Raw genomic sequence first — 57671 nt, forward strand, 5'->3', positions numbered from 1 at the left:
GCTCCTTGTATGTTGTGCCTAGCCTGATGAGAGAGGTTATTCTCGTCAGGCTATAGAAGCACTTCCGGGGAGGCCGATCGCTCCTGAAGGCAGGGTTTGCCCCTGACCTTGTCTGTAGAGAGGCCCCCCGCCTCATTGCCCACTACGAAGAGTATCGAGAAGCCGACAAGTCGGACTTCGCATTACAAGGTTGCAGCGGCATGAAGTTCGAGGTCGGGGAACCGGAGGCCATTGTTACCTAACTCGCTTGGGAGTGGGAAGAATGAATGTCTGTGTGGGCCTGGATATTGGTTCTCGTACGTCGATCGTTGGGGTGCGTAAAGATGGGCGTCCCGCTGGACAGTGGGATATCGCTCAAACCCCTGCTGGTCGTAAGGCAGCGGTGAAAAAGCTGCAGGCGCTCAAGCCCAAGTCGATCGTGATGGAGGCGACCGGAATCTATTACCTGGACCTGGCCCTTGAGCTGCATGCTGCGGACCTTCCTGTTTCGGTGATCAACCCCAAGAGCTTCCATAATTTCGCCAAGCTGATGCTGGTGAACAGTAAAACTGACTCGATAGATGCTCAGTTGCTGTCCGAGTACGGTGAACGTATGACACCGCGCTTGTGGACACCGCCAAGCTCCGTACAGCTTGAGCTGAGGGCTCTTGGCCGGCACATCAATCGTCTGGTCGGGCACCGCACCAGGGCGAAGAATGAGCTGCATGCATTGCAGGCGACCGCTACGACCGTGTCGATGCTGATCGAAGATCAAGAGGAAGCGATTGCCACTTTGGACAATCGCATTGAGCGTTTCCGCAAAGCCGGACGTGAGTTGATCGCTCAGTGTCCGACGCTTAACCGGCAGTACAAGCAGTTACTAGCGGGCCCGGGAATGGGAGAAGTCTCGGCACTTGCTGCCTTGGCTGAGCTGACCACCCTTCCTCAAATGCTCAAGTCCTCTCAGGTCGCTCGTCATGCTGGTCTAGATGTTCGACAGACACAGTCGGGGACAAGCATTGATAAACCTGGTCGGCTCGGCAAAAGCGGGAATGCCTATTTACGGGCGGCCATGTACATGCCGGCGCTGACGGCGGTGCGCTGCGATCCTTACGCGAAGGCCTTTTATGAATCGCTGGTCAGCAGGGGGAAGAAAAAAATGCAAGCGATCGCCGCTGTCATGCGCAAGTACCTGACAGGCATATGGGCATGCATGCGCGGCGATGAACCATTTGATACGGCCAAGCTTTTCAGCTCTGAACACCTTAGAAAAGCTTGACCGCCAACAGAGTATCTACAGGGGACGCGACTCCTTGTGTCGCGATGGGCTGCAAGGCAGCGCCAGGGATTTCATCCTCCCTTGCCGCCCGCGAAGGGTTCTCAAACGCTGAAAAACCGTTGCAAATCTGACGAAAAACAGTCACAACTGATAGTCATTCGCCATTACGTCGGTTCTCGGGAGCCCTCCAGCAAGGGTAGAATACGCAAAATCCGGAGCCGCAATGAATCACGACCGCCTCAACATCAGCCCTGACGATGCCATCACCGACGCCGCCGCGCACTGGTGTATGCGCCTGCACGCCGATGATTGCACGGCTTCCGAGCGCGAGGCGTTTGCCCGCTGGCTGGCGGCGGACCCGCGGCATGCCGAGGAATACCAGGCAATGCTGGAGATCTGGCAAACCGCCGACCTGTTGCCACGCAACGCCACCGTCGTCGACTTCAACCCACCCACCCGTCAACCTGCCCGCCCTCGCAACTGGCGCCCGCTGGCATCTGCCGCCGCCATCGCCCTGGCCGTGCTGCCGCTGGCCGGCTGGATGGGCTGGGAACAAGGCTGGCTGCCCAACCACTACCAGCATTTCGAAGCCGGCGACCGCATGCAGACCGTGGAGTTGAGCGACGGCAGCACCGTACAGCTCAACCTCCACACAGAGCTGACCTACCTCAACTACAAGGACCAGCGCCAGGTCACGCTCAAGCGCGGCGAGGCGTTCTTCAAGGTGCAGCACGACAGCAGCCACCCGTTCATCGTGCATGCAGGCCGGGGCCAGACCCGAGTCACTGGCACCCAATTCAACGTGTGGAAATACCAGGACCAGGTCAAGGTCACGCTGGTGGAAGGCTCGGTGCTGGTGTCCAGCGACGGCACCACCGGTGGCTACCGTCTGGGCCCTGGGATGCAGGCCAGTTATCACAAGGGCGACTTCGAGCCGCAGCTTGAACAGAGCGACGACTACGGCAACAGCCTGGCCTGGCGCAGCGGCAAGCTGGTGCTCGACAACCTGAGCCTGGAACAGGCGCTGCCGGTGATCAACCGCTACCTCGACGCGCCGCTCCAGCTGGCAGATGCCAGCACCGGCCGCATTCGCATCAGTGGTATCTACAACACCCGTGAGGTCGCGCGCCTGGTCAACAACCTGCCCAAGGTGCTGCCGGTCTACCTCACCCGCAGCAAGGACGGCAGCACCGTGCTCAACCGCATCTCGCCGCCGCCCGACAAGGGCTGACCCCCTCGCCCCTTACAGCGTCATCGCCGCCACCCACCCAAACGCCAGCAATGGCAGGTTGTAGTGGATGAAGGTCGGTACCACGGTGTCCCAGATATGGTGGTGCTGGCCATCCACGTTCAGGCCCGAGGTCGGCCCCAGGGTCGAGTCCGAGGCCGGCGAGCCTGCGTCCCCCAAGGCACCGGCAGTACCGACGATGCAAACGGTGGCCAGCGGGTCGAAGCCCAGCTGCACGCACAGTGGCACAAAGATCGCGGCCAGGATCGGCACGGTGGAGAACGACGAGCCGATGCCCATGGTCACCAGCAAGCCCACCAGCAGCATCAGCAAGGCACCGATGCCCTTGCTGTGCTCGATCCACTGGGCCGAGGCTTCCACCAGGCTCTTCACCTCACCGGTTGCCTTCATCACGTCGGCAAAGCCCGAGGCGGCAATCATGATGAAGCCGATCATGGCCATCATCTTCATGCCCTCGGTGAACAGGCCGTCGGTGTCCTTCCACTTGACGATGCCTGACAGCGAGAAAATCAGGAAGCCGACCATGGCACCGATGATCATCGAGTCCAGCAACAACTGGACGATGAACGCTGCGGCAATTGCCAGCCCCGCCACCAGCAGCGTCAGCGGGTTGTACTGCACGCTCACCTGCTCCACCTGTTCGATGCGCGCCAGGTCGTAGTCACGCTTCTTGCGGTAGCTGATGAACACTGCCAGCAGCAGGCCGGCCAACATGCCCGCAGCCGGGATGGCCATGGCGTGGGTGACGTTGACACCGCTCACGTCGACACCGGCACGGGCGACGTTGGCCAGCAGGATTTCGTTGAGGAAGATGTTGCCGAAGCCCACCGGCAGGAACATGTACGGGGTGATCAGGCCGAAGGTGATCACGCAGGCGATCAGCCGACGGTCGATGCGCAGGCGGGTCAGCACATACAGCAACGGCGGTACCAGCAGCGGAATGAAGGCGATATGGATGGGCAGGATGTTCTGCGACGACACTGCCACCACCAGCATCAGGCCGATCATCAACCATTTGACCTTGCCGCCATTGGCGTGGCCCTGGCGATCGATCATGGCCAGTGCACGGTCAGCCAAGGCATGGGCCAGGCCGGACTTGGCAATGGCCACGGCAAAAGCGCCCAGCAGCGCATAGGACAAGGCAACCGTGGCGCCACCGCCCAGGCCACCGTTGAACGCCTTGAGCGTGCCTTCGATGCCCAGGCCGCCCACCAGCCCACCTACCAGGGCACCGATGATCAGGGCGATGACCACGTGCACGCGGGACAGGCTGAGTATCAGCATGATGCCGACCGCGGCGATCACTGCATTCATGGTTGGCTTACCTCATTACGACAGAAAAAAGCGCGCACTCTGAAGCAGTGGGCGGCAGATGTCAAAAGCGCCATGTTGCGGCGGATTTCACAGAAGGTCGGTTTTAAATTGAATGTTTGAATAAAGAAAAAAATGAAAGGGCCGATAAGCTGTTGGGCTCCCCGCCCAACCTAGCCCCAAAGCCATAACCCTTAGTGCCCAAAAAAAGGGATCCGCCCCCATGCCTTTGCGCCAACTTTCCATCCAGTGGAAGATCACCCTGCTCGCCGGCCTTTGCCTGGCTGGCATCGTCACCTTGCTCGTCGGCCTGTCGTTGTACCGGATGGACCATAGCTCGGACCTGGTCAAGGCCAGCAGCATGCAGATGCTGACCGAGGCGGCGCAATCACGCATCGAGTCGCAGGGTGAAGTGCAAGCGCTGAACATCCGTCGCCAGTTCATGGACGCCTACCAGTACGGCGCCGGCTTCGCCCGCCAGGTGCTGTTCCTGCGCGAACAGGCAGAAAAGCGCTACCTCGACGCGTTTGACCTGCGTGAAGACATGACCCGCCAGGTACGCACCGCCCTGCAGGCCAACCCCGACCTGCTCGGCCTGTCGCTGGTGTTCGAGCCCAACGCGCTGGACACCAAGGACAGCCTGTTCGCCGGCAAGGCAGAGCTGGGCAGCAACGAAACCGGGCGCTTTGCCCTGTACTGGTCGCAGCCGCGCGCTGGCCAGCTGACCGCCATGGCGCTGCCTGAACACGATATGGCCAACACCGAGATCGGCCCCAGCGGCCAGCCGGCCAACACCTGGTGGGTGTGCCCGCGTACGACCGGCAAGGTGTGCGTGGTAGAGCCCTATTTCTATGACATCAATGGCCAGCAGGTGCTGATGACCAGCATCGTCTTCCCGCTGGCGGTCAACGGCAAGATCATTGCCACCCTGTCCATCGACATTAACCTCAACAGCCTTCAGGCCCTGAGCCAAGAGGCCAGCCGCAGCCTGTACGAGGGCCGTACCACTGTCGGTATCCTCAGCCCGGTCGGCCTGCTGGCCGGCTACAGCGCCGATGCCAGCAAGCTGGCCCAGCGCTTCGACCAGGTGGACTCGGCCAAGGGCGCCGAACTGGTACGCAAGCTGGCTGATGGCAAGATGACCATCCTGCACGACCAGCAGCGTCTGAAGGTGCTGGCCGCGTTCCGGCCGATCCCCGACGCGCAACCCTGGGGCGTGCTGCTGGATGTGCCGGAAAATGCCCTGACCGGGCCTGCCGAAACACTGAAGCAGGAACTGGACGCGCTGAACACCAGTGGCACCCTGCTGGAGCTGGGCCTGGGCCTGGCGGCAGCCATTGCCGGCCTGCTGATGGTGTGGCTGATGGCCCGCGGCGTTACCCGGCCGATCCTCGGCGTGGCCGCCATGCTCAAGGACATTGCCAGCGGCGAAGGCGACCTGACCCGCCGCCTGACCTACCAGAAGCAGGACGAGCTGGGTGAACTGGCCGGCTGGTTCAACCGCTTCCTCGACAAGTTGCAGCCGACCATCGCCGAGGTCAAACGCTCGGTGCAGGCTGCACGAGGCACCGCCGACCAGTCCTCGGCAATTGCCACGCAAACCAGCGCCGGCATGGAGCAGCAATACCGCCAGGTCGACCAGGTGGCCACGGCCTCGCACGAAATGAGCGCTACGGCCCAGGACGTGGCGCGCAGCGCTTCGCAAGCCGCCCAGGCCGCCCGCGATGCCGACCAGGCCACCCGCGAAGGCCTGGCAGTGATCGACCGCACCACCCAAAGCATTGATGCCCTGGCCGCCGACATGAGCAACGCCATGGCCGAAGTCGAAGGCTTGGCGCAGAACAGCGAAAAGATCGGTTCGGTGCTGGAAGTGATCCGCTCGATTGCCGAACAGACCAACCTGCTGGCGCTCAACGCCGCCATCGAGGCAGCCCGCGCGGGTGAAGCCGGCCGTGGCTTTGCCGTGGTTGCCGATGAAGTACGCAACCTGGCCCGACGCACCCAGGAGTCGGTAGAAGAAACCCGCCAGGTGATCGAGGCCTTGCAGGACGGCACCCGCGAAGTGGTCGGTGCCATGGACAACAGCCACCGTCAGGCCCAGGGAGGTGTCGAACAGGTTGGCCAGGCCGTGACTGCGTTGCAGCGTATCGGCCAGGCGGTGACGGTGATCACCGACATGAACCTGCAGATCGCCTCGGCCGCCGAAGAGCAAAGCGCGGTGGCCGAAGAGATCAACAGCAACGTGGCAACCATCCGCGATGTCACCGAATCGCTGTCGGGGCAGGCCAACGAGTCAGCGCGTGTCAGCCAGTCCCTGAACAGCCTGGCCAACCAGCAGCAGGCGCTGATGGACCAGTTCCGCGTCTGAGGCAAACGGGGCCGCCCCGCGCGGCCCCGAGCCCCGCCAACAGCTCGTCGTCTACACTTGCCCCCACCCCCAAGGCGCGGCAAACGACGAGGTCTGGATGAACAAGTTTTCAACGCTGCTGGCCGGCCTGATGCTGGCCGTAGGCCTGGCCAACACCCACAACGCTGTATCGGCAGAGCAACGCCCACCGATCCATTTCGGTGCCATCGGCTGGGAAAGCGGTGCCCTCACCACCGAAATCCTGCGGCTGATCGTGGAGCGCGGGTATGGCTACACCACCGATACCCTCCCCGGCAGCACCGTCAGTATGGAAGTGGCCCTGGCCCGCAACGACCTCCAGGTGATCGCCGAAGAGTGGGCCGGGCGCAGCCCTGCCTGGGTCAAGGCCGAGCAGGCAGGCCAGGTATTCGCACTGGGCGACACGGTCAAGCATGCAGAAGAAGGCTGGTGGGTACCCGCGTACGTGATCGAAGGCGACGCTGCTCGCAAGTTGAAGCCTTTGGCGCCCGACCTACGCAGCGTCGACGACCTCAAGCGCTACCCGCAGGTATTTCGCGACCCCGAGTCACCCGACAAGGGCCGTTTTCTGAACAGCCCCAGCGGCTGGACATCGGAAACGGTCAACAGTCAGAAACTCAAGGCGTATGGCCTGGATGAGCTGTATACCAACTTCCGCAGTGGCTCCGGTGCAGCGATGGATGCGGAAATCGGCTCGGCCATCCGCCGTGGCCAGCCGGTGCTGTTCTATTACTGGAACCCGACCCCGTTGATGGGGCGATACAAACTCATCCGCCTGCAAGAGCCAGCGTTCGATGCCGAGGCGTGGGCCACGCTGACCGATCCCGGGAACCCCAGCCCGAAGGGCAGCCGCTCACTCCCCGCGAAGCTGTCGATTGGTGTCTCGAAGGCCTTCCGTGATGGCTACCCGGACCTGGTCGCGGTGTTCGAGCAGGTCGACCTGCCGATCGATCGGCTCAACAAGGCGCTGGCCGTCATGAGCGAAAAGCGCACGCCACCGCGCGAGGCCGCCCTCACCTTCCTGCGTGACAACCCAGAGGTGTGGAAAGCCTGGCTGCCTGCCGAGGTTGCCACCAAGGTTGAGGGCAGCCTGTGAGCAACGGCTTTCCCCAAGCCCTGCAGTTTTCTTTCGCTGACAGCGTAAACAGGCTGGTCGACTGGCTGGTGCTGAATTACGGCGATCAGTTGCGCGCGGTTTCTGACCAGCTGCTGCAACTGCTGGTCGGCCTGGAGAACCTGCTGCGCCTGCTGCCCTGGTGGTTGCTGTTGCTACTGGTTGGCCTGCTTGCCTGGCACGCCAGCCGCAGCCTGCTGCGCAGCGCGGTGCTGGTGGCGCTGCTGGCCTTGATCGGGATGCTCGGGCTGTGGGACAAGCTGCTGCAAACCTTGGCCTTGGTGCTGGTGAGTACCGGCCTGTGCGTGCTGGTGGGCGTGCCGCTGGGCATACTACTGGCTTCCCGGCCACTGGCGAGGCGGCTGCTGTTACCGGTACTGGATGTGATGCAGACGCTGCCGGCCTTCGTTTACCTGATCCCGGTGCTGATGCTGTTTGGCCTGGGCAAGGTACCCGCCGTGTTCGCCACGCTGATCTACGCCCTGCCGCCACTGGTACGGTTGACCGAACTGGGCCTGAGCCAGATCGACCCTTCGTTGCTGCAGGCCGCACACGGCCTGGGGGCAACCCGCTGGCAGCGGCTGCGGCGCATTGCCCTGCCGCTGGCGCTGCCAAGCATCATGGCCGGGCTCAACCAGTCGGTAATGATGGCGTTGTCGATGGTGGTGGTGGCATCGATGATCGGTGCCCGCGGGTTGGGTGAGGATGTGCTGGCGGGGATCCAGACCTTGAATGTCGGCCAAGGTGTGGAGGCCGGGCTGGCGATCGTCGCCCTGGCCATGGTGATCGACCGGATCAGCCAGGCGTATGGGCGTATTGAGCGCTGAACAATGTGGCCTGTACCGGCCCTATCGCCGGCAAGCCAGCTTTCACAGGGTCACCACAATGGCCGCTGCCGGTGGAGTACCTGTGGGAGCTGGCTTGCCGGCGATAGGGCCGGGCCTGACAATACCGCCCTGTCAGCTTGTAACCGGACCTCCTCCGCATGTCTCTCAAAGCCTTGCGCACCCTGGTAACCATCGCCCGCCACGGCACCTTTGCGCGTGCCGCCGACCTGCTCAGCCTCACCCCTTCGGCGGTGAGCCTGCACATCAAGACCCTTGAAGACGAGTTGCAGGCCCCCCTGTTCGACCGCAGCCGCAGGCAGGTGGTGCTGACCGAAGCAGGCCAGTTGGCGGTGGCCCGCGCCGAGAGCATCCTGGCTGCCTACGACGAACTGGCCGACGCTGTGGCCAGCGGCCCGAGCCTGCGCGGCCGCCTGCGCCTGGGGGCGATCCATACCGTGCTGGCGCGGCGCTTGCCCAAGGCGCTGGTATGGATCAAGGCCAACCACCCACAGTTGCACATCAGCGTGGCCTCGGGCATGTCGGCGGAGCTGGCACGCCGCGTGGAGGACGGTGAGCTGGACGCGGCAATCACCACTGAGCCGGTCAGCCCATACCCACAAAGCCTGGATTTCACACCGCTGTTCGAGGACCGCTTCTGGGCCATCGCCAGCCCCGAACTGGCCGGGTACAGCGTACCGCAGCTGCTCGCCAGTCAACCGTTCCTGCGCTTCGACAAGCGTGCCTGGGCCGGGCGGCAGATCGAGCAGGAACTGCGCCGCCAGCATTTGCAAGTGAGCGAACAGATGGAACTGGACAGCCAGGAAGCGTTGGCAAGCATGGCCGTCATGGGCCTGGGTGTCGCGATCATCCCCATGGCAGACGACGACCTGAAACGCCTGCCGCCGGCCACCTGCCTGCCGTTTGGCCAACCGCAAATGACCCGCCGTGTGGTGTTGCTGGAGCATGAGAAAAGCCAACGGCGGCATTTGAGCGCGGTGTTGAAGACTGCGCTTGAGGCGTAGTTGCAAGCAGTGATTGTCCTGGCGGGATCTCTGTGGGAGCGCGTAATGCCTAAACCATGCATTTTTTCTCAACAGTCAGTGCAGAAAACAACGTTTTTACAGATCAGCCCTCAGCAGTAGTCTGTGCGCGTACCCGGCCACGGAACGTCGACCATGCTTCACTTGCTGCTGACCACCCTGCTACCGATCATCCTGCTGATTACCCTGGGTACTTTCCTGCGCCTGCGCGGCTTTCTGGCCGAGAGTTTCTGGCCCGGCGCCGAGCGCCTGAGCTACTACGTACTGCTACCTTCGCTGTTCCTGCACGGCCTGGCCACGGCCAACCTCGATGGCGTACCGGTGATGGGCATGGTCGGCGTGCTGATGCTCTCCACCCTCGCCGGCGCCGTGCTGCTGGTGCTGTACCAGGGCGCAATCAACCACAACGGCGCTGACTTCACCTCGGTCTTCCAGGGCGGTATCCGCTTCAACAACTACATCGGCGCTACCCTGGCCGCCGGCCTCTACGGCAGCGCCGGGATTGCCCTTGCAGCAGTGGCCAATGCCGCCATCGTGCCTTTGGTCAACCTGCTCTGCGTGCTGGTGTTCGCGCGTTTCAGCGCCCGCCACAGCTCACCGGCCACGGTGCTGCGGGCAATCTTCGCCAACCCGTTGATCGTCGGCTGTGCCGGCGGCCTGCTGCTGCGGGTAACGGGGCTGGGCTTGCCGCCGGGCATCGAACCCACGGTCAAGGCGCTGGGCCAGGCCGCCCTGCCAATGGGCCTGCTATGTGTGGGCGCAGCGCTGGGTGGGGCCAGCCTGGGCCAGCAGGTGCGGCCGCTGATGGCGGCGTCAGCATTCAAGTTCCTGATCATGCCCTTGACCACCTGGGGCCTGTGCCGCGTGCTGGGCCTGAGTGGCCAGGCAGCCGTGGTGGCGGTGCTGTTCCAGGCCCTGCCGACTGCTTCGTCCTCCTATGTAATGGCCAGGCAAATGGGTGGCAACGCCCCGCTGATGGCCACCATTATTGCCCTGCAGACCGTAGCGGCCGCCGCCACCCTGCCTTTGGTATTAATGCTTACGCTTGGCTAGACTGGCAATCAGCCCCCACTCGGATGCCTCGCCATGCGCCCTGTCTGGATAGTGATCGGCTTGACCTCGGCCCTGCTCGCAGGCCCCTTGCACGCAGCCGACACGGCCAAGGCCGCAGTGGCCGAAGACAAGGCCGAAGTACTGGAAAAAAAGGTGGTCAACGATGCCCCGCCGCCAAAAAAAACAGAAAAACTGACCTCAAGCGAAACGCAGGCAGTCGACCCGACCGGCCAGGCGCCCCTGGACGACAGCATCACCTGCCTGGCCCGCACCATCTACTGGGAAGCCAAGGGCGCCGATGCCGAAGACATGTCGGCGGTGGCCAGCGTGGTGCTCAACCGCCTTGGGCATGATGGTTTCCCCGACACCATCTGCGGCGTGGTCAAGCAGGGCGTCGAGACCAAGGCCTGCCAGTTTTCCTGGTGGTGCGACGGGCGCCCGGACCAGGTCGAGGAAGCGAAACGCTACGATGTGGCCAAGGAGATCGCACGCAAGGCGCTCAACCAGCAATTGAAAGACCCCACCGGCGGTGCGCTGTACTTCCACGACCGTACGGTCCACCCCGACTGGGCCAAGGCCTACCGCAAGACTGCGCAGACCACGCACTTCCTGTTCTACAAGCCGAACCCCGCGTTGGCCCGTTGATGCCAAGACGGCTGAAAGCCCTGGCTCGATACGAATGATTAGCAACTCATCGCACTTTTCCAGCGACCAGTGGTCTACTCCCTCTTTTGCCGCCAGCAACGATTGCCGGCGTTTTCATTGCTTTGCACCCGCTAGGGCCAAAAGCCCCCAGCTTGTGTAGGATGAGCAGCGCATACCACGACGCTGCCAGTCATAGGGAGATCCACATGCGCGTCCTGTCATCCCTTGCCGCCTTGTCGCTGGGCCTGGTCGTCTCGACCGGGGTACTGGCTGTCACCGGCGAAGAGGCGCAGCTGATCGATTCGATCAATGTCTACCGCAGCAAGGCCCAGCCCTGCGGTGGCGAAGCCTCGCTGGAGCTGCCACCGCTCAACAGCGACACCCGCCTGGCACTGTCACCAGAGGGCACCCGTGACTTGCAGCAGGCCATGACCCGCGCCGCCTACCCCATGGTCAACGTGCAGGCCATCAGCCTGTCGGGGCCACGCGATGCGCGCGCGGCCATGCATGCCATCGAAGAAAGCTTCTGCCAAGTGGTGCTAGACCCGCAGTTCGTCGATATCGGCGTCAGCCAGGAGGGCCGCGACTGGCGCATCGTGCTGGCCCGGCCGCTGCTCAGCGGTCGCCTGGGCGACTGGCAGGCCGAGGGGCAGAAGGTATTGCAAGAGATCAACGCTGCCCGCAAGGTGCCGCGCCAATGCGGCGGCCAGCCGTACGCCGCAGCCCCCGCCCTGAGCTGGAGCACGGTACTGGCCGGGGCCGCCGCCAACCACACGCGGGCCATGGCCAACCAGAACTTCTTCGACCACATCGACAAGGATGGCCGCACCCCCGGCGACCGGGCGGAGCTCGCTGGCTACCTGTACCAGCAAGTCGGTGAAAACATCGCCGCCGGGCGTGACACCGCGCACAAGGTGGTTGATGGCTGGCTGGAGAGTCCGGGGCATTGCGCCACGTTGATGAACCCGGATTTCCGTGAGCTGGGTGCCGCCTATGCCGTGGACCCGAAGAGTGACGCAGGGATTTACTGGACGGGGTTATTCGGGACGCCGCAGTAACTTTGCAGCGGCTTCAGGTTGGGGGGTTGCCTGCCCGCAACTCAAGGGCTGAACAACCAAACCGACGCCGCACACATTTACCCAGGTAGCTGGCATCGCCCAGCCCCACCTCATCGGCAATCTGCGCCAGGCTGTGGCTTGAGTTGAGCAAGCGCCAGCGGGCCTGCTGCAAGCGCATTTCCAGCCACCAGGCCTTGGCGCTCATGCCGTGGCTGGCGTGGAACTGCCGGTCCAGCTGGCGCCGGCTGATGCCCAGTTCAGCGGCCAGTTGCTCGACCGCCAGCGGGGTGCCCAGGTGGTGACGCATCAGGGCCTGTGCCCGCTGCACCTGGCGCCCCTGGCCGGCGCCCAGTTCCAGCGAACGCAAGGCATGGCGGCTGTCGCGGGTTTCGTCCACCAGCATGTCGGCGAGCCCTTTGAGCGCCCGGCTCCGCCCACAGGCTTGTGACAACAGCGCCACCGCCAGGTCGATGGCCGCCGTGCCGCCAGCACAGGTGATACGGTTTGCGTCGATGCAATACAGTTGATCGCGCAGCACCTGCAACTGTGGGAACGCGGCGCGAAACTCGGCTTCGTGACGCCAGTGCACCACCACCTTGTGCCCCCGTAACAACCCGCACGCGGCCAACAGGAAGGCGCCATTGTCGACCCCCACCAGCTTGACCCCGGCTTTGCCGGCCTGCCTGAGCAAGGTTTGGTAGCGCGGCGCCAACGCAGCTGTAGCCATGGCATTGCGGCCGCCGAACACCACCAGGTAGTCGAAACTGGCCAGTTCCAGCTGGCCGGCCACCGCCTCGACCTGCACCACTGCACCGCTGCTCGACGGTACCGGGTCGAGCGTGAGCCCGGCCACAATCCAGCTGCAATAACGCTGCTGGCTGTAGTCTTCGTCGTCGGCGCTGAAACGCAATTTGTCGAGAAAGCCGCCGAATGGCAGCAGGGCGAAATCCGGTAACGGCAAGATCAGCAGGCGGATATCAGGCAACATGGCATTGCGTCCAGAAACGACTATTCAATGTCCAGATCATACCCTTGCTGACTGGGCACCGCGCCCTAGACTGGCACCCTTCAAATCAACAAGGCGTTGCACCATGGCACTCGACACCTGGCTTATCTACCTGCTGGCCAGCATCGGCCTGTCGCTGACACCAGGCCCCAACAGCCTGCTGGCCCTGACTCACGGCGCCCTGTATGGCGCCCGCCGTACGTTGTTCACCATTGTTGGCGGCGTGTTTGGCTTCAGCGCGCTTATCGCCCTGGCCATGTTTGGCCTCAGCGCCTTGCTGCAAACCTCGGCTTCGGTGTTGAGCGTGCTCAAGTGGGTAGGCGGCGCTTACCTGGTCTGGCTGGGTATCCAGCTGTGGCGCAGCCCGGGCCTGCATCTGGAATTGACCGAGCGCAGTGCACGGCTCGGCAATGCGGGTTTGTTCCGCCAAGGCTTGTTGTCGGCCATGGCCAACCCCAAAGTGCTGCTGTTCTATGGTGCCTTCCTGCCGCAATTCATCGACCCGCAACGCGGGCTGATGCTGCAGTTCGTAGTGATGGCGGCGACCTTTGCCAGTGTGGAGTTTCTGGTCGAGTACGTGCTGGCCCGCCTGGCGTTTCGCATCCGGCCGTGGCTGGCCAAGGGTGGCAAAGGTTTCAATCGCTGCTGCGGCAGCCTGTTTGCCTTGATTGGCGTGGCGCTGCCGCTTGGCCGATAGCACCTGGACAAATATGCACGGTCTTTGTAGGACCGCATACCGGTCAGGATCGGGAAGCTTTGGCCATAAAAGCGATCAATCCAAGGCCAGGCAACCCTGCCCCCACCAGCGCCACACCTTGCCAGCCAAACTGGCTGAACAGCGCACTGGCCACTGCCGACCCCAGCGCCCCACCCAGGAAGATGCTGGTCATGTACACCGCGTTCAGCCGCCCGCGACTGGCCGGGTCCAGTGCATACACTTCGCGCTGGCCGATGACCATGTTCATCTGCACCGCAAAGTCCAGCAGCACGCCGGTCAGTCCCAGGCCGATCACGCTGTAGCCCGGCGTCGTCAAGCCCAGCAACAAGGCCGCCGGAGCCAGCAGCAGCGCCAGCAGCGAGCCGGCCCGTGCATACCCGGCATCTGCCAGGCGGCCAGCCAAGGGCGCGGCAAAGGCGCCCACCGCGCCCACCAGGGCGAACACGGCGATCTGGCTTTGCGACAGGCCGTGCTCACCCGCCAGCGCCATGGGCACCGCCGTCCAGTATAGGCTGAACGCTGCGAACATCAGCGCCTGGTACAACGAGCGCTGGCGCAGCAGCGGATAGCGGCGCAACAGTGTGAGCAACGACAGCATCAACCCGGCATAGCTGGCCTTGTGTTCAGGCCGCCGCTGCGGCAAGGTCAGCGCCAGTAGCAGGATGATCGCCAGCATCACCCCGGCAGCGCCAATGAACACCGCGCGCCAGCCGAAGTGGTCGGCCACCAGGCTGGACAACGGCCGCGCCAGCAGGATCCCCAGCAGCAACCCGCCCATGATGTTACCCACCACCCGGCCACGCTGCTGCTCCGGCGCCAGGTGCGCCGCGAGCGGAATGAGCATCTGCACCGCCACCGAACTGAACCCGATCAATAGCGCATAGCCCAGGAACAACTGGCCCTGGCCGCTGCTGCTGGTCCCTGCCAGCAGCAGGCTGACACACGCCAGCACTGCGGTGGCGACCATCAAGCGGCGGTTCTCCAGCAGGTCAGCCAGCGGCACCAGCAACAGCAGGCCCAGGGCATAACCCAGCTGGGTGAGTGAAACGATCAGGCTGGCATGCTCGGTGGACAGCCCCAGGTCCGGGGCGATCAAACCGACGATGGGCTGGGCGTAGTAGATGTTGGCCACGATCGCGCCGCAGCAGAACGCCAGCAGCACGACCAGTGCCCGGCTCAGGCCGGTGGCTGCAGGTTGCGCGGCGGCAAGGGAGGGATTCATGCGAGGTTCCTCGACAAGGGGTGGAATATGCCGGCTACCTTAACCAAGCGCGTCAAAGCCGGGAATCCAACCCTGGCGCAACGCGCCTTTGCGCACAGCGCAACGCTAGCCGTGCCGGCCTAATAAACCTGCGCAAAAATCGATAAACGCATTCACCCGCCGCGAACTACGGTGGTTGGGCAGGTACAGGGCGTTGATGCTGTCATTGGCCGTGCCAGGGCTGGCTCGCCAATCTGGGAACACCCGCAGCAGGCGCCCGGCCAGCACATCCTCGCGCACCAGCCAGTCGGCCAGCAGCGCGATGCCAGTGCCCGCCAGTGCGGCTTCGCGCAACATGTCGGCATTGGCACTGCGCAGCGGCCCGCTTACGTTCAACTCCAGGCTTTCCTGGCCAAGCACCAGTCGCCAGGGGCGCGCTTTCTGCCCGTAGCGAAAACGCAGGCAGGCGTGCTCCAGCAACTGCCGGGGGTGCTGCAACGTATCTCGCCCGGCCAGGTAAGCCGGGCTGGCCACCAGCCAACGCTCGAAGCAGCCGAGCTGGCGACACACCAATTCGTCATTGGCCGACGGGTCGCCCAGGCGAATCGACAGGTCATAGCGCCCGTCCAGCAGGTCATCCAGGCGGTCGCTGAGGTCGATGTCCAGCTCCAGCGCCGGGTGCCGTGCCAGAAACGGCCCCAGATGCGGGGCGATGACCCGCCTGCCGAACTCCACCGGCAGGCACAGGCGCAACACGCCGACAGGCTCCTCGCCACGGTCGGCAACACTGGCATCGGCCTCATCCAGCGCCTCGAAAATGCCCCGCGCACGCTCATAGTAACGGGCGCCGGCTTCGGTCAGGCTGACCTGGCGAGTCGAGCGGTTGAGCAACGTGGTGCCCAGCGCCGTTTCCAGCGCATCAACCAGGCGCGTTACCGACGAAGTGGCCAGCCCAAGCCTGCGCGCAGCGGCAGAAAAGCCCTGAGCATCGACAGTGGCCACGAACATCTTCATCGCCTGGAGTTTGTCCATTTGCTGCCCGTCATCCAAATCTCGGAAAGGTCTTACAAACAGCCGGGCGGGTCAAGAAGCGCGCTGCAGGGTATTTGCGTCCATAGTGGCAACACACCTTCAAAGCGAGGCTTTCCATGACACCGAATAACCTGCTGACTGCCCTGCCTCCCTGCGACCCCACCAGTGCCGAACGTGTCGACGAGCTGCTCAGCCGCCCTGGCGTGCGTGTGGAACGTATTGTCTCCAGCGGCCAGGCCAGCCCGCCCGGTTTCTGGTACGACCAGGCCGAAGGCGAGTGGATCGTGCTGCTCAGCGGTGCTGCGGGCCTGCGTTTCGAGCACGAGCACCACACCCGCTTGCTGGCGCCGGGCGATTGCCTGGACATCCCGCCCCACTCCCGCCACCGCGTGGAGTGGACCGCCCCCGGCACAGCCACCATCTGGCTGGCAGTGTTCTACACCAGCTCCACCCCGTGGCCAGCGTGATACCTGGCCATTTTTTACTCGACCAAAGTATGAATGCATATTACACAACGCGCATGAACCCCCATTTAATGCATTTTTAAACGCCTGATCTACACTTTTAGCCACACCATCGCACGATCAGCCCTGCGACAATCAGCCTCATAAAATTATGTACCAACTTGTTAATTAGCAAGCTAAGGGCTTAGACTGCGCGCATTCCACCTGCTGAGATCCCTGGCATGAACGAAACACCGCGCGCTTCTGGCGCCACAAACATCATCCTGATCGGCCTGGGCGTGATCATCGCCCTGCTCGGCCTCCTCCTGGCTGCTGGCGGCATCAAGCTGGCCGGCCTGGGCGGTTCCTTGTACTTCCTGATCGGCGGCCTGGCCATGGCCATCGCCGGTGTCCTCATCGCCCGCCGCAAGAAGGCCGGTGCCTGGCTGTACGCAGCGTTCCTGGTCGGTACCGCGATCTGGGCGCTGATCGACACCGGCCTGGTGTTCTGGCCACTGTTCTCGCGCCTGTTCATGTTTGCTGCGATCGGCATGGTCGTGGCGCTGGTCTACCCGCTGCTGGCCCGTGCCAACGGCGCCAGTGCCGGCCGTGGTGCCTACGGTGTTGCCGGGGTGATCGCCGTTGCACTGGTGATCGCCGCCGGCAACATGTTCGTCGCCCACCCAAGCGTCGCCCCTACCGGCAAAGGCCCGGGCATGACCCCGGTCGAGGCTGGCAAAGAGCAGAAGGACTGGGCCCACTACGGCAACACCGAAGGTGGCAGCCGCTTCGCCGCGCTGGACCAGATCAACCGCGACAACGTCAACAAGCTGAAAGTGGCCTGGACCTATCACACCGGTGACGTGGCCCTCAGCGACGGCAATGGTGCCGAGGACCAGCTGACCCCGTTGCAGATCGGCAACAAGGTGTTCATCTGCACCCCGCACAACAACCTGATCGCCCTCGATGCCGATACCGGCAAAGAGCTGTGGAAAAACGAAATCAACGCCCAGTCCAAGGTCTGGCAGCGTTGCCGTGGCATGGCCTATTTCGACGCCACTGCAGCTATCGCCCAGCCGACCCAGCCGAACAGCTCGCCGGTCGCCGCCGGTAGCGTGCCGGCCGGTGCCAACTGCCAGCGTCGTCTGCTGACCAACACCATCGATGGCCGCCTGATTGCCGTCGACGCCGACAATGGCGAGTTCTGCCAGGGCTTCGGCAACAACGGCCAGGTCAACCTGATGACCGGCCTGGGCAATGTGCCGGACTCCTATTACCAGCTTTCTTCCGCACCGCTGATGGCCGGTACCACCGTGGTGGTCGGCGGCCGTGTTGCCGACAACGTCCAGACCGACATGCCAGGCGGCGTGATCCGTGGTTTCGACGTGATCACCGGTGAAATGCGCTGGGCCTTCGACCCGGGCAACCCGGAAGACCGCCAGGCACCGCAGGGCGACAGCACCTACGTGCGCAGCACCCCGAACAGCTGGGCACCGATGTCCTACGACCCGGCAATGAACACCGTGTTCCTGCCAATGGGTTCGTCGTCCACCGACATCTACGGTGTAGAGCGCAGCAAGCTGGACCACACCTACGGCGCTTCGGTGCTGGCCCTGGACGCCACCACCGGCAACCAGAAGTGGGTGTTCCAGACCGTGCACAACGACCTGTGGGACTTCGACCTGCCGATGCAGCCGAGCCTGATCGACTTTACCAAGGACGACGGCCAGTCGGTTCCTGCGGTGGTGATCGGCACCAAGGCCGGGCAGATCTACGTGCTCGACCGCGCCACCGGCAAGCCGCTGACCCAGGTCGAGGAAGTACCGGTCAAGCCAAGCAACATCCCGAACGAGCCGTACTCCCCAACCCAGCCGAAGTCGGTGGGCATGCCGCAAATCGGCGCGCAAACCCTGACCGAGTCGGACATGTGGGGCGCCACCCCGTATGACCAGCTGCTGTGCCGCATCGACTTCAAGAAAATGCGCTACGACGGCCTGTACACCGCGCCGGGCACCGACCTGTCGCTGAGCTTCCCGGGTTCGCTGGGCGGCATGAACTGGGGCAGCATTTCCACCGACCCGGTTCATGGCTTCATCTTCGTCAACGACATGCGCCTGGGCCTGTGGATCCAGATGATTCCGTCGCAGAACAAAGGTGGTGCATCTTCCGGTGGCGAAGCGCTGAACACCGGCATGGGCGCAGTACCGCTCAAGGGCACCCCGTATGCGGTGAACAAGAACCGCTTCCTGTCGGTAGCCGGCATCCCGTGCCAGGCACCACCGTTCGGCACCCTGACCGCCATCGACATGAAGACCCGCCAGGTGGCCTGGCAAGTACCGGTGGGCACCGTTGAAGACACCGGCCCGCTCGGTATCCGCATGCACCTGCCGATCAAGATCGGCCTGCCAACCCTGGGCGGCACCCTGTCGACCCAAGGCGGCCTGGTGTTCATCGCCGGCACCCAGGACTTCTACCTGCGCGCCTACGACAGCAGCAACGGTAACGAAATCTGGAAGGCTCGCCTGCCAGTGGGCAGCCAGGGCGGCCCGATGACCTATGTTTCGCCGAAGACCGGCAAGCAGTACGTGGTCGTCACTGCTGGCGGCGCCCGCCAGTCGACTGACCGCGGCGACTACGTGATTTCTTACGCCTTGCCGTAAGAGCGCGTCGCCCCCTTCGCGGGTGAACCCGCTCCCACAAGGTCAGCACTGGCCATGCGGGCGCGGGTTCAGCCGTGAATGGCCCTGAATAACAACCCGAGACACAGCAATGCCATCCGCAATTCGCATTACCCCTACCCTGCTGCTGGCCTTGGCCAGCACCACCGCCCTGGCCGACGGCGACCTGATGACCCGCAGCACCCTCACCGGTGACTGGGGCGGCCTGCGCCACCAGCTTGAAGACGACGGCGTGAAGTTCACCGGCGACTACAGCGGCGAAACCGCCTACAACGCCCACGGCGGCCTGCACCGCTCGGCGCGCTATTCGCAGAACCTGAAGCTGGGCGTGCAGTTCGACCTGTCGAAACTGTACGGCCTGGACAACGGCGGCAAGGTCCAGCTGACCATCAACGACCGCCGTGGTAACAGTGCTTCGGAAGACCTGGTAGGCAACCGCCTGCCGATCCAGGAAAACTTCGGTGGCCTGTACACCCGCCTGACCGAGCTGAGCTACGAGCGCACCCTGTTCACCCCGGCGCTCAACGTCAAGCTGGGCTACATGGCCATGGGTAACGACCTGGGCGGCCTGGACAGCGGCATCCTGTGCAACTTCATGAACGCCGGCTTCTGCGGCCACCCGCTGAACATGTCCGGTGGCAGCGGCTGGACCAACTACCCCAACGCTCACCTGGGCGTGCGGGTGAAGTACGACCTGTCGCCTGCCTGGCAATTGCGCGTGGCGGCGTTCAACGTCGACCCCGAAAGCAATGGCAACTCCAGCCGCGCCTGGCACCTGGGCCCCAAGCACACCACCGGCACCGTGGTACCGGTGGAGCTGGTGTACAAGCTACAGGGTGAACTGCCCGGCGAGTACAAGCTGGGCTACTACTACGACAGCTCCGACGTGAAACGCATCGGCAGCGATGACGAAGTATCCGGCCGTGGCGGCCACTACCTGCTGATCGACCAGGCCGTGTGGAACGACCAAAGCTCGCCAGGCCGCAGCCTGCATGCCTTCGGCCAGTACTCGGCATCCAGCAAGGCCGCCTCGCCGTTCACCAAGTGGTATGGCGCCGGCGTGGTGCTGTACAAGCCGTTCGAAGGCCGCCCGAAAGATACGGTGGCGCTGGGTTACGGCCGTGCCGTGCCTAACCCGCGTAGCCGCGATGTGCTGGAAGACGCCGCCTTCAACGCTGGCCAGCAGTTCCCCGACATCGACAGCGCCGAGCAGTTGATCGAACTGAGCTATGGCTACCAGGCGACGCCATGGTTGAACCTGCGCCCGGATGTGCAGTACATCATCGAGCCGGGGGCGTTCTCGGGGAAGAAGATCGACAACGCGTTGGTGGTTGGCCTGCAGGTCAAGGCCAGCTTCTAACCTGAAGCAGACACCGATCCCTGCAGGAGCGACACAAGGTCGCTCCTGCATACGTTCTTTACCCTGTCAGACGGGAGCCTGCCGCAGGTAATCCACCAACCTCAGCAGCATGGCATCACACCCCCGTAACTGCTCGACACTGACGAATTCATCCGGCTTGTGCCCCTGGTCCATGCTGCCAGGCCCGCACACCACGGTCGGGATCCCTGCCTGGTCGAACAGGCCGCCTTCGGTACCAAACGCCACCGTGCCGAATTCATCCGTGCCACTGAGCAACGCCACCAGCCGCGCAGCCTCGCTGTCTGCCGATGTCGCCAGCCCTGGGTAGGCGCTCAACGGTTGCAGGCGGATGTCACTGGCCGCATTGACCTTGCGCATACGCGGCAGCAGCTCGGCCTCTGCATAAGTCTGCAACTGGTCGGCCACTGCCTGTGCCTCGAAACCTGGCAGCGCGCGCACTTCGAAATCGAACTCACACTCTGCCGGCACGATATTCAGCGCCCTGCCCCCTTTGATCACCCCGGTCTGCACCGTGGAGAACGGTGGGTCGAAGCGCACGTCGTGATGCACCGGCAATGCCAGCGCGTCACCGATGTCACCCAACTTGCCGATCAGCTTCGCCGCATACTCGATGGCATTCACCCCATACGGCGCATACGCCGAATGGCAGGCCGCACCCTGCACCTGGCAGCGCATTGCCAGCTTGCCTTTGTGCCCCAGCACCGGTTTCAGCCCGGTGGGTTCGCCAATCAGGCACAGGCGTGGCTTGTGCGGGCGCTGTTCGAGCGCGGCCAGCATCGACCGCACACCCAGGCAACCCACTTCCTCGTCGTAGGAAAATGCCAGGTGCACCGGCAGGTGCAACGGCTGGGCAAGGAACGCGGGCACCGCGGCCAGCACCGACGCGATGAAGCCTTTCATGTCGGCCGTGCCGCGGCCATACAGGCGCCCGTCACGTTCGCTCAGGGCAAACGGCTCGACGGTCCAGGCCTGGCCGTCCACCGGCACCACATCGGTATGCCCCGACAGCACCACGCCGCCAACGCCCTGGGGGCCGATGGTGGCGAACAGGTTGGCTTTGGTGCCTTCGGGGTTATGGAACAGTTCACTTTCCACCCCCTGCTCGGCCAGGTAATCACGGATAAAGCCGATCAGCTCAAGGTTGGAGTCCCGGCTGACCGTTGCAAAGCCGACCAGCCGGGCCAGCAGCGCGCGGCTGGCAAAATCACTCATCGCCCGGCACCCCGTAGCTGGGCGCGGCCGTCGGGTTCAGGGCGCGGGTAACGTAATCCTGCATCTGCGGGCGGTACGCCTGCCACAGGCCATCGAGCACACCGATCGGGTCGGTATCGGCCCAGTCCACGCGCAGGTCCACCAATGGCCAGGTCAGCTCGCCAGCGATCTTCAACGCTGCCGAGTGCACCGGCCCGGCCTCGCCACCTGCGGCCATCGCCGCATGCATGGCAGCCAGCAAGCGGTCGGCCAGGTGCCCGCCGGCCTCTTCAAAGGCCAGGACCATCGCTTCGATCACCTGGGTCGAGGACAACAGGTTACCCGCCGCCGCGCATTGCTCACCGGCCACGGCATTGTGCGTGCCCAATGCCTCACGACCGGTGAACAGTGCCACCTGGCCTTGGCTGTCGATCACTGTGACCTGCCGGTACTCGCTCCAGCCATTGGCGCTCAGTACCCGGTCCAGCGCAGCCGCAGGCGGCAACTGGCCCTGCTCCAGGGCATCGAGAATCTGCGGGCCCAGTGCCGGCAAGGTGATGTTCTGGGTGGAAACAGCGCCAACACCCGCACGTACCCAAGGGCAGCGGGCCCCCACGGCGATGCTCGACGAACTGATGGCGATGCCGACCTGGCCGGTTTCCTGGCAGCGGCCAATGATGGAGAAGGTCATGGTAATGCTCCTGTTGTCCTGTGCGATGCAGGGCATTCTGGGCGCAACCTTCTAGCCCACGAAACCAACATTTTCCGAGGGGTTAGGCAGGAAAAAACTTTGCTGTGGCAGAGATCGCGCGCCGCGCGGGCGGCGCTCGATTTCCGCCCCCCAAAAAAGCCACGACATACACGGGATCAACACACCTACAAGCCACAGAATTCAAGGCCTTCGCCGTTTTATCGGCAAGCACCAGCTAAATACTATTTTCGCCATTTGTGCAGCATCCCTAGTCTGGCTCCAGGCAACGGCGGTCCTCCAAACCGACCTTACAAAAACCGCCTGAACAAGGGCTCGGACATGACACTGAACAACCTCGAAATCGACACGCTCGTCGTCGGCGCCGGCCAGGCCGGCGTGGCCATGAGCGAACACCTGAACAAGCTTGGCGTGCCGCACCTGGTGCTGGAGCGCAACCGCATCGCCGAGGCCTGGCGCACCGGCCGCTGGGACTCGCTGGTGGCCAACGGCCCGGTCTGGCACGACCGCTTCCCAGGCCTGGAATTCAACCTCGACGCCGACGCCTTCGCGGGCAAGGACCAAGTGGCCGACTACTTCGAGCAGTACGTACGTAAGTACAACCTGCCAGTGCGCACCGGCATCGAAGTGAAGCGCGTGGTGCGCAACAGCGACCGCCCTGGCTTCACCATCGAAACCAATGAAGGGGTGATCCGCGCCAACCGTGTGGTCGCTGCCACCGGCCCGTTCCAGAAGCCGGTGATCCCGGCCATCGCACCGAAAGACAGCAACCTGCACCAGATCCACTCCGCCGCCTACTTCAACCCCGGGCAGTTGCCTGAGGGCGCAGTGCTGGTGGTGGGCGCAGGCTCCTCCGGCGTGCAGATTGCCGAAGAACTGATGCGCGCAGGCCGCCAGGTGTACCTGTCGGTCGGTGCCCACGACCGCCCGCCACGGGCCTACCGCAACCGCGATTTCTGCTGGTGGCTGGGTGTGCTGGGTGAGTGGGACGCAGAAATCGCCAAGCCCGGTCGCGAGCACGTCACCATCGCCGTCAGCGGCGCCCGTGGCGGCCACACCGTGGACTTCCGTGCCCTCGCCCATCAAGGCATGACCTTGGTCGGCCTTACCCAGTCGTTCGAGAACGGCGTGGCGCGTTTCCAGGACAACCTGGTCGAGAACATCAACCGCGGCGATGAAAACTACCTGGCCCTGCTGGATGCCGCCGATGCCTACATCGAAAGCAACGGCCTGGACCTGCCGGAAGAACCCGAAGCCCGCACTCGCCTGGCCGACCCGGCCTGCATGAGCAACCCGCTGCGCGAACTGGACCTGGCCAAGGCCGGCGTTACCAGCATCATCTGGGCCACCGGTTATGGCGTGGACTTCAGCTGGCTGCAGGTGGACACCTTCGATGCCAATGGCAAGCCCCAGCACCAGCGCGGCGTTGCCCGCGAACCTGGCGTGTACTTCCTTGGCCTGCCGTGGTTGTCGCGCCGTGGTTCGTCGTTCATCTGGGGCGTGTGGCACGACGCCAAGCACGTCGCCGGCCACATCGCCACGCAACGCACCTACCTGGCCTACCGCGACCGCGAACAGCGCGAGGCGGATGAGCACCAAACCAACACGATCAGCAACGTCAGCACCCTCGGAGCCCACTGATGCCTACCCATACTCGCATCCGCATGTTCAACACCAAGGAAACCTACCCCAACCAGACCCTGGACAACGACCTGTGCCAGGCCGTGCGGGCCGGTAACACTATTTATGTGCGCGGCCAGGTCGGTACCGACTTCGAAGGCAAGCTGGTGGGCCTGGGTAACCCCCAGGCGCAGACCGAACAGGCGATGAAGAACGTCAAGCAACTGCTTGAAGAAGCGGGCTCCGACCTTTCGCACATCGTCAAGACCACCACCTACATCACCGACCCACGCTTCCGCGAACCGGTGTACAAGGAAGTGGGCAAGTGGCTGAAGGGCGTGTTCCCGATCTCCACCGGGCTGGTGGTCGCCGGGTTGGCTCAGGCCGAGTGGCTGATGGAGATCGACGTGATCGCCGTGGTACCGGATCAGCAGTGACCGGCAACCTGCACAGCGGGTGACACAGGTCGCCTGCCGTGCAGCCAGGCGTGGGTTACCTGTGCCGCCGCTTGCAGCCGCTGCTCGGCGGGCAAGCCGGCGCACGGCACCTCCACACTGATCTCCACGTCCCCCGGCAACGCCGCCAGCAACGTTGCCAGCGGCAGCTGCCCTTCGCCCGGCAGCAAGCGGCCCTCGCGCGCTTCCGCGATGATCAGCGCCTCTGCAGGCGCCAGCATCGGTGCATCACACAGTTGCACCGCACGCAGCAAATGCGGGTCGACTGCGCCGATGTCGGCCACCTGGCCACCGGAGCGGAACAGGTGCAAGGCATCGACCAGCACGCCACTGTTGGCCTGCCCCGCTCCCGTCACCACCGCGCAAGCCTGTTGCAAAGTCGCCACCGGCCGCCAGCGCATGAACTCCAGGTCCACACGCAGGCCATGGCCACGCGCCATCTCACAAAGCGCTGCAAAGTTGCCGGTCAGCCGTGCAACATCCTCATCGTCGCCGGACACTGTCAGGCTCACCGCGCCCAACTCGGCACCTGCCGCCAGCAGCGGCTGGTAGTCAGCCACCCGGGTTTGCGCCGTCAGCGACACGAACTCGATGTCCGTCACCCGCACGCCTTCCCCAGCCAGCACAGCCCGCAGCTCTCGCATTGCCTGGCTACCGGCCGCAACCGGGTAGGCCAGTGCACCCGCCATCACCGGGTGCAGGCGCAGCCCCACCGCACTGAACCCGGCGTGGCGCGCCTCGCGTACCAGCCTCGCCGGCGCCAGTTGCAGCGCCGTCAGGTGTGCCACGCCCAGGCCAGTCAATAGGTCGCCCTCCCACCACTGAGGTCGAAGACAAAGCCGGTGGTAAAGCTGCACTCGGGCCCGGCAATCCAGCTGACCATATTGGCGATCTCCTCGGCCTTGAGGAAGCGCCCCATGGGGATCTTGGCCTTGCTCGCGGCAATGTGTTCCGCTGTCATCTCGGCCATCAGCGGCGTCTCGACCATGGCCGGTGCCACGCAGTTGAGCAACACACCGTCCTGCGCCAGCTCCTTGGCCGCCGCCTTGGTGAAGGCGATGACCCCGGCCTTGGCGGCCGAATAGGCCGAGATGTACTGCACGCCATCCTTGCCGGCCATGGAGGCGATATTGACGATGCGCCCGTAGCCACGTTCACGCATGTGCGGGATGGCGGTGCGGCAGCAATAGAACACACCGTTCAGGTCGATGGCGATGACTTTGTCCCAGGCCTCTGGCGGGTACTCCCACGACGCCACCACCGGGCCGTTGATGCCGGCATTGTTGACCAGGATCTGGACTTGGCCCAAGCGCGCCAGCGTCTCGGCAAAAGCCGCCTCGACCGAGGCCAGCGACGACACATCGACCGCTTGGCGCAGCACCGGCTCAAAGCCGTTTTCCACGCTGTCCCAGCCGTCGACAGCGAGGTCCCAGATCACCACTTGGGCGCCGGCCGTATGCAGGCGCTGGGCGATTGCCAGGCCGATGCCACGCATGCCACCGGTCACGATTGCGGTCTGGCCTTGCAGGTACTGGCTCATTGTTTAGCTCCATTTTCGACAGAAGGAATTTCTGGCAAGCGACGCAGGTCGCTGACCATGAACAGGTAGCACAGCGCCCCCAGCACGGTGATCGACGACACGAACGCCAAGGCCCAGACGAACGAGCCAGTCATCGAAACGATGATGCCGATGGTAAGGGGGGTAACGATGCCCGCCGCGTTGGCAAACAGGTTGAACAGGCCACCACTGAGGCCCAGCAAACCTTTGGGGGCAATGTCGGAGACGATCATCCAGGCGAGCGCCGACATGCCCTGGGCGAAATAGGCAATGCACAGGATGGTGATGACCAGCGCATCGGACTCCACATAGTTGGCCAGCACGATCACCGAAGCGGTGAGCAGCCCGGCGATTACCGGTAGCTTGCGCGCCACGTTCAGCGAGTAACCCCGGCGCAGCAAGGCGTCGGACAGCCAGCCGCCGACCAGCGTGCCCAGCGAAGCGGCAATGAACGGCAGCACCGCCACCCAGCCGACCTTGAGCCAGGGCATATGCCGCTCGGTGACCAGGTAAGTGGGGAACCAGGTCAGGAAGAACACGTTGGTGGAGTTGCAGGCGAACTGCCCCAGGCAGATGCCCAGCATGTTGCGGTGCTTGAGCAGCGCCGGGATCTGCGACCAACGGAACTGGGTGGCTTTCTGCCCGCCATCGACCACCCCGCCACCGGCGGCGATGTAGTCGAGTTCGGCCTGGTTGGCGGTGGTCGACTCGTGCGGCTCGTGGTACTTGCGCCACCACACCAGGCCATAGAGGATGCCCATCAGGCCCACGGCCAGCAGCAGAAAGCGCCAGCCATAGGCATGCAGCACCCAGAACAACAGCGGCGTCAGGAACGCCAGCCCGGTGTATTCGGCAAAGGTGTAGATACCGGTCGCCCTGGCCCGCTCACTCTGCGGGAACCAGGTAGCCACTACCCGGCTGTTGGTAGGGAAACACGGTGCTTCGGTCATGCCCACCAGAAAGCGCATGCCCAGCAACGACAGAAAGCCCTGCGCCAGCCCTTGCAGGCCGGTGAACAGCGACCACAACGTCAGTGCCAGCCAGTAGGTGAGCTTGGTGCCCAACCGGTCGATGAGGATGCCACCGGGGATCTGCGCGGCAGCGTAGGTCCACGAGAAGGCAGAAAAAATCACCCCCATCATCGCCGCGTTCAGGCCCAGGTCGGCACTGATGCTGGGCGCGGCAATGCCCATCACGCTGCGGTCGAGGTAGTTGATCATGGTGCCGCCCGAAATCAGCGCCAGGATCATGAAGCGGGTGCGGGTGCGTTGCTGCGCGCGTGCCGGGGTGTCAAACACCCCGAGGCTGGCGTTCTGTTCAGTGTTCATGACGGTTGCTCTCTTGTTATTGGAATGGCAAAACGGGGTTCTAGGCGAACCCGAACAGACGTCGTGGGGTGTCCCACATCACTGCCTGGCGCAGCCGGGCATCCGGCATCAGGCGCTCGGCCAGTTTCAGCAACGGGCCGTAGTCCACCCGCGAGCGCTGGCGAATGAACGGCCAATCCGAGCCCCACACGCAGGCATCCGCACCGAAGGCTTCGAGCAAGGCGTGCACGTAGGCACCGCTTTGCTCCAGCAACGCATCGGCCGCCGCGAACTTCTGCATGCCAGACAGCTTGACGCTGGCGCGGCCACTGTCAGCCAGTTGCAGTAGCGCCTGGAAGCCCGGCTGCTGCACGCCAGCCGCCACGTCCGGCCGGCCGCAATGGTCGATCAGCAAATGTGCACGCGAGCCCTGAAGCAGGCTCCGCAGTTCAAGCAGTTGGTCTTCGCACACCTGCACCTGGGCGAACAGGTCGAGCTCGGCAAGCTTGCCCAACAGGCCGTCAACGTCCTTGAGACTGGCTACCCCGTACAGCGCGGGATTGAAGGCGACACCGACCACCCCTTGCGCCTGCAGCGCAGCCAGCGCATCGAGCTGGATATCCACCTCGACCACCGCCACGCCCTTGAACCGCCCTTGCCCGGTGGCCAAGGCATGCAGCAGGCAGCGGTTGTCGGTGTGGTAGCCGCTGTTGGGGCCCACCAGCAAGGCATGTTGCACGCCATAGGTGTCCATCACCCGGGTGAACTGTTCCTGGGTGGCGACTTCCTGGCCAGAGGGGGAATAGGGTGCGTCGGGGTGGTAAGGGAAACGGGCGGGGTCAAACAAATGGTTATGGCAATCGATCTTCGGTTCGTCAAAGATGTTCACGCAGCACTCCCGGCAGCGCCACTGCGCTTGCCTTCAGATCTTGTTATTGTGCGCCGCAAGGGCAATTTGGCTGGGTTCAAGATACTGCGTGGCCGGGTTTGGCGCTCATACCCAGATTGCAAAGACCATAACCGAAGGTAATAGATATGCTGCTTGGCAATGAAGGCGCAGACGCAAGCCCCATGGTGTTCAAGCTGCGGCACATGGAAGTGTTCCGTGCGGTAATGCTGACCGGCTCGATCAGCGCGGCGGCCAAGCTGCTGTACGTGTCGCAGCCGGCCGTCAGCAAGCTGATCCAGTACATCGAGGGGCGTTTGAGCTACCGCCTGTTCGAGCGCATCAACAACCGCCTGGTGCCCACGGCCGAGGCGCAGGTGCTGTTCCGCGAAGTCGAGCGGGTGTACCAGGCAGCGCTGGAGGTCAACGAATGCGCCCTGTCACTGGGCGCAGGCGGCCACCGCAAGCTGCGCATCTCGTGCAGCGCTTCGCTGTCGACGGTGGTCATCCCGATTGCCCTGGCCCAACTCAAGCGTGAGGCGCCTTCGCTGAACATCGAGTGGCAAACCTCGCTGATGGGCGAAATGCCCAACCAGATCCTGTCGAAAAAGGTCGACCTGTCGATTGCCGCCCTGCCCGTGGTACACGATCACCTGCATTCGCAGCCCTTCATGCGCGGGCGCATGGTGGTGGTGATGCCAACCGAGCACGCGTTGGCCGGGCATACCTCGCTGACCTTGCAACAACTGGAAGGCCATCCGCTGCTGCTGTTCAGGCCCGACATGCCGTTTGGCAAGCTGCTTGCCGAGCACATCGAGCGCCACGGCGCGCAATTGCCGTCACTGTTGTCGTTCACCAATGCCAACGAGGCTGTGGCGCTGGTCAAGCAAGGCATGGGCATCAGCGTGATCGACGAATTCGTGGCGCAGGACAGCGGCCTGGCGGTGGTGCCGCTGGCGGACGAAATTCACTTCGACATCAGCTTTGTCTATTCGCGCTTCGAGCCGCCATCGCATGCGGCGATGCACCTGATGCGCGTGTTGCAGGGCCAGGCGCAAAAGCTTGGGCGGGCGATGTAGGCTGATGAGGCCATTGGGGCTGCTGCGCAGCCCATCGCCGGCAAGCCAGCTCCCACAAGGATGGCATTGTTCCCGGCTGGCGCGAACAGTGTGGGAGCTGGCTTGCAGGCGATGGGCCGCAAAGCGGCCCCGGCTGCTTGAGCTAGAAACCTACGGTTGCCGATAGGAGGTAGGTCCGCGGCGTGGAAAGGGTCAGCCCCGGCTCACTGTCATCCGAGGCACCGGCCGAGCTCCAGTAGCGATCATCCAGCACGTTCTCGACACTGGCCCGCAAGGTAACCTCGGTAGCGTCCACGTTGAAGGCGTAGCGCGCCCCCAGGTCGTAACGCTCCCAGCCGTCGATCTGCTTGCTGTTGTTCTGGTCCAGGTATTGCGAGCTGGAGTGAATGCCCCGCGCCGTCAGGGTCAGGCCACTCACCCCCGGCACGTCCCATTCGGCGCCGAGGTTGACGTTGTACTCGGGCGTGGCCGGCGCGCGGTTGCCATCAACGGTGCCACCCACGGTATCGGTCAGCTCGCTGTCGATATACATCACCCCACCCAGCACCCGCACCCCTTGTACGGGCTCACCGAACACGCTCAGCTCGATACCACGGTTGTCGCGTTTGCCATTGGGGCCGAACACCCGCGAAGTGGCGTTGGTCTCGTAGGCCGGCTGGCGGATGCGGAAGGCACTGGCGGTAAAGACGACCTGGCCCAGGTCGTACTTGGCCCCCACCTCAACCTGGCGGCTGGTGAACGGCGGGAAGATCTGGTCTTCGTTGACCGAGGTCGACGGTGCGATCTTGCCCTGGCTCAGGCCTTCCATGTAGTTGGCGTACAACGACAGCTGGTCGGTAACCTTGAGCAACACGCCGCCAGAGGGCGAGACTTTTTCTTCGTCGTAGCCGGTGTCGCCTTTGACGCCATCGCTCCAGTCATCCACTTGCACCCGCTGCCAACGTGCCCCCAGGGTCAGCAACAGGCGGTCATCGAAAAACCCGAGGGTGTCGGCCAAAGCCACGCCAGAGAAGCGGTTTTCCGTGTAGACCTCTGGATCAATGCGGGTGGGCGTACCAGGCATCGGTGTCGCTACCGGGTTGTAGAGGTTACTGGGCGCCGAAGCATAGCGCGCGCCGCCGTTGGTGAAGTCCATGTAGAAGTAGGTAGCGGCCAGGTTCAGCTCGTGGCTGACGGGCCCGGTGTGGAACCAGTTGCGCACACCCGCCATGGCGGTGCGCACCGTTTCATCGCGGGTAAAGTCGCGCGGCTGCACGGTGAAATCACCGGCATCGTTGGTGATGGACACGTTGTGCCGCAGGAAGTCATGGTTGCTTTTGCGCGCGCCGACCGCGCCATAGGCCAGCAGCGACTCGCTGACGTCGTACTCGGCATGCAGTGCGCCAAAGGTGTCGTTGGTGCGCGCCTTGCTCCAGGCCTGGGCATAGTTGTGGCGTACATCGTTGGCGTCCGGCACTTTGGCGTTGGCACCGACCAGCACACGCTCTTGCGGCGCATCGGTGTCACGCTCGGTGTGGCCGAGGTCTGCCGACAACCGCAGACGCTCGCCACGAAAATCCAGGCCCAGCACCGCCATTTCGCGCTCGACGCGCTGGTGGTCCCACTCCGTATCGCCCGCCTGCTTCACACCGTTGAAGCGCACGCCAAACTGCTGACCTTCGCCAAAGCGCCGGCCAACGTCCACCGCGCCGCCTGCCTGACCAGCCGACGCATAGCTGCCGGTGAACTCGGTGATCGGCTTGTCGCCGGCCCGCTTGGGCTGCACATTGATGCCGCCGCCCACGCTGCCACGCGGTGAAATGCCGTTGATCAACTGGCTGGGGCCTTTGATGATATCGACCCGGTCGGCCATTTCCATGTCGATCGAGTAGGTCGGCAAGATGCCGTACAGGCCGTTGTACGCCACGTCACTGTTGAACAGGCTGAAGCCGCGAATGGTGAACTGCTCGAAACGCCCACCCGCCGGGTTGGTCGCACGCACCGAGGGGTCGGTGGCGATGAGCTCGCCCAAGGTGCGTGCTTGCTGGTTCTTCACCAGCTCGGTGGTGTAGCTGGTGATGCTGAACGGGGTTTCCATGAAATCGCGTGCGCCAAGCAGGCCCTGTGCACCTTGGCGCGCAACCTGCCCACCGGCATATGGCTGTGCTTCAACGCCTGCCGCCAGGCCGCCGACAATACTGGTAGGGGCAATTTCCAGCGCGCCACCCGCCTGGGGTGCCGGTACCAGAGTGAACGCGCCCTCACCCACGGGCAGCAATTGCAGGCCGCTGCCACTCAGCAGCTGCAAGAACCCTTCTTCGACACTGTAGCGACCCGACAGGCCATTGCTCTGCCGGCCCTGGACCAATGCCGGGTCCAGCGAAAGGCTGACGCCGGCCTGGTCGGCAAACCGGGTGAGTGCGGCGCCCAGGCTGGCGGCTGGCACCTGATAGGCACGCCGCGCCGCTTCATCGGCCCAGGCGGGTGCACACAACAACAGGCTCATGGCAAACAACGGACGCGCTGCGCGCACCAGTGGGCGCAGGCGGCAAGACATTTCTGCAGGCATTGAACAAGGCTCCCCTTTAGTTTCTGCTACCGGTAATGACCGGCGAGTGAAAAAAAGGGGACAGCCTCATGCGCGATTTTCTCGCGCCGCCAGGCTCACCCAGTAACGCGTGCGCGTCTGCACCTGCAATGGCAGGCTGGCGGCCAGCAAGGCCAGCACCCGGTCGGTATCGTCCAGGCGGAAAGTGCCAGTCACCCGCAGGCGTTCCAGTTCCGGCGCCCAGCGCAGCACACCGTGGCGATACCTTCGCAGCTCATGCAACAGCTCGCCCAAGGGGCGGTCATCCAGCCGCAGCACGCCTTCGCGCCAACCCAACAACCATTCGTCCAGGGCTGTGACCGGCCCGACGTCTGCCACCTGCAAGCTGGCCTGCTGCCCGGCCTGCACCACCCGGGCCGGGCCACGCAGTGGCTGCAGGCTGGCCAGCCCCGTGACGACCGAAACCCGGCAGGCCTGATCGACCAGGCGCAAGCACACTTCGCCCGCATTGAAGCCGCCACCGCCAAGTGCAACCTGGCCGTAAGGCACCTGCACGGCCAGGCTCAGGTTATCGGGTACCCTGATCGCCACTTCACCGCGCAACAGCGTCAGCCGGCGTGCGCCCAGGTCGACGTCCACCGCACTGTCAGTGTTCAACTGCACAAAGGTGCCATCGCTCAGCAGCACCTGCCGGCGCTCCCCTACTGCGGTGCGCATGTCGGCCGTCCAGGCCTCCAGCGGCAATTCCCGGCTTGCCAGCCACGCGGCCGGTAGCAATGCTGATACACCCAGGGCTTGCTTGAGGAGCGCGCGGCGGCCGGGGTCCGGGCGGTCCAGAGTGGCCAGGGCCAAGGTACCGGGTAATCCGGAAAAACGCTCGCGCAGCACTGAAGCCTTTTGCCAGGCGTCTTCGTGCAGCCTGTTGCTGGCCCGCCATTGCGCCAGGCGCAACAAATCCGTCTCGCTGGCGTTGCCAGAATCCAGCACCGCCAGCCAGCGGGCGGCAGCACGCACAGCTTCGCGGGTTTCGGGTGAGTGGGTAGTCATTGCAACTCGGCCAGCAGGCAATGTTCGTAGGCCTGCGCCATGTAACGTTTGACGGAGCGTTCGCAAACGCCCAGGCGCTTGCCTATTTCGGCGTAACCCAGGCCTTCGAGCTGGCTCCAGAGAAAGGCCTTGCGCACCGGCGCCTTCAGGCCATCGAGCAGCTCATCCAGGGCTTGCAGGGTTTCCAGCAACACCCAGCGCTGCTCTGGCGAGGGCACGTGCTGCTCGGGCAGATGCGCCAGGGCATCAAGGTAGGCCTGCTCCAGGCTGCGCCGCTGGTAGAAGTTGCTCAACAGCCGCTTGCCCACGGTCAGCAAGTAGGCGCGTGGCTCACGAATGTCTGCCAATGGCTGGGCACTGGTCAGTACCCGCAGGAAGGTATCCTGGCTGAGGTCGGCGGCATCCCAGGCATTGCCCAGGCGACGGCGTAGCCAGGTTTCCAGCCAGCTGCGATGCTCCCGGTACAGGGCAGGCAGGCTAGGCTCCGGTGGCGGCGCGGCGTCGATCATGGGGATGGCCCTGCGGCGGCGTAAATAGGATTAATTCTAATTTACGTTGCGCCGCAGCACCAAGCGGTTTGTTACCGATCAGGCAATCGCCGCATCCACCAGCACCTGCGCTTCCTGCACCAGGCGCTGCAGGTGCGCCTCGTCGATGAAGCTTTCGGCGTAGATCTTGTAGATGTCCTCGGTGCCCGACGGCCGCGCGGCGAACCAGCCATTGGCGGTCATCACCTTCAGCCCGCCAATCGCCTGGCCATTGCCCGGTGCGTGGCTGAGGATCTGCACGATCGGCTCACCCGCCAGTTCGGTCGATTTCACCTGTTCCGGCGCCAGCTTGCTCAACAACGCCTTCTGCCGCGCATCGGCCTTGGCCTCGACGCGGGTGGCGAACGGCTTGCCCAGCGCGTCAGTCAGGTCGGCATAGGCCTGGCTCGGGTTGCGCCCGGTGCGGGCGGTCATCTCGGCGGCCAGCAAGGCCGGGATCAACCCATCCTTGTCGGTCGCCCAGACCGAACCATCACGGCGCAGGAACGACGCACCGGCGCTCTCTTCGCCGCCAAAGCCAAGCGAGCCGTCGAACAACCCTTGGGCAAAGTACTTGAAGCCCACCGGCACTTCGTACAGCTCACGGCCCAGGCGCTGGGTGACGCGGTCGATCAGGCCGCTGGACACCACGGTCTTGCCCACCGCGGCGTCAGTGCGCCATTGCGGGCGGTGGCGGAACAGGTAGTCGATCGCGACGGCCAGGTAGTTGTTCGGCGCCAGCAGGCCGTCGGAGGTGACGATGCCGTGGCGGTCGTGGTCCGGGTCGCAGGCAAAAGCCACGTCGAAGCGCTCGCGCAGGCCGATCAGGCCTTGCATGGCATGCGGCGAGGAAGGGTCCATGCGGATCTGGCCGTCCCAGTCGACAGTCATGAAGCGGAAGGTCGGGTCCACCTCGGTGTTCACCACTTCCAGGTCCAGCTTGTAGTGCTCGGCAATGGCCGACCAGTAGCGCACCCCTGCCCCGCCCAACGGGTCGACGCCCAGGCGCAGCTTGGCGCTGCGGATGACGTCGAAGTCGATGACGTTTTCCAGGTCCGCCACGTAGCTGCTCACGTAGTCGTGGCGCTGGGTGGTCGGCGCCTTCAGCGCCTGGGCATGGTCCATGCGCTTGACGCCTGCCAGGTTCGCTGCCAGCAACTCGTTGGCCTTGGCCTCGACCCATTTGGTCACATCGCTGTCGGCAGGGCCGCCATTAGGCGGGTTGTACTTGAAGCCACCGCTTTGCGGCGGGTTGTGCGATGGGGTGATGACGATGCCGTCGGCCAGGCCCTGCTGGCGGCCACGGTTATGGCAGAGGATGGCGTGGGACACGGCCGGCGTGGGCGTGTATTCGTCGTCCTTGGACAGCATCACCTGCACGCCATTGGCAGCCAGCACTTCCAGGGCGCTGGCAGTGGCCGGTGCCGACAGCGCGTGGGTGTCGGCGCCGATGAACAGCGGGCCATCGATGCCCTTTTCCTGGCGGTACAGGCAGATGGCCTGGGTAATGGCCAGCACGTGATATTCGTTGAAACTCAATTCAAGCGAAGTGCCCCGGTGCCCCGAAGTGCCGAAGGCCACCCGCTGGGCCGCCACGGCAGCGTCGGGGCGGCCGGTGTAGTAGGCGGTGAGCAGTCGGGGAATATCGACCAGCACGCTGGCCGGAGCCGGCTTGCCTGCCAAAGGACTGAGCGTCATGCAAAAACCTCGAGTTCAACGGATGTTGGTGTTTGAGCATGCAGTGTACTGAGAGTTGCAATGCCATGCGATGGGCGACATTAAAGAAAACCGCAGGCAACACGCCCACAAAGACCGTGTAAACCAGTACTCCGGCCGCAACCGTCTAGAGTAGTAGCCACACCCCTAGTAAATGAGGCCCCATGGCTTTCCACCGCCTGACCCGAACCCACCCCCGCCTGAGTTTCGCCGCCGCAGTCGGCCTTGTCGGCGCCTGGCTGATCCCCGCCGGTGACACCGTGCAGCACATCCTCGCCGGCTGGAACCTTGGCGTATGGCTGTACCTGCTGCTGGTGCTGTACCTCACCTGGGACGCCAGCCCGGAAAAGGTCCGCAAGGTTGCCCGCGTCGAAGACGAAAACGCAGGCATGGTCTTGTTCACCGTGTGCATCGCGGCCATCGCCAGCCTCGCTGCGGTCACCCTGCAACTGGTGTCCAGCAAAGGCCTGCAGGGCACGGCACTGGCCCTGCACTACCTCTACACCGGCCTGACCGTGGCCGGCTCCTGGCTGTTGATCGGCTGCATCTTCAGCCTGCATTACGCCCGCCTGTTCTATACCGGGCACAACCATGAACCACCGTTGCGTTTCGCCGACGGCGAGCGCAACCCGGACTATTGGGACTTTCACTACTTCTCGTTCACCATCAGCGTGGCCGTGCAAACCTCCGACGTAGGCGTTGCCGGCAGGCAACTGCGGCGGGTGGTGCTGGCACATTCGCTAGTGGGTTTCGTGTTCAATACGGCGATTTTGGGATTCACCATCAACATTGCTGCGGGGCTGCTTGGGTGACTGCGCCGCTCGTCCGAAAAACACTTCACCAACAAGCCGTGAGATCTACTTGATTGGACAGGCTAACCGGCGCGATCGTGCCAGGAAAACGTTTGCCTGGAAGCCGCCGTCACATCGGCATGGTGACCCGGATGTGACCGCTGTCATGGATTGGCACATTTGTCATGTTGGCAGCCGAGAATCGCTCGTGACAGCTGCTATCTTTACATTCCCGGCAGCCACCACGTGTGTGGCGGGGTGTTGACCATGTCCAGGCACGGACCAAGGAGGCAGGCATGAACAAGATGACGTTCCCCAACGCCTGCCAGGTGATGCGCTGGCATTTCCACCCATTGGGTTTCGAAGCCACCATGGATGCGCCGCGCAGCATGATCGCGCGGCTGTTCGACCGCGCCACCGGCGAAACCCTGATGGCCATCGCCGGCATCCCGTGTGCGGCAATCATGGCCGCAGCCGATGTAGAGCGCATCATCGAAGCTGTCGAAGCGGAAATGGACGCTTTCATCCCCGCCTTCACCTTGCGCAACGCTGTCTAGACCAAGGCGCTCTTCTCCTGGTGCAAGGCCTGCAACTTGCCCATGAATTGCTCGGCTGGTACCGGCTGCCCCAGCAGGTAACCTTGCAGCGAATCACAACCCAGACGGGTCAGGAAGTCTTGCTGCTTGTCGGTCTCCACCCCTTCGGCAACGATGCGCAGGCCCAGCGCCTGGCCCAATGCGACGATTGCCGAGACAATCGCTGCATCGTCACTGTCCTGCTCCAGGTCTCGCACGAAGCCACGGTCGATTTTCAGCTCATTGGCCGGCAGGCGCTTGAGGTACATCAGGCTGGAGTAGCCGGTGCCAAAATCATCGATGGACAGGTCCACGCCCATGCCGGACAGGCGTTGCAGCACGGTCAGGCTGGCATCGGCGTCGTGCATGGCAGTGGTTTCGGTAATTTCCAGGGTCAGGCAGTTGGCCGGCAGCCCGTTCTCCCTCAAGGCCCGGGCCACGCTCTCGACCAGCCCGGCATGGCAGAACTGGATGGCCGACAGGTTCACCGCCATGCGCCAGCCTTGGTGCCCCTGATCCAGCCAATCCCGCATCTGCCGGCAGGCTTCGTCAAGCACCCACTCACCGATCGGGATGATCAGGCCGGTCTTTTCCGCCAGACCGATGAAGCGGTCGGGCAGCAACAGGCCGTGCTGCGGGTGCTCCCAACGCAACAACGCCTCGGCACCGATCGGCAGGCAGGCCTGGGCGTCGAACTTGGGCTGGTAATGCAAGCGGAACTGGCGTTGCTCCAGGGCCTGGCGCAGGTCCTGCAGCAGTTGCAGTTGCTGGCGTGCGTTGCTGTTCATCGACACATCAAAGAAACTGTAGCCGTTCTTGCCAGCGCTTTTGGCGTGGTACATGGCGGCATCGGCATTGCGCAGCAGCTCGTGCTGGTCCTGGCCGTTGCCGGGATACAGGACAATGCCCAGGCTCGCCGACAGCTGCAAGTCATGCTCGGCCACGCGGAATGGCCGTGACACCAGGTTCACCTGCTTGACCGCCACGTCCATGGCATCGTCAGGCTCCTGCAGCTCTACCAGCAGCACGAATTCGTCGCCGCCGATACGCGCGAGGGTGTCCTGGCTATGCAGGTGGCCGCGCAGGCGGGACGCCACTGCCTTGAGCAGCAGGTCACCGATATGATGGCCAAAGGCATCGTTGACCGGCTTGAAACCGTCCAGGTCGATGAACATCAGGGCAAAACAGCCACCCTGCTCCGCCACCTTGGCGATGGCCTGCTCGATACGGTCGGCCAGCAGGGTACGGTTGGGCAGATCGGTAAGGGTGTCGTGCAGGGCCAGCTGGGTCAGTTCCTGGTTGGCCAGTGTCAGCGAACGGGCCAGCTCGGCGGTGCGCGCCTCCAGGCGGGCATCCAGCACCGAGGTCAGCAAGGCCACCGCCAGCACCGCCAGGGTGGTGATCAGCACCAGATAGACAAGGCCGTCGCCCTGCAGCCCGCCGCCCAGAGCACCGCAGAAGCTGCCCTCGGGGAAATTCGCCGCCGCCATGCCGGTGTAGTGCATGCCAACGATGGCGATGCCCATCACCACCGCCGCCAGGCCACGGATCTGCCGCACATAGGGGGTGTGCCGGCGCAGACGGAAGGCGATCCACAACGCCGCTGCCGAGGCGCCCACGGCGATCAGCAGCGAGGCCCCGAATAGCGCCGGGTCGTAGTCGATGCCCGGCAACATGCGCAGCGCAGCCATGCCGGTGTAGTGCATGCAGGCAATGCCGGCGCCCATGATCAGCGCGCCAAAACCCAGTTGCAGGCACGGCAAGCTCGGCTGGCTCACCAGCCACAGGGCAAAACCCGAGGACAGGACGGCGATCAGCAGCGAGAACGCGGTAAGGGCCAGGTCATAGCCCAGGTCGATGGGCAGGCTGAACGCGAGCATGCCGATGAAGTGCATCGACCACACGCCTATGCCCATGGCCAGCGCGCCGCCTCCCATCCACAAGTACGACGCCCGCCCCTTGGCCGTGGCAATACGGCCGGTCAGGTCAAGGGCGGTATAGGACGCCAGAATCGCCACGCACAGCGAAATCAACACCAGCGAAGAGGAGTAGCTACCGGTCAGCATTGGGAATTCCAGCGACGGGACAGGGGGCCCGGCAAAAGCTGACGATTGTACTCAAGCTTAGGCGAAACGCACGGGGTTTTTGCGAATGGGAATGGATCCAATGCGAGCCCTAAGCAGATCTGCGGCGTACTTTGTGGGAGCGGCCTTGTGTCGCGAAAGGGTTGCGAAGCAGCCCCGGCAATATTGATGTTTGTGCTGATAATCTGGGGCCGCTTCGCGGCCCTTTCGCGACACAAGGCCGCTCCCACAAAAGCGTGCGTTCACTTCAGTCCTGCTCGGCAAACGCCTGCTCCGCATCCCAGCCGCCGCCCAGCGCGGCCACCAGTTGCACACTGGCCACCAGGCGCCCTTGCAGCAGGTTCAACACGCTGCGCTCGTTGCTCAGCGCCGTGGTCTGTACGTTGACGACATCCAGGTAGCCAATCAGCCCCGCGCGGTACTGGTTCTCGGTCAGGCGCAGCGACTCGCGGGCAGCGTCCAGCGCCTCCTGGCGAACCACGGCCTCATCGCCATACACCTTCAACTGCACCAACAGGTTTTCCACTTCCTTGAAGCCATCCAGCACGGTCTGGCGATACTGCGCCACGGTCTGGTCATACACCGCCACCGTACGGTCCACCTCGGCGCTGCGCTTGCCGGCGTCGAACAGGGTCAGCGCCAGCTGCGGGCCTACCGACCAGTAGCGGTTGGGCAGTTCGATCCAGTTGCTGAAGCTGCTGCTGGAATAACCACCACTCATGCTCAGGCTGAGGTCGGGGAAGTACGCGGCCCGCGACACACCGATATTGGCGTTGGCCGCCATCACGTTGCGTTCTGCAGCAGCGATGTCCGGCCGACGCTCCAGCAGCTGCGACGGCAGCGAAACCGGAATTTGCGGCAATGCCGGGATGGCCTTGCTGTCAGCCAGGGCAAAATCGGCCGGGGTCTTGCCCAGCAGCACGGCGATGGCGTTCTCGAACTGCGCACGCTGCCAGATCAGGTCGATCAAATCAGCCTGGGTGCTCTTCAGCTGGGTACGCGCCTGGGCGACGGCATCCGGGCCAGAGACACCAGCGCGGTACTGGTTCTCGGTCATCCGCAACGAGCGCTCATAGGCCGCCACGGTGGCTTCCAGCAAACGCTTCTGCTCATCGATGACCCGCAATTGCAGGTAGTTCTGCACAAGCTCCGATTGCTGGCTCAAGCGGATCGAAGCGAGGTCGGCGAGGCTGGCTTCGGCACTGGCCTCGTTGGCATTCATGGTTTCGCGCAACTTGCCCCACAGGTCGATTTCCCAGCTTACACCGAGCTGGGCGTTGTAGGTATTGCGGATGCCGCTGCTGTTGTTGGACAAGCTGGAACTGGAGCTGCCGGTACCCTGCGCCGAGCGGTTCTTGCTGGCACTCAGGTCCAGGCTGGGGAACAGCGCCGCACGGCTGCTGCGCACCAGCGCCTGGGCCTGGCGGTACTGCGCTTCTGATTGCGCCACGGTCTGGTTGCTGCGGTTAAGCTCCTCGACCAACGCATTCAGCCCGGTATCGCCGTAGATTTCCCACCAGGCGCCGCGGGCGATGGCATCGGATGGCGTGGCCTGGCTCCAGCCTTCGGCGTGTTTGAACTGCGCCGCCGGGCTGTTCAGCTCGGGGCGGTGGTAGTCCGGGCTCAGGGTACAGGCACTGAGCAAGGCCACGCACAACCCGGCGCCGAGCAGGCGCGAGCCACGCCCACGGGTCAGCGCTTGCAGCGCACGGTGAAGTGGGGTCTGGGCAAAAGTCATAGCGGGGTTTCCAGGGCGGCGTCGGTGCGCACGCCGCGCCAACGGTTGAAACGGTGGCGCAGGCGGTCCAGGTACAGGTAGACAACCGGCGTCGTGTAAAGGGTGAGGACCTGGCTGAACACCAGGCCACCGATGATGGTCAGGCCCAGCGGCTGGCGCATTTCCGCGCCTTCGGCATGGCTCAGCAGCAGCGGCAAGGCGCCAAGGATGGCGGCCAGGGTGGTCATCAGGATCGGTCGCAGGCGCAGCAGGCAGGCACGGCGGATCGACTCTTCCGGCGACATGCCCTGATGGCGCTCCAGCTGCAAGGCCAGGTCGATCATCAAAATGGCGTTCTTCTTCACCACACCGATCAGCAGGAACAACCCCAACAGCGAGATCAAGCTGAATTCGCCACCGGTGACGTACAACGTCAGCAAGGCACCAACGCCTGCCGAAGGCAGTGTCGAGAGAATGGTCAGCGGGTGGATGTAGCTTTCATAAAGAATGCCCAGCACCAGATACACCAGCAGCAGTGCGCCAAGGATCATGAACGGCTGGCCCTGCTGGGTCTTGGCGAAGGCATCGGCCGTACCACCCAGCTTGGCAATTACCTCTTCGGGCAAGCCCAGTTTGGCCACCGCGCGTTCCAGCGCCGCCATGGCCTGGTCGGGGCTGTAGCCTTCGGCGACGTCGAAGGCGATGTCTTCCGAGGCGAACTGGCCTTCGTGGCTGACCCGGTCGTTGGCCAGGCTGTTCTCGTAGCGGGCGATGGTCGACAGCGGCACGCGAGCGCCGTCGGCGGTAATCACTTGCACCTGCTCCAGCGTGCTCGGGTCCCAGGCGTATTTGGGGTTGATCTCCAGCACCACCTGGTACTGGTTGAGGCTGTCGTAGATGGTGGAGATCTGACGCTGGCTGTAGGCGTTGTTAAGGACCGTGGTCACCATGTCCATGTCGATGCCCAGGCGCTTGGCCTGGTCACGGTCGACCACCAGCGTCACCTGCTGGGTACCGGAGCCGTCACGGGCGTCGATGGCGGTCAGCTCCGGCAGTGCACGCAGCGCCGCAACTACCTTGGGGAACCACTGGCGCAATGCCGCCAGGTCGCCGCTCTGCAGGGTATACAGGTACTGCGACGAGCTCTGGTCACGCCCGCCGCCACCCAGTTGCAGGTCCTGGTCGGCCATCAGGAACAGCCGACCTCCGGGCACTTTGGGCATTTCCTTGCGCAGGCGCTCGATCACCTTCTGCGCATCGATCTTGCGCTCGCTGATCGGCTTCAGGCGCACCAGCACCATGGCATTGTTGGTGCCGCTGTTGCCACCGATGAAACCGGCAACGCTCTGCACTGCCGGGTCGGCCAGCAAGGCGCGCCGGTAGATCTCCATTTTCGGCTGCATCACGCTGAACGACAGGCCGTCATCACCGCGGATAAAGCCCATCAGCTGGCCAGTGTCCTGCTGCGGCATCAGCGTCTTGGGCACCACCACATACAAGGCGATGTTGATAGCAATGGTCGCCAGCAGGCTGAGCAGGGTCAGGCCCTTGTGGCGCAAGACCCAGCCCAGGCTGCGGTCATAGGCGTTGACCATGCGCTGGTGCACCTTGTCGCTCCAGCGCTGCACGCGGGTTGGCTCGGCCTGGTGTGGGTTGAGCCAGCGCGCGCACAGCATCGGCGTGAGGGTCAGCGATACCACCAGCGACACGATGATCGCCGCGGCCAGTGTGATCGAGAACTCCTGGAACAGGTTGCGCACGATGCCGCCCATGAACAGGATGGAGACAAACACCGCCACCAGCGATACGTTCATCGACAGCAAGGTGAAGCCCACTTCCTTGGCCCCCAGGAAGGCCGCCTTCATCGGCGGCTGGCCGTCCTCGATGTGCCGCGAGATGTTCTCCAGCACCACGATGGCGTCGTCCACCACCAGGCCAGTGGCAAGGATCAAGGCCATCAGCGACAGGTTGTTGAGCGAGAAGCCGCACAGGTACATGACCGCGAAAGTCCCCACCAGCGACACTGGCACTGCCAGGCTGGGGATGAGTGAGGCGCGCAGGCTGCCGAGGAACAGGTACACCACCAGGATCACCAGCACCACAGCGATCAGCAGGGTGTGTTCGGCCTCCTTCAGGGTGGCCTTGATCACCGGCGAGCGGTCCATGGCCACGTTCAGTTGCACATTGGCTGGCAGCAACGACTGCAGGGCTGGCAACTGCGCCTTGATCTGGTCGACCGTTTCGATGATGTTGGCACCGGTCTGGCGGTTGACCACCAGCAGCACCGCGCTCTGGTCATTGAAGAAACCGCTGTTGTAGCGGTTTTCCACGCCATCGGTAATGGTGGCCACGTCGGACAGGCGCAGGATGGTGCCGTTCTGCTGCCGGATCACCACCGGCTCGTAATCCTTGGCGCTTTCCAGCTGGTCGTTGGCCCTCACCTGCCAGTTACGCTCGGCATCCTCGACAAAGCCCATGGGCCGGCGCTGGTTGGCGTTGGACACGGCAGTACGCACATCGTCCAGCGACACGCCGTACTGGTTGAGCAATTGCGGCTCGACGGCAATGCGCACCGCCGGCAGCGAACTGCCGCCGATCTGCACCTCCCCTACCCCCGATACCTGGGCCAGGCTCTGCGACAGGATAGTGTCGGCCAGGTCGTACAGCTGGCCTTTCTGCAGCACGTCCGACGTCAGCGACAGCACCATGATCGGTGCTTGCGACGGGTTGATCTTCTTGTAGGTGGGCATGCTGCGCATGCCGCTGGGCAGCAGGTTACGGGTGGCGTTGATCGCTGCCTGCACCTCGCGCGCCGCGCCGTCGATGTCGCGGCCCATCTCGAAGCCGATGATGACCCGCGTGGAGCCCTGGTTGGAGCTGCTGGTCAATGTGGTCACGCCGGCGATGCTGCCCAGCTTGCGCTCCAGTGGCGTGGCCACGGTGGAGGCCATGACCTCCGGGCTGGCGCCGGACAAGTTGGCCGACACCACGATTACGGGGAAGTCCATCTGCGGCAGCGGTGACACAGGCAAGAGACCGAAGCTGACCCCGCCCAGCAGCATGATCGCCAGGCTCAGCAGCATGGTCGCTACAGGGCGACGGATGAACGGACCAGACAGGTTCATGCCTCGGCCTGCTTCACGTCGGTGGCCGGGCGCCAGCGGCGGGCCAAGCGGTCGAAGTACAGGTAGATGACCGGCGTGGTGAACAGCGTCAGCACCTGGCTGACCAGCAACCCGCCGACCATCACCAGGCCCAGCGGCTGGCGCAGCTCGGCCCCGGAACCGGTGGCGAGCATCAGCGGCACGGCACCAAACAGCGCGGCCAGGGTGGTCATCAGGATCGGTCGGAAGCGCAGCAGCGCCGCCTGGTAAATCGCATCGCGCGGGCTCATGCCCTGATGGCGCTCGGCCTCAAGGGCAAAGTCGATCATCATGATCGCGTTCTTCTTGACGATGCCGATCAGCAGGATGATGCCGATGATGGCGATCATGCCCAGGTCGTTGCCGCTGATGAGCAAGGCCAGCAAGGCCCCCACCGCCGCCGACGGCAGGGTCGAGAGGATGGTCACCGGGTGGATGTAGCTTTCGTACAGCACGCCCAGCACGATGTACATGGTCACCACCGCCGCCAGAATCAGCAGCAAGGTGCTCGACAGTGACGCCTGGAAAGCCTCCGCCGCGCCCTGGAAGCGGGTTTGTACCCCCAGCGGCATGCCGATGTCTTTCTGCACCTGCTCGATCACCTGCACCGCCTCGCCCAGCGATGCACCGTGGCCCAGGTTGAACGACAGGGTCACCGCCGGGAACTGGCCGATGTGGGAAATGGCCAGTTGGGCCTGGCGCTGCTCGATGCGCGCCAGTGCCGACAGCCTTACCTGGCCGCCATCGGCGGCCTTGACGTGGATCGACTCCAGCGCCTGTGGGCCGATGACTGCCGCGTCTTTCGACTGCAACACCACGCGGTACTGGCTGGCCTGGGTGTAGATGGTCGAGATCTGCCGCTGGCCGAAGGCGTCGTACAGGGCGTTGGTGATCTGCGCCACGTTGATGCCCAGGCGACTGGCCATGTCACGGTCGATCACCAGGTACACCTGCAGGCCCTTGTCCTGCAGGTCACTGGCCACGTCGGCCAGTTCCGGGCGCTGCTGCAGCGCCTGCACCAGCTTGCCGCTCCACTGCGACAGCAGGTCGGCGTCCGGCGATGACAGGCTGAACTGGTACTGGGTACGGCTGACCCGGTCTTCGATGCTCAGGTCCTGCACCGGTTGCATGAACAGGCGGATGCCCACCAGCCGGTCAAGTTGCGGCTGCAAGCGGCTGATCACTTCAGTGGCGGTGACATCGCGTTCGCCGTGTGGCTTGAGGTTGATCAGCAGGCGGCCGCTGTTGAGCGTGGCGTTGTCGCCATCGACGCCAATGTAGGATGACAGGCTCTGCACGGCAGGGTCCTGCAGGATCACCTTGCTCAGGGCCTGCTGGCGCTCGCTCATGGCGGCGAACGAAGTGGACTGCGGTGCTTCGGAAATGCCCTGGATCACCCCGGTGTCCTGCACCGGGAAGAAGCCCTTGGGTACCACCATGTACAGGAACACGGTCAGCACCAGGCTGGCCACGGCTACCAGCAGGGTCAGCGGCTGGTGCTTGAGCACCCACTGCAGGGCGTTGCCGTAGTGTTTGATCAGCCAGTCGATCCAGGCGCCGCTGGCGCGGTAGAAGCGGCCTTGTTCTTCTTCCTTGGGCTCGCGCTTGAGCAGGCGCGCGCACATCATCGGCGTCAGGGTCAGCGACACCACCAGGGAAATCAGGATGGCCACCGCCAGGGTGATGGCGAACTCGCGGAACAGGCGGCCGACCACGTCAGCCATGAACAGCAGCGGGATCAGTACTGCAATCAGCGAGAAGGTTAGCGAAATGAGGGTGAAGCCGATCTGCCGGGCACCCTTGAGCGCCGCCTGCATGGGCGTCTCGCCCTCTTCGATGTGCCGGGAGATGTTCTCCAGCATGACGATGGCGTCGTCGACCACAAACCCGGTGGCAATGGTCAGGGCCATCAGCGTCAGGTTGTTCACCGAGAACCCCGCCAGGTACATCACGCCGAACGTGCCGATCAGCGACAGTGGCACGGCAATCGACGGAATGAGGGTGGCGCTGAAACGGCGCAGGAATACGAAGGTGACCATTACCACCAGGACGATGGCGATCAGCAGTTCATGCTGTACGTCCTTGACTGCGGCGCGAATGGTCTGGGTGCGGTCGGTCAGCACCGACACATCGAGGCCCGCCGGCAGGTTGTCGGTGATCGACGGCAACAGTTCCTTGATGCGGTCGACCACTTCGATGACGTTGGCGCCTGGCTGGCGCTGGATGTTCAGCAGCACCGCGTGGTTTTCGTTGGCCCAGGCGGCCAGGCGCTCGTTTTCTGCACCATCGACGATTTCGGCCACGTCTTTCAGACGCAACGGCGCACCGTTGGTGTAGGCCAGGATCAGGTTGGCGTATTCCTCGGGGGAACGCAGCTGGTCATTGGCATCGAGCATCGACACCCGGGTGGGGCCATCGAAATTGCCCTTGGGCTGGTTCACGTTCGAGGCACCGATCAGCGTACGCACGTCATCCAGGTTCAGGCCATTGGCCGCCAGGGCGTCGACGTTGACCTTGATGCGTACCGCCTGGCGCTGGCCGCCGGCAATGCTGACCATGCCCACGCCGCTGATCTGCGCGAGCTTTTGCGCCACACGCGTATCGACCAGGTCGTTGAGCTTGGGCAGCGGCATGGTCTTGCTGGAAATGGCCAGGGTCAGCACCGGGGTGTCGGCCGGGTTGACCTTGTTGTACACCGGCGGTGCCGGCAGGTCGCTGGGCAGCAAGTTACTGGCGGCGTTGATCGCGGCCTGCACCTGTTGCTCGGCAACGTCCATGTTCATGTCGAGGCTGAAACGCAGGGTCAGCACCGACGCTCCGCCGGAGCTGGTCGAGGCCATCTGGCTCAGGCCCGGCATCTGGCCGAACTGGCGCTCGAGCGGAGCGGTGACCGCGCTGGTCATCACCTGCGGGCTGGCACCGGGGTACAGCGTCATGACGCGGATGGTCGGGTAATCCACCTGCGGTAAAGCGGAAACCGGCAGCAGCTTGTAGGCGATCAGGCCGGCCAGGACGATGGCCAGCATGCTCAGCGTGGTGGCGACCGGCCGCAGGATGAACAGACGCGAGAGGTTCATGCGCCCGCCTTGCCTGCTGCGTTGCCAGGCTGCGCTTCACCTGTGTGCGCCGAACCTTTGGCTTCCTGGCCTTGCAGGTGCTGGCCTGGGGTGGTCGGTACTTGCGAGCTGTCTTCGACCACTTCCACCTTGGTGCCTTCGCGCAGGCGGTCGGTGCCTTCCAGCACCAGGCGGTCACCCGCCTTCAGGCCTTCGAGGATGACGCTGTTCTCGCCATCGCTGGCGCCGACCTTGAGCTTGCGCACGTTCACCGTATTTTCAGCGTTTACCACATAGGCAAAGGTACCGTCGTTACCAAACTGGATGGCCGCTGCCGGGGCCATGATCACCTGCTTGAGGGTATCGGCCAGCAGGCGCACGTTGACGAACTGGTTGGGGAACAGGGCGAGGTCCTTGTTCTCGAAGCGGCCCTTGAACTTGAGCGTACCAGTCGTAATGTCGATCTGGTTGTCGATGCTACCCAGCACGCCTGTGGACTGCAGCTTGCTGTCACTGCGGTCCCAGGCCTCGACCGGCAGGCTGGCGCCGCTGCGGTAGCGTTCCAGCACGGTGCTCAGCTCGGTTTCCGGCAGGGTGAAGGCGACGTTGATCGGCTCGGTCTGGGTAATCACCACCAGTGCCGTGGTGTCGTTGGCCGCAACGAGGTTGCCCAGGTCCAGCTGACGCAGGCCCACGCGGCCGTTGATCGGCGCACGGATCTGGGTGAAGTCGAGGTTCAGCCGGGCGTCGTTGACCTGTGCCTGGTTGGTCTTGACCAGCCCCTGGAACTGCGCCACCTGCGCTTCGGCGGTGTCGAGGGTTTGCTTGGCGATACTGTCTTCGGCGTACAGGCCTTTATAGCGGGCTACATCCACCTGGGCGTTCTTCAGCTGCGCCTGGTTTTGCGCCAGCGTACCTTCGGCCTGCTGCAGGGCGATGCGGTACGAGCGCGGGTCGATTTCGGCGAGCAGGTCGCCGGCCTTGACCTGCTGGCCTTCCTTGAAGTGGATCTTCACCAGTTCGCCAGCCACACGGCTGCGCACATTGACCGTGTTGGTGGCGGTGACTGTACCCAGGGCTTTGTAATACAGGGGGAAGTCGCCCACGCGTACCGGTTCGACGCGCACCGGCACCGCTTCGCTGGAGGCGCCGAAGCCCGGGCGGCCGCCCATCATGCCCATACCCTTGCCACCGCGCCCGCCGCCGCCGGCTTCTTTATGCGCAGGCGTTGCTGCAGGCCACAGCCACCAGGCCAGGGCAGCCACCAGCAGCAGGATCAGCAGGCCGACGAGCCAGCGACGGGGGGAACGGGAATTGGACACTTGCATGGGTTGAACGAACCTTGTTCGGAATGGCGGCTTGGGGAGGGTGAACGATAAGCAATGGCATCGTTTTAGCAAAGGGCCTTTACCAGAGGTTTACCTTTGGCTGACGTTGCCAAGACGCTGAACTTTAAATGAAAACGGCCCGGAAAGCGTTCCGGGCCGTTTCAGGGTGTTGCTTGGAGTAGTGGCGGGCTGAAAGGTTTCGGTTGCCTGGGCTGGCCCTTTCGCGGGTGAACCCGCTCCCACAGGTACCGCACAGATTTCAAAAGCTGTGCTTTACCTGTGGGAGCGGGTTCACCCGCGAAGAGGCCACCACAGGACTCAGCCGCCCTGCCCCGCAACCTTTACTTCAGTACTGCCAGCGCTGCATCGTAGTTCGGCTCGTCAGCAATTTCGCCAACCAGTTCGCTGTGCAGCACTTTGTCGTTTTCATCCAGCACCACCACGGCACGGGCAGCCAGGCCGGCCAGCGGGCCGTCGGCGATGGCAACGCCGTAGTTTTCGAGGAACTCGCGGCCACGCAGGGTCGACAGGTTCTTCACGTTTTCCAGGCCTTCTGCACCGCAGAAGCGTGCTTGGGCAAACGGCAGGTCGGCGGAGATGCACAGCACCACGGTGTTGGCCACATCGTTGGCCTGGGCGTTGAACTTGCGCACGGAGGTGGCGCAGGTTGGGGTGTCAACGCTCGGGAAGATGTTCAGCACCTTGCGCTTGCCGGCGTAGTCCTTCAGCGACTTGTCAGCCAGGCCTTCACCGACCAGGGAGAATGCCGGAGCCTGGGCGCCGATTTTCGGCAGTTCGCCGTTGACCTGAACCGGGCCGCCTTTGAGAGTCACTTGAGCCATGACGAAATCCTTATGCTGGGTTTGAAAAGGACACTGAGTTAAGCATGAAGGCGGCCGGGTGCCTATGGGGGCAGGTGAAATTGTTCTATTGCCGGACAATTTTTGTGGACAAAAAAATGCCCAGGTTGCGACAAGCGACCCGGGCATTCTTTATTTCAGGCAGCGAATCAGCTCAGCAGGCCGTACACCACCGAGGTCAACGCAACAAGGCCGACCACTACAACGAACACGTTGGAGGCTGCACCGCTGTACTTGCGCATCGACGGTACACGGTGGATAGCGTACATCGGCATCAGGAACAACAGCACCGCAAGGATCGGGCCGCCGAGCGATTCGATCATGCCGAGGATGCTCGGGTTGAGGGTGGCAACGATCCAGCACACCACCAGCATCAACGCGGCTACCACGCGGTCCAGGGTTTTGGCACCCGGGCGTGCACCGGTCTTGGCGATAATGCCCTTGAGGCCTTCACTGGCACCGATGTAATGGCCCAGGAACGACTTGGCGATGGCCACGAAGGCGATCAGCGGCGCAGCGAACTCGATGGTCGGGTTGCTGAAGTGGTTGGCCAGGTACGACAGGATCGACAGGTTCTGTGCCTTGGCTTCGGCCAGTTGGGCGCTGCTCAGGGTGAGCACGCAGCTGAACACGAAGAACAGCACCATCACCACCATCAGCAGGTGGGCACGGCGCAGGATCTGGCCGCTACGCTCGTCGGCATGCTCGCCGTAGCGGCGTTTCTGGTCGACGGCGAAGGCCGAAATGATCGGCGAGTGGTTGAACGAGAACACCATTACCGGAATGGCCAGCCACAGGGTGTGCAGGAAGGCCGAGGCCGGCGGCACCTGAGTGGCGCTGTCGAGGATGCCACCGGTCCAATGCGGCACCAGGTACAGGCCCAGCAGGGCCAGGGCGACGATGAACGGGTACACCAGCAGGCTCATGACCTTGACAGTGGCCTGCTCGCCACAGCGCACGATGGCCAGCAGGCCGAGGATCAGTACGAACGACAGGATCACACGCGGCGGCGGCTGCATGTGCAACTGGTGCTCCATGAAGCTGGACACGGTGTTGGTCAGTGCCACGCTATAGATAAGCAGGATGGGGAAGATCGCGAAGAAGTAGAGCACGGTGATCGCGGCACCGGCGTTACTGCCGAAGTGCTCTTTGACCACTTCGGTGATGTCGCCACCATTGCGCCCGGAGAGCACGAAGCGGGTCAACCCGCGGTGGGCGAAGTAGGTCATTGGGAAGGCCAGTACAGCCAGGATCAGCAGCGGCCAGAAACCGCCAAGCCCGGCGTTGATCGGCAGGAACAGGGTCCCGGCGCCAATGGCCGTGCCGAACAGGCCCAGCATCCAGGTGGTGTCGTGACGCGCCCAGCTGCCGAGAGTGGCGGGGGTCGATTCTACAAAGCGTTGTTCAACGCTTGGGGCCTGCTCATTCATTCCGGGTGAAGCTCCACTCGCAAGACTGTAACAGGCTGAGAATGGCGAAATAGTGCTATCGCCCAACTCAACCGGAAAAGAGGGGCGCGATTGTGCACCGAAAGGTTGCACTTGCGAAGCCCTTTTCCGAGAGGCGGTTGCACTTGTCTTTACAAGTAGGCCGCGCCAGTGGGTTGCAAAGGTGGCTGTGGGAGGGGCCTTGTATCGCGAATAAGCGCGCAGCCGAGCAGTGTCCATGGAGGGTTTTTCTGGCCGGCAGCGAGTGTTTCGGCAGCCCGTCGAGGGTTTCTCGGGTGCAAACCGGACAGGGGGTCACCTTTGGACAGACAGATAAAGAGCCGCCAGATGGGGAGCATTCAGATACTCTACAGTGGCCGCCTGTGGTGAGGCTTAGGTAAACATGTGTCAGTATGCATCGCGAGGCCTATCGACAATCCCTTGCCTACTCCACTCGGCAAAATGGTTTGCGTTGTTCTTTAACTTGTATGGATTCCTGATGGTACCTACGCGTATTTTTTTCGATGTCCCACCCAAAAGGCCATGTACCTTCGTAAACATGTACCCGTCGCTTGTTGCACCTTCCCAAGTTCCAACCGTTGAAGTGTACCCTGAAGACTGGGCATTTGTTAGCGCTGCCATTTCAGACGCCACTGATTTTCCCGTTGTTGGAGATTTCATCGCGGAATAGCAAGCGAGAAAGTGTGTTTGCCTTCCTCGCATCTCTACGCCACCTTGGACAAGCATATCGTGAAGACTCTGAACAGACACCGGAATATGCACATTGGCATCTGGGTGAACACTAATAGCCCCGGGCATTCCATGCGCGCTAATATAAAGGGTTGGCAGATTGCTTCCAGACCGTTTATTGGATTCGAACGCTGTGAGACTGCCTAAGCGAAATACAACTTTTCCTTCATATTTTTTTGCAGTCACCATTGGCACCAACGAAGATCCAGTCACTCGACCAAAAGCGCTATTGACCCTGCTGAAAACACTCAAGAGGGTGACTGGGGCATGCCCATCCGGATCAATATAATTTACCGGATCCCCTGCGCAATAACCGTAAGCATTCAGACCGCCTCGGCCAAAGGGACTCAAATGATCGGGAGATAAGACGCGCATTAAGCCAGGACCGTAACTGCGGTAACCATTGCCAAGTATATAGTGGCCAGAAAATGCGTCCAGGTAGTATCCGGCATAGCCGATCAGACCTGGCGAATTGGCTGCGACACTATTCCCACCATAGGCACAGTAGTGAATACTGCGAGACCTTTCTAACTCTACAGATCCTAGGACTGAGGCCTGCTTATCTCCCCACACAATTCGGGTAACCAAATCGCGCTCTGCGAGCACCTCTCGATCATGGCGAATGACTTGCTGAACCCCCTCTTTCGCCTGGAAGGTGTGAGCTTGCCCCGCGCAATAAAACAGCCTCATTACTCGCCCTCGCACTTGGAGTAATTTACGGAAGAGCAAATATACGCGACCGGACCTTATGACAAAACTGGCAAAAATGACAGGGAGTTTGGACCTTGTGAGATCTGTTCAATTCCGGCTGCATGTTCCTTGGAACGCGTGTATCAGCGATACTGTAGAGGACGACTGTGGGAGCCGCGCTTGCCGGCGATCGGATGCGAAGCAGGTCCAACGCAGGCGACACCCTTTTGACGGATTGTGATTGACTTGAGACTTTGGGGCCGCTGCGTAGCCCATCGCCGGCAAGCTCGGCTCCCACATCGAATGCGGCAGGCTTGCGGGCAGAGTTCCCTGCAGAACCGCAGCCCGTAAGGGCTGCGGTTCTGCAGGAGGGCCACGCAGGGCCCCTGCAGGGTTACTTCTGAACAGCAGCGAACGCTTCGGCAACCTGTTGCAGATTGGCCGGGCGCAAGCCGGACATGCACACGCGGCCACTGTCGATCAGGTACACGCCAAACTCGTCACGCAGGCGGCGCACTTGCTCGACGCTGAAGCCGGTGTAGCTGAACATGCCACGCTGGCGCAGGAAGAACTGGAAGTCCTGGCCTGGCAGCAGCACGGCCAGGGCATCGACCAGCGCCTGACGCATGTCGAGGATACGCTTGCGCATCACTTCGACTTCCTCGGCCCACTGGGCATTGAGGGCTGCATCGCTGAGCACGCCTGCAACCAGCTGGGCGCCAAAATTGGGCGGGCTGGAGTAGTTGCGGCGCACGGTTGCCTTGAGCTGGCCAAGCACGCTCTGGGCAGTGGCGTCATCGTCGCAGACCACCGACAGGCCCCCTACCCGTTCGCCGTACAGCGAGAAGATCTTCGAGAACGAGTTGCTGACCAGGCACGGCACACCGGCACGGGCCATTTCGCGGATGGCGTAGGCGTCTTCCACCAGGCCTTCGGCGAAGCCTTGGTAGGCGATGTCGAGGAACGGGATCAGCTGGCGTGCCTTGACCACTTCGACCACTTGTTGCCACTGGTTTTGCGTAAGGTCGGCACCGGTGGGGTTATGGCAGCACGGGTGCAGCAGTACCACGCTGTTGGCCGGCAGGGTCTGCAGGGTAGCCAGCATGCCGTCGAAGTCCACGCCACGGGTGGCCTGGTCAAAATACGGGTAGGTGTGCACCTTGAAGCCGGCGCCTTCGAAGATGGCGCGGTGGTTGTCCCAGGTCGGGTTGCTGACCCAGACTTCGGCCTGCGGGAAGTAGCGCTTGAGGAAGTCGGCACCGACTTTCAGGGCGCCGGAGCCACCCACAGTCTGCACAGTGGCCACGCGACCGCCGGTCACGGCCGGGTGATCGGCACCGAACAGCAGCGCCTGGATGGCCTGGCGGTAGCTGGCCAGGCCTTCCATCGGCAGGTAAAGGGACGCTTCGTGGTCCTGGCCGGCAATGCGTTTTTCCACCGCATCCACAGCCGCCAGTTGCGGTACTACGCCAGCCTCATCGTAATACAGGCCGATACTCAGGTTGACCTTGTCGGCGCGCGGGTCGGCCTTGAAGGTTTCCATCAGCGAGAGGATCGGGTCGCCGGCATAGGCATCGACATGTTTGAACACAGCGTGCAGCTCCTTGGATCAGGACAGTTCGAAAAGGCAGACCTGAGCATACCCGGAGTGTGCGCTCAGGAACATCCACTATTGTGCAAGGTTGTCTATGCAACATTGCATGGCTTGGGATTTGTGCTGGATTCTTCGCGGGTAAACCCGCTCCCACACGGGTACCACTGCCCTTGGAACCTGTGCAGTACCTGTGGGAGCGGGTTTACCCGCGAAGAGGCCGGGTCAGCCAAGCAGCGCTTTCAGCCCCTGCAGCTCCTGCTCGGTTAGCGCCACCCCCTCCTCCTCGGCCACCTCGCGCTCACGATAGCGCCGCTCACCCGGCATACGCGTCAGGCCCACCGCCTGCATCTGCTCCACCAGTTCGCGGCTGCGCTGGGCAAATTGCTCGCCTTCTGCCTTGCCGGGGTCGATGACGATAAGCAGCTGCCCGGTCCAGGGTGTCTTCGCCCCCGGGTGGCCCGACCAGTCGAATTCCCAGGAGAAATTACCCCCGGTCAGCGCCGCCGCCAGCAACTCGACCATCATCGACAACGCCGAACCCTTGTGCCCGCCAAACGGCAGCAAGGCGCCGCCTTCGAGAATGGCCAAGGGGTCGGTGGTCGGTTCGCCATTGGCGTCCACGCCCATGCCTTCCGGCAGTCGCTGGCCGGCACGCGCGGCAATCTGCACGTCACCGTGGGCCATGGCGCTGGTGGCCATGTCGAAGACGATCGGATCGTGTTCGGCACACGGCGCCGCAAAAGCGATGGGGTTGGTACCGAACAGGGGCTTGCGTGCGCCATGCGGCACCACGCAGGTCATGCTGTTGACCACGCTCAGTGCCACCAGGCCCTCGTCGGCGAACGGTTCTACATCCGGCCACAGCGCGGCGAAGTGGTGCGAGTTGTGGATCGCCAGCACGGCAATACCCGCGTTGCGCGCTTTGGCTACCAACAGCTCACGGGCCGCTGCCAACGCCGGCTGGGCAAAGCCGCCCGCTGCATCGACACGTACATAACCGGCCGCTACGTCGCTGACCTTCGGTGTGGCCTGGCCATCGACCCAACCGCTGGCCAACGTCGAGACGTAGCCAGGCATACGGAATACGCCGTGGCTGTGAGCACCATCGCGCTGGGCGCTGGCGCAGTTGTAAGCCAGCACCCGGGCCACGCTCTCGCTGCAGTCATGGCGCTGAAAAATGGCCTGCAACAGACCCTGCAGCTCGGTAAAAGGCATACGCACGACGGTGCTGGTGGAAGGTGCGGACATCTGAAGCTCCTTGTTGGTATTGGAATGGCTACAGCGTTGCAACGACAAAAACTTTCCGGCATGTGACAGCAATCTGTCAAATGTTGACTTGATGACAGAAAACATTCATTTTCTTCCCAAGCCTTACCCCTGGAGCCGCAGCATGAGCCAACCGATCAAGCAACGCCTGGAAAACAGCCTCGAAGGGGCCGCTGCCTCGGGCCGCAAGATCGCCACCTACATGCTCGCCAACCTGCACGAACTGCCGTTCCAGACCTCGGCCAGCATTGCCGCCAAGCTGGGCGTCAGCGAATCGAGCGTCGGGCGCTTCTGCCGCTCACTCGGTTATGCCCACCTCAAGGCGCTTAAGCAAGACCTGCAGAACGACCTGGGCGACGGCCCATGGCTGGTGGGCGACCGCCTGCAAGATTACCGCCAGAACCAGGACGCCAGTGACAACGCGGGCAGCCTGGAGCTGGAAATCGCCGCCTTGATGCGTGTGCACGAGTACCGCCAAAGCCCCACCTGGCACAGCGTAGCGCAACGCCTGGCGAGCAAGCCGCGGGTGTTCATCGCCGGTTTCCAGACCGAGCGCGGCATCGCCATGTGCATGAGCCACCTGCTGCAGTACCTGCGCGATGGCGTGCAACTGGTGGACATCAGCGCCGGGCACTTCGGCGAGGTGCTGCTGGGCCGTGCCGAAGACAGCGCCCTGGTGGTGTTCGAGGCGCGCCGTTATTCCCGCCACGCCCTGCTGCTGTGCCAGAAGGCACGCGAGGCGGGCATTGCGGTCACCCTGGTGACCGACACCTTCTGTGACTGGGCCGATGCCAACGCCGACGAAGTGTTCCGCATCCCCACCGAGTTCAATCTGTTCTGGGAATCCACCTCGACGATGCTGTCGTGGGTACACCTGATGGTCAACGAGGTCTGCAAGAAACTCGGGCCTGATGTTGAAAAACGCTTGGAAGCGACTGCCGCTCTACATAACGAATTCGTCGGCTACACCTCGTGGCCGACGGGCAAACAACAATAGCAAGAGTGCAATGAGGTGCGAGATGAACAAGACCATGGCCTTGGTGGGTGCGTGTGCCCTGCTGCTGACGGGTGCCGCCAGTGCCGAAACCCTGCGCTTCGCCACCGAGGGTGCCTACCCGCCCTTCAACTATGTAGACGCCGATAACAAGCTGCACGGCTTCGATATCGACATCACCCATGCCCTGTGCGAACAGATGAAAGTCGAGTGCACGCTGGTGGCCCAGGACTGGGAAGGCATCATCCCCGCCCTGATGGCGCGCAAGTACGACGCCGTCGTCGCGTCGATGATCAATACCGAAGAGCGCCGCAAGAAAATCGCCTTCACCGACCACTACTACCGCACCCCGCTGACCGTCGCAGTCGCCAAGGACAGCAAGATCGACAGCGCCCAGACCGACTTCGTCGGCTACACCGTCGGTGCCCAGTCGTCGTCAACCCAGGCTATTTACGCCGAAGACGTGTATGGCAAGGCCGGGGCCGATGTGAAGCTGTACCCGACCATGGATGAAGCCAACGCCGACCTGGCCGCCGGGCGCCTGGACGGGGTAATTGCCGATAAATTCCCGCTGCACGAGTGGATGACCAAGAACGGCGGGGATTGCTGCAAGATCCTCGGCGACGTGGCCGACACCAAGGCCGATGCCGCCATTGCCGTGCGCAAGGACGACGAAGCCCTGCGCCAGCGCCTGAACACCGCGCTGCAACAGATCGTGGCCAACGGCACGTACCAGAAGATCGCCAGCAAGTACTTCGCTTTCGATATCTACAACTGACCTTAGAGCCCGGCTCGCCTGATCCGGCCCTATCGCCGGCAAGCCAGCTCCCACATAACCGCACAAGGCCTGACAGATGTGCAGTCTCTTGTGGGAGCTGGCTTGCCGGCGATGAGGCCGGTAAGGTCAACACAAGGTGTTCGTCATGCTCGATCAATTGTCCTTGCTGTCCTTCGCCAGCGGAGGCTGGGGCCAGGCGCTGCTGGCCGGCGCCCTGGTGACTGTTTCACTGGCACTGGCCTGCCTGCCCATCGGTCTGCCGCTGGGCCTGCTGGTAGCGCTGGCAGCGCGCTCGCGCAAGCGCCTGCCACGGGCCTGGGCCACCACATTCTCTACGGTGTTCCGCGGCCTGCCCGAACTGCTGACACTGCTGATCATCTATTACGGCTGCCAGATCGCCGCGCAGAAAATCCTCGCGGCCATGGGCTATCAGGGTGAATTCCTGATCAACACCTTCCTCGCCGCGATGATCGCCTTCAGCCTGGTGTTCGCCGCGTTCTCAAGCGAGATATGGCTGGCCGCCTTCAAGACCCTGCCCAAGGGCCAGCTGGAGGCCTGCTCGGCATTGGGCCTGAGCAAGCGCACCGCCTTCTTCAAGGTGCTGCTGCCACAACTGACCCGCATCGCCCTGCCCGGCCTGTCGAACAACTGGCTGTCGCTGCTCAAGGACACTTCGCTGGTGTCGACCATTTCGCTGGTCGACCTGATGCGCCAGACCAACCTGGCCGTCAGCGTGACCAAGGAGCCGATGTTCTTCTATGGCGTCGCCTGCCTGGGTTACCTGCTGTTCGCAGCGCTTTCCGGGCGCGTGTTCGCCTTCATCGAACGGCGCAGTAACCGCCACCTGCTAGGAGCACGGGCATGAGCTTTGAACAACTGCTGGCACTGGTGGTGGACCCAGACCTGCTGGAACGCTACGGCCCGCGCTTCCTCGACGGCCTGCTGGTAACCGCCAAACTGGTGGCCATTTCCTTCACCCTGGGCGCCGTACTCGGCCTGTTGCTAGCCCTGGCGCGCATGTCGCGCAGCCTGCTGCTGCAGCGCATGGCCGCCGGCTACGTGTACTTCTTCCGCGGCTCGCCGCTGCTGGCCCAGCTGTTCCTGCTGTACTACGGTCTGGGTTCGCTCAAGGGCTTCTGGCAGGACGTCGGCCTGTGGTGGTTTTTCCGCGAAGCGTGGTTCTGCACCTTGCTGGCCTTCACCCTGAACACCGCTGCCTACCAGGCGGAGATCTTCCGCGGCAGCCTGATGGCCGTCGCGCCGGGGCAGCATGAGGCGGCGCGGGCACTGAACCTGAAGCGCTCGACCACCTTTTTCAAGGTGATTCTGCCGCAGTCGTTGCTGGTGGCCATCGGCCCGCTGGGCAACGAACTGATCCTGATGATCAAGGCCAGCGCAATTGCCTCGCTGGTGACAATCTACGACCTGATGGGCGTAACCAAACTGGCGTTCTCGCGCAGTTTCGACTTCCAGATCTACCTGTGGGCCGCCGTGCTCTACCTGGTGATCGTCGAACTGGTGCGGCGCCTGCTGAAACATCTGGAAGGCCGCCTGGGCCGCCACCTGAACTGACCGAAGGATACGTTCCATGCATTG

At 63.4% G+C, this 57671-nt stretch carries 47 protein-coding genes (1 of these 47 running past the window's edge); 23 read left to right on the top strand and 24 right to left on the bottom strand.

Annotation, left to right across the window (positions count from 1 at the left end; translation table 11 throughout):
- Positions 1-262: 262 nt before the first annotated feature.
- Together E8E78_RS03615 and E8E78_RS03620 are read left to right on the top strand one after the other, a co-directional pair.
- A complete protein-coding gene (locus tag E8E78_RS03615) occupies positions 263-1258 on the top strand; it encodes an IS110 family transposase (RefSeq protein WP_016497900.1) in 996 nt (331 codons plus the stop codon).
- A 223-nt stretch (positions 1259-1481) separates the two neighbouring features.
- A complete protein-coding gene (locus tag E8E78_RS03620) occupies positions 1482-2489 on the top strand; it encodes a FecR family protein (protein WP_049276591.1) in 1008 nt (335 codons plus the stop codon).
- A gap of 12 nt (positions 2490-2501) precedes the next feature.
- On the opposite strand, the gene E8E78_RS03625 is transcribed toward E8E78_RS03620, so the two are convergent.
- Positions 2502-3821 carry a Na+/H+ antiporter NhaC family protein gene (locus E8E78_RS03625; protein ID WP_049276590.1) on the bottom strand — a complete coding sequence of 440 codons (1320 nt, stop codon included), beginning with the start codon at positions 3819-3821 and terminating at the stop codon, positions 2502-2504.
- A gap of 220 nt (positions 3822-4041) precedes the next feature.
- Here E8E78_RS03625 and E8E78_RS03630 point away from each other — a divergent pair, with 220 nt between their 5' ends.
- The 7 genes from E8E78_RS03630 to E8E78_RS03660 all read left to right on the top strand — a co-directional run bounded on the left by E8E78_RS03630 (position 4042) and on the right by E8E78_RS03660 (position 11941).
- A complete protein-coding gene (locus E8E78_RS03630; protein WP_049276589.1) occupies positions 4042-6186 on the top strand; it encodes a methyl-accepting chemotaxis protein in 2145 nt (714 codons plus the stop codon).
- Between the two features lie 97 nt (positions 6187-6283).
- Positions 6284-7300 carry an ABC transporter substrate-binding protein gene (locus E8E78_RS03635; RefSeq protein ID WP_049276588.1) on the top strand — a complete coding sequence of 339 codons (1017 nt, stop codon included), beginning with the start codon at positions 6284-6286 and terminating at the stop codon, positions 7298-7300.
- Entirely contained in the window at positions 7297-8145 is an 849-nt protein-coding gene (locus E8E78_RS03640) for an ABC transporter permease subunit (RefSeq protein ID WP_016499352.1), read from the top strand. Before E8E78_RS03635 ends, E8E78_RS03640 begins: the two co-directional genes overlap by 4 nt.
- 158 nt (positions 8146-8303) lie before the next feature.
- A complete protein-coding gene (locus E8E78_RS03645; RefSeq protein WP_059395386.1) occupies positions 8304-9167 on the top strand; it encodes a LysR family transcriptional regulator in 864 nt (287 codons plus the stop codon).
- Between the two features lie 153 nt (positions 9168-9320).
- Entirely contained in the window at positions 9321-10238 is a 918-nt protein-coding gene (locus E8E78_RS03650; protein WP_049272818.1) for an AEC family transporter, read from the top strand.
- A 33-nt stretch (positions 10239-10271) separates the two neighbouring features.
- Positions 10272-10883 (top strand): cell wall hydrolase, encoded by a 612-nt coding sequence (locus E8E78_RS03655; protein WP_049272819.1) that lies wholly within the window; start codon positions 10272-10274, stop codon positions 10881-10883.
- Between the two features lie 206 nt (positions 10884-11089).
- The gene (locus E8E78_RS03660; RefSeq protein WP_049272820.1) at positions 11090-11941 is read left to right on the top strand and encodes a CAP domain-containing protein; all 852 of its coding nucleotides are present in this window, start codon (positions 11090-11092) and stop codon (positions 11939-11941) included.
- Between the two features lie 13 nt (positions 11942-11954).
- Here E8E78_RS03660 and E8E78_RS03665 read toward each other — a convergent pair whose 3' ends face one another.
- Positions 11955-12929 (bottom strand): helix-turn-helix domain-containing protein, encoded by a 975-nt coding sequence (locus tag E8E78_RS03665; RefSeq protein ID WP_049272821.1) that lies wholly within the window; start codon positions 12927-12929, stop codon positions 11955-11957.
- Between the two features lie 103 nt (positions 12930-13032).
- Between E8E78_RS03665 and E8E78_RS03670 the strand changes: the two genes are divergently transcribed.
- The gene (locus E8E78_RS03670; RefSeq protein ID WP_049272822.1) at positions 13033-13644 is read left to right on the top strand and encodes a LysE family transporter; all 612 of its coding nucleotides are present in this window, start codon (positions 13033-13035) and stop codon (positions 13642-13644) included.
- Between the two features lie 43 nt (positions 13645-13687).
- Here the strand turns inward: E8E78_RS03670 and E8E78_RS03675 are convergent, their stop codons facing one another.
- Positions 13688-14887, bottom strand: a complete 1200-nt coding sequence (locus tag E8E78_RS03675; protein ID WP_059395387.1) for an MFS transporter — start codon at positions 14885-14887, stop codon at positions 13688-13690.
- Between the two features lie 105 nt (positions 14888-14992).
- On the bottom strand, positions 14993-15898 hold the full coding sequence (locus E8E78_RS03680) for a LysR family transcriptional regulator (RefSeq protein WP_049272825.1): 906 nt from the start codon (positions 15896-15898) through the stop codon (positions 14993-14995).
- A gap of 116 nt (positions 15899-16014) precedes the next feature.
- On the opposite strand from E8E78_RS03680, the gene E8E78_RS03685 reads away from it, so the two are divergent.
- The 3 genes from E8E78_RS03685 (at position 16015) to E8E78_RS03695 (ending at position 20379) form a co-directional block, all read left to right on the top strand.
- Positions 16015-16365 carry a hypothetical protein gene (locus tag E8E78_RS03685; protein ID WP_016499343.1) on the top strand — a complete coding sequence of 117 codons (351 nt, stop codon included), beginning with the start codon at positions 16015-16017 and terminating at the stop codon, positions 16363-16365.
- Between the two features lie 218 nt (positions 16366-16583).
- The gene (locus E8E78_RS03690; protein ID WP_049272828.1) at positions 16584-19001 is read left to right on the top strand and encodes a glucose/quinate/shikimate family membrane-bound PQQ-dependent dehydrogenase; all 2418 of its coding nucleotides are present in this window, start codon (positions 16584-16586) and stop codon (positions 18999-19001) included.
- A gap of 109 nt (positions 19002-19110) precedes the next feature.
- Complete coding sequence (locus E8E78_RS03695) at positions 19111-20379, top strand: carbohydrate porin (protein ID WP_016499341.1); 1269 nt, start codon at positions 19111-19113, stop codon at positions 20377-20379.
- 66 nt (positions 20380-20445) lie between these two features.
- On the opposite strand, the gene argE is transcribed toward E8E78_RS03695, so the two are convergent.
- Together argE and E8E78_RS03705 are read right to left on the bottom strand one after the other, a co-directional pair.
- Complete coding sequence (gene argE / locus E8E78_RS03700) at positions 20446-21612, bottom strand: acetylornithine deacetylase (protein WP_049272829.1); 1167 nt, start codon at positions 21610-21612, stop codon at positions 20446-20448.
- Positions 21605-22282, bottom strand: a complete 678-nt coding sequence (locus E8E78_RS03705) for a DUF1028 domain-containing protein (protein ID WP_016499339.1) — start codon at positions 22280-22282, stop codon at positions 21605-21607. Before E8E78_RS03705 ends, argE begins: the two co-directional genes overlap by 8 nt.
- Before the next feature lie 339 nt (positions 22283-22621).
- On the opposite strand from E8E78_RS03705, the gene E8E78_RS03710 reads away from it, so the two are divergent.
- The gene (locus E8E78_RS03710) at positions 22622-23941 is read left to right on the top strand and encodes an NAD(P)/FAD-dependent oxidoreductase (protein WP_059395388.1); all 1320 of its coding nucleotides are present in this window, start codon (positions 22622-22624) and stop codon (positions 23939-23941) included.
- Positions 23941-24357: a RidA family protein gene (locus E8E78_RS03715; RefSeq protein ID WP_016499337.1), complete on the top strand. Its 417-nt coding sequence runs from the start codon at positions 23941-23943 to the stop codon at positions 24355-24357. The genes E8E78_RS03710 and E8E78_RS03715 overlap by 1 nt, the downstream gene beginning before the upstream one ends.
- On the opposite strand, the gene E8E78_RS03720 is transcribed toward E8E78_RS03715, so the two are convergent.
- Genes E8E78_RS03720 through E8E78_RS03735 form a run of 4 tightly spaced genes read right to left on the bottom strand, consistent with a single transcriptional unit; the run spans position 24348 to position 28129 of the window.
- Complete coding sequence (locus tag E8E78_RS03720) at positions 24348-25178, bottom strand: TIM barrel protein (RefSeq protein WP_059395389.1); 831 nt, start codon at positions 25176-25178, stop codon at positions 24348-24350. The two genes, E8E78_RS03715 and E8E78_RS03720, sit on opposite strands and share 10 nt — an antisense overlap.
- Positions 25175-25915 (bottom strand): SDR family NAD(P)-dependent oxidoreductase, encoded by a 741-nt coding sequence (locus E8E78_RS03725; RefSeq protein ID WP_049275924.1) that lies wholly within the window; start codon positions 25913-25915, stop codon positions 25175-25177. Before E8E78_RS03725 ends, E8E78_RS03720 begins: the two co-directional genes overlap by 4 nt.
- Positions 25912-27261, bottom strand: coding sequence for an MFS transporter (locus E8E78_RS03730; protein ID WP_049275925.1), 1350 nt, complete (start codon positions 27259-27261; stop codon positions 25912-25914). Before E8E78_RS03730 ends, E8E78_RS03725 begins: the two co-directional genes overlap by 4 nt.
- A 40-nt stretch (positions 27262-27301) precedes the next feature.
- On the bottom strand, positions 27302-28129 hold the full coding sequence (locus tag E8E78_RS03735) for an amidohydrolase family protein (protein WP_049275926.1): 828 nt from the start codon (positions 28127-28129) through the stop codon (positions 27302-27304).
- A 146-nt stretch (positions 28130-28275) separates the two neighbouring features.
- Here E8E78_RS03735 and E8E78_RS03740 point away from each other — a divergent pair, with 146 nt between their 5' ends.
- The gene (locus E8E78_RS03740) at positions 28276-29205 is read left to right on the top strand and encodes a LysR family transcriptional regulator (protein ID WP_016499332.1); all 930 of its coding nucleotides are present in this window, start codon (positions 28276-28278) and stop codon (positions 29203-29205) included.
- A gap of 142 nt (positions 29206-29347) precedes the next feature.
- Here E8E78_RS03740 and E8E78_RS03745 read toward each other — a convergent pair whose 3' ends face one another.
- From E8E78_RS03745 to pgm, 4 genes are all read right to left on the bottom strand, one after another.
- On the bottom strand, positions 29348-31753 hold the full coding sequence (locus tag E8E78_RS03745) for a TonB-dependent receptor (protein ID WP_049275928.1): 2406 nt from the start codon (positions 31751-31753) through the stop codon (positions 29348-29350).
- 66 nt (positions 31754-31819) lie between these two features.
- Positions 31820-32779 carry a FecR domain-containing protein gene (locus E8E78_RS03750; RefSeq protein WP_049275929.1) on the bottom strand — a complete coding sequence of 320 codons (960 nt, stop codon included), beginning with the start codon at positions 32777-32779 and terminating at the stop codon, positions 31820-31822.
- Entirely contained in the window at positions 32776-33288 is a 513-nt protein-coding gene (locus E8E78_RS03755) for a sigma-70 family RNA polymerase sigma factor (protein WP_049275930.1), read from the bottom strand. The genes E8E78_RS03750 and E8E78_RS03755 overlap by 4 nt, the downstream gene beginning before the upstream one ends.
- Before the next feature lie 78 nt (positions 33289-33366).
- Positions 33367-35004, bottom strand: a complete 1638-nt coding sequence (gene pgm, locus E8E78_RS03760) for a phosphoglucomutase (alpha-D-glucose-1,6-bisphosphate-dependent) (RefSeq protein WP_049275931.1) — start codon at positions 35002-35004, stop codon at positions 33367-33369.
- Between the two features lie 182 nt (positions 35005-35186).
- On the opposite strand from pgm, the gene E8E78_RS03765 reads away from it, so the two are divergent.
- Positions 35187-35834, top strand: coding sequence for a DUF1345 domain-containing protein (locus E8E78_RS03765; RefSeq protein ID WP_016499327.1), 648 nt, complete (start codon positions 35187-35189; stop codon positions 35832-35834).
- A 275-nt stretch (positions 35835-36109) separates the two neighbouring features.
- Positions 36110-36370, top strand: a complete 261-nt coding sequence (locus tag E8E78_RS03770; protein WP_016499326.1) for a DUF1652 domain-containing protein — start codon at positions 36110-36112, stop codon at positions 36368-36370.
- Here E8E78_RS03770 and E8E78_RS03775 read toward each other — a convergent pair.
- The 10 genes from E8E78_RS03775 to E8E78_RS03820 form a co-directional block, all read right to left on the bottom strand.
- The gene (locus E8E78_RS03775) at positions 36367-38454 is read right to left on the bottom strand and encodes an EAL domain-containing protein (RefSeq protein WP_049275932.1); all 2088 of its coding nucleotides are present in this window, start codon (positions 38452-38454) and stop codon (positions 36367-36369) included. The two genes, E8E78_RS03770 and E8E78_RS03775, sit on opposite strands and share 4 nt — an antisense overlap.
- 265 nt (positions 38455-38719) lie before the next feature.
- Positions 38720-40210 carry an efflux transporter outer membrane subunit gene (locus E8E78_RS03780; protein WP_016499324.1) on the bottom strand — a complete coding sequence of 497 codons (1491 nt, stop codon included), beginning with the start codon at positions 40208-40210 and terminating at the stop codon, positions 38720-38722.
- On the bottom strand, positions 40207-43314 hold the full coding sequence (locus E8E78_RS03785; protein ID WP_049275933.1) for an efflux RND transporter permease subunit: 3108 nt from the start codon (positions 43312-43314) through the stop codon (positions 40207-40209). The genes E8E78_RS03780 and E8E78_RS03785 overlap by 4 nt, the downstream gene beginning before the upstream one ends.
- On the bottom strand, positions 43311-46409 hold the full coding sequence (locus E8E78_RS03790; RefSeq protein WP_049275934.1) for an MdtB/MuxB family multidrug efflux RND transporter permease subunit: 3099 nt from the start codon (positions 46407-46409) through the stop codon (positions 43311-43313). Before E8E78_RS03790 ends, E8E78_RS03785 begins: the two co-directional genes overlap by 4 nt.
- The gene (locus E8E78_RS03795; protein WP_049275936.1) at positions 46406-47716 is read right to left on the bottom strand and encodes an MdtA/MuxA family multidrug efflux RND transporter periplasmic adaptor subunit; all 1311 of its coding nucleotides are present in this window, start codon (positions 47714-47716) and stop codon (positions 46406-46408) included. The genes E8E78_RS03790 and E8E78_RS03795 overlap by 4 nt, the downstream gene beginning before the upstream one ends.
- Before the next feature lie 341 nt (positions 47717-48057).
- Positions 48058-48558 carry a thiol peroxidase gene (gene tpx / locus E8E78_RS03800; RefSeq protein WP_016499320.1) on the bottom strand — a complete coding sequence of 167 codons (501 nt, stop codon included), beginning with the start codon at positions 48556-48558 and terminating at the stop codon, positions 48058-48060.
- Positions 48559-48725: 167 nt separating this feature from the next.
- Positions 48726-50006 carry a serine/threonine transporter gene (locus E8E78_RS03805; RefSeq protein ID WP_049275940.1) on the bottom strand — a complete coding sequence of 427 codons (1281 nt, stop codon included), beginning with the start codon at positions 50004-50006 and terminating at the stop codon, positions 48726-48728.
- A gap of 405 nt (positions 50007-50411) precedes the next feature.
- Positions 50412-51443, bottom strand: a complete 1032-nt coding sequence (locus E8E78_RS03810; RefSeq protein WP_080889225.1) for an RHS repeat-associated core domain-containing protein — start codon at positions 51441-51443, stop codon at positions 50412-50414.
- Positions 51444-51837: 394 nt separating this feature from the next.
- Entirely contained in the window at positions 51838-53034 is a 1197-nt protein-coding gene (locus E8E78_RS03815) for an amino acid aminotransferase (protein WP_016499317.1), read from the bottom strand.
- Between the two features lie 225 nt (positions 53035-53259).
- On the bottom strand, positions 53260-54285 hold the full coding sequence (locus tag E8E78_RS03820; RefSeq protein WP_049275941.1) for an Ldh family oxidoreductase: 1026 nt from the start codon (positions 54283-54285) through the stop codon (positions 53260-53262).
- A 142-nt stretch (positions 54286-54427) separates the two neighbouring features.
- Between E8E78_RS03820 and E8E78_RS03825 the strand changes: the two genes are divergently transcribed.
- From E8E78_RS03825 to E8E78_RS03845, 5 genes are all read left to right on the top strand, one after another.
- Entirely contained in the window at positions 54428-55300 is an 873-nt protein-coding gene (locus E8E78_RS03825; RefSeq protein ID WP_016499315.1) for a MurR/RpiR family transcriptional regulator, read from the top strand.
- 22 nt (positions 55301-55322) lie between these two features.
- On the top strand, positions 55323-56075 hold the full coding sequence (locus tag E8E78_RS03830) for a transporter substrate-binding domain-containing protein (protein WP_016499314.1): 753 nt from the start codon (positions 55323-55325) through the stop codon (positions 56073-56075).
- 145 nt (positions 56076-56220) lie between these two features.
- The gene (locus E8E78_RS03835; RefSeq protein WP_049275942.1) at positions 56221-56940 is read left to right on the top strand and encodes an ABC transporter permease subunit; all 720 of its coding nucleotides are present in this window, start codon (positions 56221-56223) and stop codon (positions 56938-56940) included.
- Positions 56937-57647 carry an ABC transporter permease subunit gene (locus E8E78_RS03840; protein WP_016499312.1) on the top strand — a complete coding sequence of 237 codons (711 nt, stop codon included), beginning with the start codon at positions 56937-56939 and terminating at the stop codon, positions 57645-57647. The genes E8E78_RS03835 and E8E78_RS03840 overlap by 4 nt, the downstream gene beginning before the upstream one ends.
- A 16-nt stretch (positions 57648-57663) precedes the next feature.
- On the top strand, positions 57664-57671 hold the beginning of the coding sequence (locus tag E8E78_RS03845) for an FAD-binding oxidoreductase (RefSeq protein ID WP_016499311.1). 1237 nt of this gene lie beyond the right edge of the window; 8 of the gene's 1245 nt are visible here — the first part of the coding sequence; the start codon lies at positions 57664-57666; its stop codon lies beyond the right edge, outside the window.

It is taken from the genome of Pseudomonas sp. BN505, from assembly GCF_029873175.1.
GTDB lineage: Bacteria > Pseudomonadota > Gammaproteobacteria > Pseudomonadales > Pseudomonadaceae > Aquipseudomonas > Aquipseudomonas putida.

Coding starts and splice junctions, on each gene's coding strand:
- E8E78_RS03645 (WP_059395386.1), top strand. CDS start 8,304: ATGTCTCTCAAAGCCTTGCGCACCCTGGTAACCATCGCCCGCCACGGC.
- E8E78_RS03775 (WP_049275932.1), bottom strand. CDS start 38,454: ATGCTGACCGGTAGCTACTCCTCTTCGCTGGTGTTGATTTCGCTGTGC.
- E8E78_RS03810 (WP_080889225.1), bottom strand. CDS start 51,443: ATGAGGCTGTTTTATTGCGCGGGGCAAGCTCACACCTTCCAGGCGAAA.
- E8E78_RS03805 (WP_049275940.1), bottom strand. CDS start 50,006: ATGAATGAGCAGGCCCCAAGCGTTGAACAACGCTTTGTAGAATCGACC.
- E8E78_RS03665 (WP_049272821.1), bottom strand. CDS start 12,929: ATGTTGCCTGATATCCGCCTGCTGATCTTGCCGTTACCGGATTTCGCC.
- E8E78_RS03795 (WP_049275936.1), bottom strand. CDS start 47,716: ATGCAAGTGTCCAATTCCCGTTCCCCCCGTCGCTGGCTCGTCGGCCTG.
- E8E78_RS03840 (WP_016499312.1), top strand. CDS start 56,937: ATGAGCTTTGAACAACTGCTGGCACTGGTGGTGGACCCAGACCTGCTG.
- E8E78_RS03825 (WP_016499315.1), top strand. CDS start 54,428: ATGAGCCAACCGATCAAGCAACGCCTGGAAAACAGCCTCGAAGGGGCC.
- E8E78_RS03835 (WP_049275942.1), top strand. CDS start 56,221: ATGCTCGATCAATTGTCCTTGCTGTCCTTCGCCAGCGGAGGCTGGGGC.
- E8E78_RS03790 (WP_049275934.1), bottom strand. CDS start 46,409: ATGAACCTCTCGCGTCTGTTCATCCTGCGGCCGGTCGCCACCACGCTG.
- E8E78_RS03730 (WP_049275925.1), bottom strand. CDS start 27,261: ATGAACACTGAACAGAACGCCAGCCTCGGGGTGTTTGACACCCCGGCA.
- E8E78_RS03655 (WP_049272819.1), top strand. CDS start 10,272: ATGCGCCCTGTCTGGATAGTGATCGGCTTGACCTCGGCCCTGCTCGCA.
- E8E78_RS03830 (WP_016499314.1), top strand. CDS start 55,323: ATGAACAAGACCATGGCCTTGGTGGGTGCGTGTGCCCTGCTGCTGACG.
- E8E78_RS03680 (WP_049272825.1), bottom strand. CDS start 15,898: ATGGACAAACTCCAGGCGATGAAGATGTTCGTGGCCACTGTCGATGCT.
- E8E78_RS03750 (WP_049275929.1), bottom strand. CDS start 32,779: ATGACTACCCACTCACCCGAAACCCGCGAAGCTGTGCGTGCTGCCGCC.
- E8E78_RS03675 (WP_059395387.1), bottom strand. CDS start 14,887: ATGAATCCCTCCCTTGCCGCCGCGCAACCTGCAGCCACCGGCCTGAGC.
- E8E78_RS03630 (WP_049276589.1), top strand. CDS start 4,042: ATGCCTTTGCGCCAACTTTCCATCCAGTGGAAGATCACCCTGCTCGCC.
- tpx (WP_016499320.1), bottom strand. CDS start 48,558: ATGGCTCAAGTGACTCTCAAAGGCGGCCCGGTTCAGGTCAACGGCGAA.
- E8E78_RS03660 (WP_049272820.1), top strand. CDS start 11,090: ATGCGCGTCCTGTCATCCCTTGCCGCCTTGTCGCTGGGCCTGGTCGTC.
- E8E78_RS03650 (WP_049272818.1), top strand. CDS start 9,321: ATGCTTCACTTGCTGCTGACCACCCTGCTACCGATCATCCTGCTGATT.
- E8E78_RS03620 (WP_049276591.1), top strand. CDS start 1,482: ATGAATCACGACCGCCTCAACATCAGCCCTGACGATGCCATCACCGAC.
- E8E78_RS03820 (WP_049275941.1), bottom strand. CDS start 54,285: ATGTCCGCACCTTCCACCAGCACCGTCGTGCGTATGCCTTTTACCGAG.
- E8E78_RS03685 (WP_016499343.1), top strand. CDS start 16,015: ATGACACCGAATAACCTGCTGACTGCCCTGCCTCCCTGCGACCCCACC.
- E8E78_RS03715 (WP_016499337.1), top strand. CDS start 23,941: ATGCCTACCCATACTCGCATCCGCATGTTCAACACCAAGGAAACCTAC.
- E8E78_RS03785 (WP_049275933.1), bottom strand. CDS start 43,314: ATGAACCTGTCTGGTCCGTTCATCCGTCGCCCTGTAGCGACCATGCTG.
- E8E78_RS03745 (WP_049275928.1), bottom strand. CDS start 31,753: ATGCCTGCAGAAATGTCTTGCCGCCTGCGCCCACTGGTGCGCGCAGCG.
- E8E78_RS03695 (WP_016499341.1), top strand. CDS start 19,111: ATGCCATCCGCAATTCGCATTACCCCTACCCTGCTGCTGGCCTTGGCC.
- E8E78_RS03755 (WP_049275930.1), bottom strand. CDS start 33,288: ATGATCGACGCCGCGCCGCCACCGGAGCCTAGCCTGCCTGCCCTGTAC.
- E8E78_RS03765 (WP_016499327.1), top strand. CDS start 35,187: ATGGCTTTCCACCGCCTGACCCGAACCCACCCCCGCCTGAGTTTCGCC.
- pgm (WP_049275931.1), bottom strand. CDS start 35,004: ATGACGCTCAGTCCTTTGGCAGGCAAGCCGGCTCCGGCCAGCGTGCTG.
- E8E78_RS03705 (WP_016499339.1), bottom strand. CDS start 22,282: ATGACCTTCTCCATCATTGGCCGCTGCCAGGAAACCGGCCAGGTCGGC.
- E8E78_RS03740 (WP_016499332.1), top strand. CDS start 28,276: ATGCTGCTTGGCAATGAAGGCGCAGACGCAAGCCCCATGGTGTTCAAG.
- E8E78_RS03670 (WP_049272822.1), top strand. CDS start 13,033: ATGGCACTCGACACCTGGCTTATCTACCTGCTGGCCAGCATCGGCCTG.
- E8E78_RS03615 (WP_016497900.1), top strand. CDS start 263: ATGAATGTCTGTGTGGGCCTGGATATTGGTTCTCGTACGTCGATCGTT.
- E8E78_RS03635 (WP_049276588.1), top strand. CDS start 6,284: ATGAACAAGTTTTCAACGCTGCTGGCCGGCCTGATGCTGGCCGTAGGC.
- E8E78_RS03770 (WP_016499326.1), top strand. CDS start 36,110: ATGAACAAGATGACGTTCCCCAACGCCTGCCAGGTGATGCGCTGGCAT.
- E8E78_RS03725 (WP_049275924.1), bottom strand. CDS start 25,915: ATGAGCCAGTACCTGCAAGGCCAGACCGCAATCGTGACCGGTGGCATG.
- E8E78_RS03780 (WP_016499324.1), bottom strand. CDS start 40,210: ATGACTTTTGCCCAGACCCCACTTCACCGTGCGCTGCAAGCGCTGACC.
- E8E78_RS03690 (WP_049272828.1), top strand. CDS start 16,584: ATGAACGAAACACCGCGCGCTTCTGGCGCCACAAACATCATCCTGATC.
- argE (WP_049272829.1), bottom strand. CDS start 21,612: ATGAGTGATTTTGCCAGCCGCGCGCTGCTGGCCCGGCTGGTCGGCTTT.
- E8E78_RS03625 (WP_049276590.1), bottom strand. CDS start 3,821: ATGAATGCAGTGATCGCCGCGGTCGGCATCATGCTGATACTCAGCCTG.
- E8E78_RS03710 (WP_059395388.1), top strand. CDS start 22,622: ATGACACTGAACAACCTCGAAATCGACACGCTCGTCGTCGGCGCCGGC.